The 47,836-nt window shown below is 43.6% G+C and carries 38 protein-coding genes and 5 pseudogenes; 23 read left to right on the top strand and 20 right to left on the bottom strand.

The features are described 5' to 3' along the window. Window positions 1-2,408: SdrD B-like domain-containing protein (locus AB2J24_RS15035; RefSeq protein WP_367386050.1), on the bottom strand; the 2,408-nt coding region annotated here is incomplete at its 3' end. A gap of 804 nt (window positions 2,409-3,212) precedes the next feature. On the opposite strand from AB2J24_RS15035, the gene AB2J24_RS15030 reads away from it, so the two are divergent. From AB2J24_RS15030 to AB2J24_RS14995, 8 genes are all read left to right on the top strand, one after another. After that, complete coding sequence (locus AB2J24_RS15030) at window positions 3,213-4,160, top strand: tripartite tricarboxylate transporter substrate binding protein (protein WP_367386049.1); 948 nt, start codon at window positions 3,213-3,215, stop codon at window positions 4,158-4,160. A gap of 190 nt (window positions 4,161-4,350) precedes the next feature. Next, complete coding sequence (locus AB2J24_RS15025; RefSeq protein ID WP_367386048.1) at window positions 4,351-4,818, top strand: tripartite tricarboxylate transporter TctB family protein; 468 nt, start codon at window positions 4,351-4,353, stop codon at window positions 4,816-4,818. A gap of 9 nt (window positions 4,819-4,827) precedes the next feature. Then, entirely contained in the window at window positions 4,828-6,327 is a 1,500-nt protein-coding gene (locus tag AB2J24_RS15020) for a tripartite tricarboxylate transporter permease (RefSeq protein ID WP_367386047.1), read from the top strand. A gap of 96 nt (window positions 6,328-6,423) precedes the next feature. Next, entirely contained in the window at window positions 6,424-7,338 is a 915-nt protein-coding gene (locus tag AB2J24_RS15015) for a LysR family transcriptional regulator (protein ID WP_367386046.1), read from the top strand. Window positions 7,339-7,427: 89 nt separating this feature from the next. Then, on the top strand, window positions 7,428-8,975 hold the full coding sequence (locus tag AB2J24_RS15010) for a UxaA family hydrolase (protein ID WP_367386045.1): 1,548 nt from the start codon (window positions 7,428-7,430) through the stop codon (window positions 8,973-8,975). Between the two features lie 76 nt (window positions 8,976-9,051). Continuing rightward, the gene (locus tag AB2J24_RS15005) at window positions 9,052-9,966 is read left to right on the top strand and encodes a dihydrodipicolinate synthase family protein (RefSeq protein ID WP_367386044.1); all 915 of its coding nucleotides are present in this window, start codon (window positions 9,052-9,054) and stop codon (window positions 9,964-9,966) included. 70 nt (window positions 9,967-10,036) lie between these two features. Continuing rightward, the gene (locus AB2J24_RS15000; protein ID WP_367386043.1) at window positions 10,037-11,050 is read left to right on the top strand and encodes an AraC family transcriptional regulator; all 1,014 of its coding nucleotides are present in this window, start codon (window positions 10,037-10,039) and stop codon (window positions 11,048-11,050) included. A 229-nt stretch (window positions 11,051-11,279) separates the two neighbouring features. Further along, window positions 11,280-12,785, top strand: coding sequence for an aldehyde dehydrogenase (NADP(+)) (locus tag AB2J24_RS14995; protein ID WP_367386042.1), 1,506 nt, complete (start codon window positions 11,280-11,282; stop codon window positions 12,783-12,785). Between the two features lie 192 nt (window positions 12,786-12,977). On the opposite strand, the pseudogene AB2J24_RS14990 reads toward AB2J24_RS14995, so the two are convergent. Beyond that, window positions 12,978-13,634, bottom strand: a pseudogene (locus AB2J24_RS14990) (IS6 family transposase); the annotation flags it as partial. Between the two features lie 64 nt (window positions 13,635-13,698). Between AB2J24_RS14990 and AB2J24_RS14985 the strand changes: the two are divergent. After that, window positions 13,699-14,289 (top strand): annotated as a pseudogene (locus tag AB2J24_RS14985) (IS6 family transposase); the annotation flags it as partial. Here the strand turns inward: AB2J24_RS14985 and AB2J24_RS14980 are convergent. The 6 genes and pseudogenes from AB2J24_RS14980 to AB2J24_RS14955 all read right to left on the bottom strand — a co-directional run. Next, window positions 14,288-14,476 (bottom strand): annotated as a pseudogene (locus AB2J24_RS14980) (DDE-type integrase/transposase/recombinase); the annotation flags it as partial. The pseudogenes AB2J24_RS14985 and AB2J24_RS14980 sit on opposite strands and share 2 nt — an antisense overlap. Window positions 14,477-14,501: 25 nt before the next feature. After that, on the bottom strand, window positions 14,502-15,062 hold the full coding sequence (locus tag AB2J24_RS14975) for a GNAT family N-acetyltransferase (protein ID WP_367386041.1): 561 nt from the start codon (window positions 15,060-15,062) through the stop codon (window positions 14,502-14,504). Further along, window positions 15,052-15,906, bottom strand: a complete 855-nt coding sequence (locus AB2J24_RS14970) for a DMT family transporter (RefSeq protein ID WP_367386040.1) — start codon at window positions 15,904-15,906, stop codon at window positions 15,052-15,054. The genes AB2J24_RS14975 and AB2J24_RS14970 overlap by 11 nt, the downstream gene beginning before the upstream one ends. Window positions 15,907-16,123: 217 nt before the next feature. After that, the gene (locus AB2J24_RS14965) at window positions 16,124-17,383 is read right to left on the bottom strand and encodes an aminotransferase class I/II-fold pyridoxal phosphate-dependent enzyme (protein WP_367386039.1); all 1,260 of its coding nucleotides are present in this window, start codon (window positions 17,381-17,383) and stop codon (window positions 16,124-16,126) included. 363 nt (window positions 17,384-17,746) lie between these two features. Beyond that, window positions 17,747-19,120 (bottom strand): MmgE/PrpD family protein, encoded by a 1,374-nt coding sequence (locus AB2J24_RS14960; protein WP_367386038.1) that lies wholly within the window; start codon window positions 19,118-19,120, stop codon window positions 17,747-17,749. Window positions 19,121-19,148: 28 nt separating this feature from the next. Next, complete coding sequence (locus tag AB2J24_RS14955; RefSeq protein ID WP_367386037.1) at window positions 19,149-20,642, bottom strand: M81 family metallopeptidase; 1,494 nt, start codon at window positions 20,640-20,642, stop codon at window positions 19,149-19,151. 194 nt (window positions 20,643-20,836) lie between these two features. Here AB2J24_RS14955 and AB2J24_RS14950 point away from each other — a divergent pair, with 194 nt between their 5' ends. Together AB2J24_RS14950 and AB2J24_RS14945 are read left to right on the top strand one after the other, a co-directional pair. Continuing rightward, a complete protein-coding gene (locus AB2J24_RS14950; RefSeq protein WP_367386036.1) occupies window positions 20,837-22,360 on the top strand; it encodes a tripartite tricarboxylate transporter permease in 1,524 nt (507 codons plus the stop codon). After that, window positions 22,341-22,826, top strand: a complete 486-nt coding sequence (locus AB2J24_RS14945; protein ID WP_367386035.1) for a tripartite tricarboxylate transporter TctB family protein — start codon at window positions 22,341-22,343, stop codon at window positions 22,824-22,826. The genes AB2J24_RS14950 and AB2J24_RS14945 overlap by 20 nt, the downstream gene beginning before the upstream one ends. An 82-nt stretch (window positions 22,827-22,908) precedes the next feature. On the opposite strand, the gene AB2J24_RS14940 is transcribed toward AB2J24_RS14945, so the two are convergent. After that, window positions 22,909-23,649 (bottom strand): SDR family oxidoreductase, encoded by a 741-nt coding sequence (locus AB2J24_RS14940; RefSeq protein ID WP_367386034.1) that lies wholly within the window; start codon window positions 23,647-23,649, stop codon window positions 22,909-22,911. A gap of 194 nt (window positions 23,650-23,843) precedes the next feature. On the opposite strand from AB2J24_RS14940, the gene AB2J24_RS14935 reads away from it, so the two are divergent. The 7 genes from AB2J24_RS14935 (at window position 23,844) to AB2J24_RS14905 (ending at window position 32,388) form a co-directional block, all read left to right on the top strand. After that, window positions 23,844-24,788 carry a Bug family tripartite tricarboxylate transporter substrate binding protein gene (locus AB2J24_RS14935; protein ID WP_367386033.1) on the top strand — a complete coding sequence of 315 codons (945 nt, stop codon included), beginning with the start codon at window positions 23,844-23,846 and terminating at the stop codon, window positions 24,786-24,788. A 177-nt stretch (window positions 24,789-24,965) separates the two neighbouring features. After that, a complete protein-coding gene (locus AB2J24_RS14930) occupies window positions 24,966-25,640 on the top strand; it encodes a GntR family transcriptional regulator (RefSeq protein ID WP_367386032.1) in 675 nt (224 codons plus the stop codon). 102 nt (window positions 25,641-25,742) lie between these two features. Beyond that, a complete protein-coding gene (locus AB2J24_RS14925) occupies window positions 25,743-27,179 on the top strand; it encodes an aspartate aminotransferase family protein (protein WP_367386031.1) in 1,437 nt (478 codons plus the stop codon). A gap of 5 nt (window positions 27,180-27,184) precedes the next feature. Next, window positions 27,185-27,964, top strand: coding sequence for an SDR family NAD(P)-dependent oxidoreductase (locus AB2J24_RS14920; protein WP_367386030.1), 780 nt, complete (start codon window positions 27,185-27,187; stop codon window positions 27,962-27,964). Between the two features lie 86 nt (window positions 27,965-28,050). Then, window positions 28,051-29,781: an acetolactate synthase catalytic subunit gene (locus AB2J24_RS14915; protein WP_367386029.1), complete on the top strand. Its 1,731-nt coding sequence runs from the start codon at window positions 28,051-28,053 to the stop codon at window positions 29,779-29,781. A 90-nt stretch (window positions 29,782-29,871) separates the two neighbouring features. Further along, complete coding sequence (locus AB2J24_RS14910) at window positions 29,872-31,302, top strand: NAD-dependent succinate-semialdehyde dehydrogenase (RefSeq protein ID WP_367386028.1); 1,431 nt, start codon at window positions 29,872-29,874, stop codon at window positions 31,300-31,302. A gap of 354 nt (window positions 31,303-31,656) precedes the next feature. After that, window positions 31,657-32,388, top strand: coding sequence for a LuxR family transcriptional regulator (locus tag AB2J24_RS14905; RefSeq protein ID WP_367386027.1), 732 nt, complete (start codon window positions 31,657-31,659; stop codon window positions 32,386-32,388). A 193-nt stretch (window positions 32,389-32,581) separates the two neighbouring features. On the opposite strand, the gene AB2J24_RS14900 is transcribed toward AB2J24_RS14905, so the two are convergent. Beyond that, the gene (locus tag AB2J24_RS14900) at window positions 32,582-33,196 is read right to left on the bottom strand and encodes an acyl-homoserine-lactone synthase (RefSeq protein ID WP_367386026.1); all 615 of its coding nucleotides are present in this window, start codon (window positions 33,194-33,196) and stop codon (window positions 32,582-32,584) included. Window positions 33,197-33,384: 188 nt separating this feature from the next. On the opposite strand from AB2J24_RS14900, the pseudogene AB2J24_RS14895 reads away from it, so the two are divergent. Next, window positions 33,385-33,489: pseudogene (locus AB2J24_RS14895) on the top strand (IS6 family transposase); the annotation flags it as partial. A gap of 498 nt (window positions 33,490-33,987) precedes the next feature. Here the strand turns inward: AB2J24_RS14895 and map are convergent. Together map and AB2J24_RS14885 are read right to left on the bottom strand one after the other, a co-directional pair. Beyond that, entirely contained in the window at window positions 33,988-34,752 is a 765-nt protein-coding gene (map, locus tag AB2J24_RS14890; protein WP_367386025.1) for a type I methionyl aminopeptidase, read from the bottom strand. A gap of 1 nt (window position 34,753) precedes the next feature. Beyond that, complete coding sequence (locus AB2J24_RS14885) at window positions 34,754-34,960, bottom strand: ParD-like family protein (protein ID WP_162651473.1); 207 nt, start codon at window positions 34,958-34,960, stop codon at window positions 34,754-34,756. Window positions 34,961-35,517: 557 nt separating this feature from the next. On the opposite strand from AB2J24_RS14885, the gene AB2J24_RS14880 reads away from it, so the two are divergent. After that, complete coding sequence (locus AB2J24_RS14880; protein ID WP_367386024.1) at window positions 35,518-35,691, top strand: hypothetical protein; 174 nt, start codon at window positions 35,518-35,520, stop codon at window positions 35,689-35,691. Window positions 35,692-36,510: 819 nt separating this feature from the next. Here AB2J24_RS14880 and AB2J24_RS14875 read toward each other — a convergent pair. The 7 genes from AB2J24_RS14875 to AB2J24_RS14845 all read right to left on the bottom strand — a co-directional run bounded on the left by AB2J24_RS14875 (window position 36,511) and on the right by AB2J24_RS14845 (window position 43,953). Then, the gene (locus AB2J24_RS14875) at window positions 36,511-37,671 is read right to left on the bottom strand and encodes a M20 aminoacylase family protein (RefSeq protein ID WP_367386023.1); all 1,161 of its coding nucleotides are present in this window, start codon (window positions 37,669-37,671) and stop codon (window positions 36,511-36,513) included. Between the two features lie 146 nt (window positions 37,672-37,817). Further along, complete coding sequence (locus tag AB2J24_RS14870) at window positions 37,818-38,270, bottom strand: gamma-glutamylcyclotransferase family protein (RefSeq protein WP_367386022.1); 453 nt, start codon at window positions 38,268-38,270, stop codon at window positions 37,818-37,820. A 97-nt stretch (window positions 38,271-38,367) separates the two neighbouring features. Next, window positions 38,368-39,402, bottom strand: a complete 1,035-nt coding sequence (locus AB2J24_RS14865; protein WP_367386021.1) for an ABC transporter ATP-binding protein — start codon at window positions 39,400-39,402, stop codon at window positions 38,368-38,370. Window positions 39,403-39,406: 4 nt separating this feature from the next. After that, entirely contained in the window at window positions 39,407-40,336 is a 930-nt protein-coding gene (locus tag AB2J24_RS14860; protein ID WP_367386020.1) for an ABC transporter permease, read from the bottom strand. Continuing rightward, entirely contained in the window at window positions 40,329-41,300 is a 972-nt protein-coding gene (locus AB2J24_RS14855; RefSeq protein ID WP_367386019.1) for an ABC transporter permease, read from the bottom strand. The genes AB2J24_RS14860 and AB2J24_RS14855 overlap by 8 nt, the downstream gene beginning before the upstream one ends. A gap of 2 nt (window positions 41,301-41,302) precedes the next feature. After that, on the bottom strand, window positions 41,303-42,289 hold the full coding sequence (locus AB2J24_RS14850) for an oligopeptide/dipeptide ABC transporter ATP-binding protein (protein ID WP_367386018.1): 987 nt from the start codon (window positions 42,287-42,289) through the stop codon (window positions 41,303-41,305). A gap of 50 nt (window positions 42,290-42,339) precedes the next feature. Further along, window positions 42,340-43,953 carry an ABC transporter substrate-binding protein gene (locus AB2J24_RS14845; RefSeq protein WP_367386017.1) on the bottom strand — a complete coding sequence of 538 codons (1,614 nt, stop codon included), beginning with the start codon at window positions 43,951-43,953 and terminating at the stop codon, window positions 42,340-42,342. 220 nt (window positions 43,954-44,173) lie between these two features. Here AB2J24_RS14845 and AB2J24_RS14840 point away from each other — a divergent pair, with 220 nt between their 5' ends. The 3 genes and pseudogenes from AB2J24_RS14840 to AB2J24_RS14830 all read left to right on the top strand — a co-directional run. Then, the gene (locus tag AB2J24_RS14840; RefSeq protein WP_367386016.1) at window positions 44,174-45,103 is read left to right on the top strand and encodes a LysR family transcriptional regulator; all 930 of its coding nucleotides are present in this window, start codon (window positions 44,174-44,176) and stop codon (window positions 45,101-45,103) included. A 354-nt stretch (window positions 45,104-45,457) separates the two neighbouring features. After that, complete coding sequence (locus AB2J24_RS14835; protein WP_367386015.1) at window positions 45,458-46,342, top strand: DMT family transporter; 885 nt, start codon at window positions 45,458-45,460, stop codon at window positions 46,340-46,342. 134 nt (window positions 46,343-46,476) lie between these two features. Further along, a pseudogene (locus tag AB2J24_RS14830) lies at window positions 46,477-46,584 on the top strand (IS6 family transposase); the annotation flags it as partial. A 120-nt stretch (window positions 46,585-46,704) separates the two neighbouring features. Here the strand turns inward: AB2J24_RS14830 and AB2J24_RS14825 are convergent. After that, window positions 46,705-47,406 (bottom strand): IS6 family transposase, encoded by a 702-nt coding sequence (locus tag AB2J24_RS14825; protein ID WP_367386014.1) that lies wholly within the window; start codon window positions 47,404-47,406, stop codon window positions 46,705-46,707. Window positions 47,407-47,836: the final 430 nt, after the last annotated feature.

The raw sequence follows: 47,836 nt of genomic DNA, 5'->3' as shown, positions 1-47,836 counted from the left end.
GCATCTGAATCGATCGCATCATTGTTACCAACGTTTTGATCAACCAGCGTCTTGCCAGACACATTGTCTGTGAACTTAACGCCATACCGACCTGCAAAGAGGCCATCAAACGAATAATTACCATTGGCGTCTGTCGTTGTGACGCGGCCTGTTAATCCACCAATTGAATCAAGGAGGTGAACCGTCACGCCGGCGATACCATTTGCTCCGTCATCGTCGATGTCATTACGGTTGTTATCCATGAAGTATTTACCAGATAGTGAACCCAAAACTGGTTGCACAGGCACTTGTTCAACACCAGCATCATTGTCTGGTGTATCCTGACCAGCAACAACAGTGATACCGTCAATTTGGCTCATATTGTTACCAATATCAGCGGCATCTGAATCGATCGCATCATTGTTACCAACGTTTTGATCAACCAGCGTCTTGCCAGACACATTGTCTGTGAACTTAACGCCATACCGACCTGCAAAGAGGCCATCAAACGAATAATTACCATTGGCGTCTGTCGTTGTGACGCGGCCTGTTAATCCACCAATTGAATCAAGGAGGTGAACCGTCACGCCGGCGATACCATTTGCTCCGTCATCGTCGATGTCATTACGGTTGTTATCCATGAAGTATTTACCAGATAGCGAACCCAAAACAGGCTGTACAGGCACTTGTTCAACACCAGCATCATTGTCTGGTGTATCCTGACCAGCAACAACCGTAATACCGTCAATTTGGCTCATATTGTTACCAATATCAGCGGCATCTGAATCGATCGCATCATTGTTACCAACGTTTTGATCAACAAGCGTTTTGCCAGATACATTGTCTGTAAATTTTACACCGTACTGACCAGGTCGCAAGTTAGTAAAAGAATAATTACCATTAGCATCGGTTACTGTTGTATTGGTTGTATAGTTAACTAAATCACCATTTGCGTCCAACAACTGAACCACAACATTAGCAACACCGTTTGCGCCATCATCATCGATGTCATTGCGGTTGTTATCCATAAAGAACTTACCAGATAGTGAACCAACTACGGGTACAGGCTCTTTATAGCTACCTGCATCTACTTCGCAATTATGCTCACCAGCCCATAACTGGATCACATCTGTTGAACCAACACCATCGCTATCAATACTAATGACGTCTGAATCGATGGTATCATCGTTACCAACGTTTGGAGTTACAAATCCTTTAGCTTGCGGGTGCGGATCAAAAAATACTTTATAATCCCCTGCGCCAAGATCTGAAAATCTATAATTACCATCAGAATTTGTTGTTGTTTCTGCTACAAATTGATTTTCGTCAACATCAAATAAGCGAACACGGACACCTACGACTGCAGTATCTGCATCGTCAATATTATTACCATTTATGTCGTTAAAATAATGTCCCTCAAGGATCGCATCATTTTTGTCGACATCAGTACCTAATACCTCTGAAAGTGGTTTCCACTCGCTGGAACCTTTGAACCAGAAACCACCAATATTAGAAATAGTGTCTGTACCTCCATCAGGCTTGCCCACAGATACAGTGCCGTCATCATTTTGAGTAAACGTATAATCAGACGCAGCGCCATCATAATCAATCTGGTTATACCCTGCATCGCCGCCATCAATTACATCATTACCTGATGAACCATTGATCACATCCTGACCCGCACCAGTATTGATATTGTCATTTCCAGATGTACCATCTAAGTAATCGTCACCATTGGTGCCATTAATATCGTTCACACTTCCATTGTTGCTGCTTGTGGTTAAAACCTCTTGTAATGGTTTCCACTCAGCAGAACCTTTGAACCAGAAGCCGCCAATATTGGAGATAGTGTCCGTACCTCCATCAGGTTTTTTTACCGACACCGTACCATCATCATTTTGAGTAAACGTATAGTCAGATGCAGCACCATCATAATCAATCTGGTTATACCCTGTATCACCACCATCGATTACATCATTACCCGCTGACCCATTGATCACATCTTGACCGGCACCAGCATTGATGCTGTCATTTCCCGATGTCCCGCTTAGGGATTCAGCCGCAGCAGTTCCTGTAATAGTCTCACCAGTACCGCTGTTACTTCCGCTACCAGTGTTTTCACTACCATTATTATTATCAGTGTTTAACAGAAGGTCCTCAAGGGGCTTCCACTCACTTGAACCTTTAAACCAAAACCCGCCAATATTGGATATAATATCAATTCCACCGTTGGGTTTCTTAACTGTAACTGTTCCATCAACGTTTTGTGTAAATGTATAATCACTTGCAGCACCATCATAATCAATTTGGTTATAACCGTTATCACCACCGTCAATGCGATCGTTACCGTCAGAGCCAAGAAAAACGTCTTGATCACTGGTGCCATTTAAAGCGTCGTTCGCAGAACTACCGTCTACTATATTTGTCATGAGAAACTCCTAATTTAATAACTTCGAATTGACTTTAGTGTCTCACAAAAATACAGTTCAAGGGAGAATTTTGATGATTAGTATTAATAGATTCATTTTTATCTAAAATTCAATAAAAACAATAGGTTAGAGTGTAAAAAAAACAGCAAAATAACCAAAATAGGTGATTGATTTTGACTTCTATTTAGTGGTTGATCACGCCAACTTTTTATTGAAGTTTCACATTACATCAATACGGTCTAAGCAGGCGAAAATACTTCTTGAAAAGATACTCGCATCACAATCGCACATCAAAAAGATGAATATGCAAAATGAATAATACCTACTCTTCGTAATTGAAATTTTGGATATGAATTCGCTACTTTCCAGTTAAATTGCCGCTACTTTGAGATACCGTCATCTGTATACTGTAAGCTGAAGATGTATTGGTTATTTGGAAACGTGAGTTTGAATTAATTTTGAAAGAGTATAAATGAATAGAAACAAGTGAGCATATTTTATTCAAACAACGCGATAAAACAGGTAATATTTATGACGTTAGCAACCGAAATAGATGAATAAATTATATAATACTGCATTAGATTTCATCTTGCTGTGTAACGATGGCGGGCACACAATATGCGGGTGGCTTGAGCAGATATGCTCGACGATTTCGCACGATACACTTCTTGTATCAGTTGATCGAGTATGAACATTGGACGAGTATCAATTAGCTCGCTACTTTTTTATTGTGTTCGCAGATTGCACTTATATAAATTGTCCATGATCGAGCTGCAATTCAGAGCGAATAAATGGGAGGTATTTATGAACTCAATTTTTAAAACAGCCATTGCATTGTTTATCGCATTGCCAATGATCTCGAATGTTGCGCAGGCCGAACAGTGGCCTCAACAACCTGTAAAAATAGTTGTCCCTTTCAACCCTGGCGGTGATACGGATTTTAATGCTCGTCTTCTGGCTAAGTATCTTGAGCCTGAACTAGGCACCTCGATGCCAGTCATTAATGTCAGCGGCGCTGGTGGCAGTATCGGCGCAAGACAAGTCTATAGTGCTGACCCTGATGGTCAAACTGTGCTATTTTTCCACTCAGCCATGTTGGTCAATACCGCTTCCGGTATTGCTGATTTTTCATTTCACGATATGGATGTTGTTAGTATTGTTGGGCGCGAGCCGGGTGGAGTTATCGTCGTAAATAAAGATGCGCCGTGGCAAACAATCGATGAATTGATGAAAGCCTCTGCAGCTGACGCCGGATCAATTGATCTAACAACGAATGTTGGTGCCACAACATATCTGATTGGTTCTTTGATCAATAATGCTGGAGGTGATTTTAATTTCGTCGATGTCGGCGGCTCATCAAACCGTCTAACAGCTGTTCTCGGTGGTAATGTAGATGTATCGCAAAACCCATTGGGTCAAGTTCTACCCTATATTGAATCTGGAGAATTAAGGGCGCTAGCGACTGTTGCTCGGAAAGCAAACAGTGCATTACCAAATGTGCCTACTTTTGTGGAAAAAGGTTATGATGAAGTTCAATTCCAATATGCCTACTTCTTGGCTTTCCCAAAAGGAACAGACCCCACAATAATAGCGACATTGTCGGCCGCTGCTGGAAAAGTTATTTCTGATAATCAAGAATATGCGCAGGAACTCGAAAACGTTTACCGGCAGGAACCATATTACTTGGATACCGAGGAAGCCATAAACTTCCTTTCGAAAGAAGAACAGATCATCAATGGTGTCGAGTTTTAATTAAACATCGAATGCCCCAGGGATGCTTTCTAACGGAAAGCATCCTTGAGTCATGTTTTTAAGACGGCTTATTCATATCTTGGACACCGACCCAAGTCAGAATATGAAATTCACAAGCATCAACACCCGATAAGGGTTCAGACAAATATGTTAAATGTTCTAATGAGTTCTCGATTGGTGGGGAATTAATATGTCGACTAAAAAAAAAGATGTCTTTTCAGGAGTTTTCCTACTGGCACTTTCTTGCAGTATTTATCTAAGCGCCCGTCAGATTCCAACCCGCTTGCGCATAGGTGTCGACTCCGGTTTTATGCCTGAAGTAGTTTCAGCAGTGTTGGCGATGCTCGCCATCATTATTATTTGGCAAGGCATTAGAAATAATGACCATATTGTAGTAATCAAAAACAAGAATAAATCATCGGTACATGCAGTAGCACAGTCACTTATGTTGATTATTATCTATGGTTTAGCAATCTCACATGTAGGTTTCATACCAGCAACAATCATTTTTTTGGTGGCGCAGTTCTATATCCTTGCACCTAGCGATAAACACAATCCTGTTTATTTTGTGATTGTTGCTGTGATTACAGCTTTGGCAACCAATACAATTTTCACTTATGGTTTTGGCGTCATTCTGCCATCCGGCAATCTATGGTAAGGAATTAAAATGGACCTTTGGATCTCCGGCGTTTCACAGATATTTTCATTCTATCCGCTTGCTGCCATCGTGGTTGGCGTTGCCATTGGGATTATTTTTGGTTCCATTCCAGGTATGAGTGCCACTATGGCCATTGCTCTTTGTCTACCTATGACTTTCGGGCTTGATCCTGTCATTAGCCTCTCGTTATTAGCGGCATTGTTTGTTGGCGGCATATCCGGTGGCCTTATCACCGCAATACTTATCAATATTCCCGGCACACCATCGTCAATTGCCACGACCTTCGACGGTTACCCAATGACTCAAGCCGGCAACGCCGGGAAAGCTCTCGGTGTGGGCATCCTGTTTTCCTTTCTTGGATCGATATTGGGGTGTTTAGTTTTGTTCTTTTTGGCACCTTCTCTGGCCAAATTTGCCTTGCGTTTTGGGACATATGAATATTTCGCAATATCAGTATTTGCATTAACACTTGTTGCAGGTCTATCTGGAAAAAACCTTGCCAAAGGGATAGCCAGTGCAGCGTTAGGTTTGCTTATTGCAATGGTGGGTGTTGCTCCAATTGATGGCTATAAAAGGTTCACCATGGAGGTTAGTCAATTTGATGCTGGCATTGCACTTCTTCCCGTCTTGCTGGGATTATTTGCGGTATCGGAAGTTTTAAAAGAATCTGAAAATGCATTCCTGAAACACCGGACAAAATTTCCAAGTTTCGAAATGCCAAAATTCTTTGGGATTAGCATGCAGGAATTCATGGCACAAATTGTAAACCTGTTTCGTTCCAGTGCCATAGGGATTGGAATTGGCCTGCTTCCGGGCATCGGCTCAGGTACATCCAATCTATTGGCCTATCTGGCGGCGAAAAATAGCTCTAAAACGCCCGAAAAGTTTGGTACTGGTGTAGTGGATGGACTGGTGGCAAGCGAATCGTCAAACAACGCAGGAATAGGTGCGGCCATGATTCCTCTAATTACGTTAGGTATTCCGGGTGATTCTGTCACTGCCATGCTGCTCGGTGGATTTCTGATACATGGTATTCAGCCAGGTCCGATGCTGTTTCAGTCAAATGGCTCATTAGTTTATGCGATTTTTGTGGCTCTTCTCGTAGCCAATGTCGTTATGTTACTTTTGGAGTATTTTGGCATAAGGCTTTTCATTAAGGTTTTAGCGATCCCCAAACATTATCTTCTATCCATCGTTATGGTAATGGCTGTCATCGGATCCTTTGCTATCAACAATCGGATGTTTGATGTCTATACATTGATTGCGTTCGGAGCGTTTGGTTATGCAATGATCAAATTCGATTACCCTTTTCCGCCTCTAATACTTGGCTTCATACTTGGGCCGATGATTGAGCAAAATATGCGCAGCGCACTGATGTCGACTCGCGGTAGCTTCCTACCATTTTTTGAACGCCCAGTTTCAGCATTGTTTTTAAGTCTCGCGGCCCTCTATATTCTGGTTACAATATGGAGGACAGCAAACTCGAAAAAACAAGCTTTAAAAGATTAATCCAAATTGGATTATTGCCAGTACACATTAATGTGTATTTTTTTTCCAATTCGAAATTGATACACTTGCTTAATTGACGCGGGATGGAGTGAGCTTGTGTTTGAATTAAACCAACTACGTAGCTTTGTGACCATCGCCAATGAGATGAGTTTTCGGCGCGCCGCCAAAACTCTCAACATGACTCAACCACCACTTACCCGGCAAATTCAACTTTTAGAACGAGAAGTCGGTGTGCAGCTTTTTGATCGAACAGGTCGTGCGATACGTCTAACGGTTGGAGGTCAGAGATTCTTATCTGAAGCAGAAGACTTGCTACGTCGGGCTGAAGATGCAGCATTATCTGCAAGGCGCGCTGATAGCGGCTTGGAGGGAAGTCTAGTTTTAGGTTTTATTCCAATTGCCGCCCTTGGTCTCTTGCCCCAAATCATTGAAACGGTTCGGCAAATTTCGCCAGGAATTGACCTAGTACTGCAAGAAATGTCGACAGTTGATCAGGCTGAGGCTTTACCGACAGGGCGAATTGATATTGGCCTGATGCGCCCTCCACGTGATCATAGTCGCCTGCAGCTTACGCAAATTGCCCGGGAACCATTTGCGGTTGCGATCCATCGTAATCATCCATTGGCCACACAAAAAAAGTTCAACCTTCAGGATCTTGATGGGCAGGATTTTATCATGTATTCACCGTCCTGCGGTGCCTATGGATATGAAATACTGAATGGCCTATTTTCTAGGCATAATATTCATCCCAATATTATTCAATTGATCGGCAATAGTATCACAATACTTTCACTGGTAAATGCGGGAGAAGGACTTGCTCTAGTTCCTGAATTTTCTCATCAAACAATTCTTCCTAATATCCTGCTCAAACCCGTTCAATTACCAGAAGATGTTGCCACAGAATATTACATGGGCATCGCAAAGAGCACGATCGCAAACCCCCTTATCGAGCGAGTATACAAAGCGTTGCTCGATCGATTTATCGTCAATCAGATACATACTGATACCTGATTGATATCAGTTAATTGTTAGGTAGTATTGGACGATACTGACTTGTTTTTTTACAACAGCTTAAATCCATTAGGTGGAAGCTGAGTAGAATGAAAAATGATATTTCCGGTTCTGGAACATCTAGTCCAACACTTCTACAAATGCATCCTGCTGATGGGGTTGCCATCACCTGCCAAGCCTTGCCAAAAGGAGCTCTCATACGCGACGGACTTAAGTCCATCGATAGAATTCCCCCTGGACACAAAGTTGCTTTACGACCACACACAAAAGGTGAAAGCATTTTACGTTATGGGCAAATCATCGGCTTTGCCAGTGCACCTATTGCTGCCGGACAACATGTTCACTTAAACAACCTCAAGATGGGCGAAGTATCGCCTGATTATGCATTCTGCGAGCATCGTCAGAATCAAATGCCTACTCAGGTTGGTCCGACGTTTATGGGATACAATCGTAAGAACGGAAAATACGGAACGCGGAACTTCATTGGAATCATTTCTACGGTAAATTGTTCTGCTCATGTGGCAGATCTAGTTGCCCGTACATTTGAGAAAAATCCAGTCACTGGTTACGATCCATTAGCGCAATACCCAAACGTCGATGGCGTTATTGCGCTCACTCATAAAACAGGTTGTGGAATGAGTTCCGGTGAGCCTTTACAGCTTCTGCGCCGAACTCTGGAGGGATATATTGATCACCCAAATTTTTCTCATGTTATTGTGCTTGGGCTAGGTTGTGAAGTCAATCAGATAAGCGGTATCGCAACCGGTAGCAAAAGCCCTTCAGTCACAAAAATGACGATTCAGGGTTCAGGCGGAACACGCAAATCCGTTGCGCGTATTGTGACGGAGATGGGTGACATTTTAACAGAAAGCAACCGTTGTTGCCGGGAACCTATTGCTGCCGGTGAACTCAAAGTAGCTTTAATATGTGGCGGTTCAGATGGATATTCCGGCATATCTGCAAATCCGGCGTTAGGCGCGGCCAGCAATTTACTGGTGCGCCACGGCGGCACCGTAATACTATCGGAGACTCCAGAAACCTACGGAGCAGAACACCTACTCACCTGTCGCGCAGCCAGCCCCCAAGTTGGAAAAAAACTCATTGAGCGTATCAAGTGGTGGGAAGCCTACAGCGCCTCACAAGGTGTATCACTTAATGCTAATCCAACCCCCGGAAACAACGCTGGTGGCCTGACAACAATTCTGGAAAAATCACTCGGCGCGATCACCAAGGCAGGAAATAGCAATCTGACCCAGGTCATCGAATATGCTGAGCCTGTTACCACGCGCGGACTTATTTTTATGGACGGCCCAGGCTATGATCCGGTGCAAGTGACTGGGCAAATCGCTTCAGGTGCTAATATCGTAGCCTTTACCACTGGTCGTGGAAGTGTCTTCGGTTCAAAACCAGCTCCGACCATAAAACTAGCCTCAAACACACCAATGTATACGCACATGTCGGAAGATATGGATATCAATTGCGGCACAATTCTTGAAGGCACAGAAAGTGTCGAAGACTGTGGTCAGCGAATATTCGATTTACTGCTAGATGTTGCGAGCGGTCAGAGCTCAAAAAGCGAAGAACAGAATTTTGGAAATTTAGAGTTTGCACCTTGGATGATAGGCCCAGTCATTTGATTCGACCTCTATGTCTGCAGTGACAACTCGAATTTCACACATCTAAAGGATGCAATGTGTGCCAACAGGAGAATACATGACCCACGAACGACTGCGTACCGCTCTCACCGGCATCTCCGGCATTCTTGTCACCCCTTTTGATGATAAAAATACCGTCGAACCATCGAAACTGGAACCTATTGTCAATAAAGCAATCGATGCAGGTGTACATATTCTAGTAAGCAACGGTAATACCAGTGAGTTTTATGCGCTTACAACAGATGAAGCGCAGCAGATGGTTTCAATGACTGCAGAGATTATTAATCAGCGTATCCCAATGTTGGCAGGGATTGGACGTTCAGTCAAAGATGCATGCGCCCTTGCGAAAACATCCATGCAGGCAGGTGCAACTGGCCTAATGATACATCAACCGCCAGACCCTTTTGTCGCTCCGCGCGGTATCGTTGATTATATCCGACACATTCATGATGCAAGTGAAGGTTTACCTATCGTACTTTACCTGCGCGATGATGAAATTGGTATTGAGACCATTCAAGATATTTGCGATCTTGAAAATGTTGTTGGCGTGAAATGGGCTACGCCTAATCCTATCAAGTTAGCGCAAGCCATCCAAAACACAGACCCTAAGATTGTGTGGGTGGGTGGATTGGCAGAGACTTGGGCGCCGCCATTCTATGCAGTTGGTGCACGTGGTTTCACATCAGGGCTCATAAATATATGGCCGGAACATTCGGTCGCCATTCACCAAGCCCTTGAGCGGGATGACTATGTAAGTGCCAACATATTGATTCATCGTATGCAAGTTTTCGAAACCATTCGCGCTGAAGAACGAAACGGTACAAATGTTACCGGCGTAAAAGCAGCACTTACTTTGATTGGAAATGATTGTGGGCGAACCCGCGCTCCCGCTGCGTGGCCATTGACTGCCGAACAACAAGAGAAGCTCGAAAGTTTCATGCACAACGAACACCTGATGGATGCCATACCCTAGATAGAATCCGATCTACCTGTAGAGAGTTACGCCCTTAAATATATCACAGTTGTAATAATCGAGGAAACTTATGGACTTTAAATCGAGTATATTACAGAATTTGGAAAACGACAAAAACACCAAAAATCTAACATCATTTGATGAAATGACCGAGTGGATCTCCCGTAATATGGCACCATATGAAACAAGACCCGGTGCTGGATATACCGGTGAGTTGGAGGCAAAAACAACATTATTATCAAATGACGAATTTGATATCTGCCTTATGAAATGGAGCCAACCATCTGAGAGCGTAGTAATCGGAGGACGAGATAGTTTGCACTTTGTATTTTATTTTGACGGCCAGTCAGAAGTTATAGACCCTGTCTTGGGTAGAGTTGTAGGAAGGCCAAATCAGTTCCGAGTATTGTCTATGAATCCTGGTACGGAAATTTTAAGTAAATCAAAGAGAACGGTATTACAATTAGTAGTACCTTTTAGTGAAATCCAAAGACGGGCTCGTTCATATTTTGAATATGACGGTGCGCTTCCTCTTCAATTTTCCCCTCTTGTGGATACAGATACCTCTCACGGGAGAGCATTTCTGTCTCTTGTCCAATACTATTATTCACTGCTTACTTGTGATCAAAATATTTTCTCAAATCAGATGGTGGCAACAAGCAGTAAAGAACTTCTAATCTCCGCAATTATCGGACAACTGCCACATAATTATAGTAAGCTTTCTAATATTAGCACTACACAAAATTTGGCGCTTGCTGTTGTCGAACGCGCCGAGGAGTATATGCAAAATCATGCAGAACAAGCCATTAGTATCGAACACTTGGCTAAAGAAGTAGCATGCAGCGAAAGAACACTTCATGCCAGTTTTAAGAAAGTTCGCCTTTCAAGCCCCCTAAGAGTGTTGAGGAATATCAGGCTCGATTATGCAAAACAGGATCTTACGAACAGTACATCAAGTGTTACTGAGGCCGCATTTAAATGGGGGTTCAGTAATCTAGGTCGCTTTTCAAAGTTCTACGCTGAAAAGTTTGGTGAGAAGCCCTCTCAAACATTGCAAAAAAATTACACATGCATGCGAAAGTAGATAGTCTAAATTAGACAAAACAACGATGGTTTTGTGCTTGAAAGGCTTTCTTCTACGAAGCGATTAGGGTTAACCAGACAACTTTACGACATCATCAACAACCTAATGGATTATGTATTGTTTGAAGACTTTGTTTGCACATATGAAAGATCTGAATTGGGTATTTGGCATAAATTATCTTATGCGCAGTCTTGCGACATGTGAACTAATAAAACTAAGGAACTGAAGAATGCTAAACGGTAAACATTTGATCGCAGGCGAGTTCGTGGGCTCTGAAAAAACTTTTACAAATGAACCTGTTACAGGTGATGCAGATGTGTTTGCAGCAGGCTCTGTTGAACACATCAATAGCGCATGCATGGCGGCTGAAGAGGCTTTTTGGTCTTATGGATATTTAACACGTTCTGAGCGTGCGTATTTTCTACGTGAGATAGCAAAGGAAATTGATATACGTGGTGATTACATTACAGTAATTGGCCATAAGGAAACGGGTCTGCCAGAAGCGCGCTTGCAGGGAGAGCGTGGGCGCACGGTTGGGCAATTAAGATTATTCGCCGAGCATATTGAGAAGGGCGATTATCTGGATAAGCGTCATGATGAAGCGTTGCCTGATCGCACGCCATTACCGCGTCCTGATCTAAAGCTTATCCAACGGCCAATTGGACCTGTGGCCGTTTTTGGTGCATCAAACTTTCCGCTTGCGTTTTCGACAGCTGGTGGCGATGCCGCAGCGGCATTAGCTGCAGGATGCCCCGTTGTCGTCAAAGGTCATTCAGCTCATCCTGGCGTGTCTGATATTGTCGCTCAAGCCATAGCCGCTGCGATCAAAACATGTGATGTTCATCCAGGCGTCTTTAATCAAATTCAAGGTGGTAATCGCATTGTTGGGCAGGCACTCGTTCAGCATCCTCGGATTAGAGCTGTAGGCTTTACCGGATCATTGGTAGGTGGTCGTGTATTATTTGATTTATGTGCGGCGCGCGCTGAACCTATTCCTTTCTTCGGTGAGCTAGGCTCGGTTAATCCTATGTTTATTCTACCATCAGCTCTTTCTTCTCGTGGCACTGCAATTGCAAAAGGTTGGGCTGGTTCGCTAAGTATGGGTGTTGGTCAATTCTGCACCAATCCAGGTATCGCTATTGTGTTGGAAGGTTCAGATACCGATACTTTCACTCAATATACCGCAAATGCATTAGAATTAATCGATGCACAACCCATGCTTACATCGGGAATAGCAGATGCCTACCATGCAGGTCGAGATCGTATCGCAACCACTCACAATGTTCAAGAAGTCATGACGTCAACCTGCGATCAAAGGAATGCGACGCCTTATTTATATTCTGTCAAAGCATCAGATTGGCTAGCCAATGACACGCTTGGTGAGGAAGTATTTGGTCCTTTGGGAATGATTGTTATTGCCAAGAATACGACTGAGATGATTGATGTCGCAAAATCACTTGTTGGACAACTCACATGCACTATGCATATGGATGATAACGACGCAGATCTGGCCCGCATATTACTTCCTATTCTTGAACGTAAGGCTGGCCGTATCTTGGTCAATGACTTCCCTACGGGAGTGGAAGTGAGTGATGCCATGGTTCATGGCGGGCCATATCCTGCATCAACTAACTTCGGCGCGACCTCCGTCGGAACATTGTCCATCCGACGTTTTCTGCGACCGGTATGTTATCAGAATATACCAGACAACATGCTATCCGAAAAATTCGAATGAAATGTCGATCGGTTCGCTTGGAAGGTAGTGTCGCAAAATTTGTTGTAGAGTAAACATGGGCATAGCCAAGTTGTTCGGGCAAGGATGATCGTCTTGAGGTTATTGTGTGCCATCAGCGCCTATAGGGCAGATTGAGGATATTAGTGTTGTCACGTTAACTGCGCGGGCGGTGGAGGAGCACAAGCATCCGTACTAAAGCTGCACAGGCCGCTGCACTCCAAACGTCGAAGCTTCGAGCCTGTAGTATCGGATTGTTAGAGCTGAGCGGCGACCAGCTGGAACGGAGAAACAACTGCGAAATGCAGAGTGGATCGATACAAACCGCTGCAAACCTCCCGGCGAACGGTAACCCTGCATCGCTCTCTCCCGCTTTCGGAATGGTAAATGGTTGTTCTCGGCCCGATTGCTAAGGCCCTTATGAGACAGGTGTTCGACCCCGGGAGAAATCTCTCGTTTAGCTGCACCGTATGATCTCAACTTGTCAGTTATGATGCGCTTGGGAACCTGGCCGTGCTTCTTCATTGACCGTACAAATAGGTGTTTAGCCGTTTTAGTATTGCGTCGGCATTGGAGGATTTCATCCAAAACCATTCCATTCTGGTCAACAGCACGCCACAGCCAGAACTTGCGGCCTTTGATCGTCACAACAACCTCGTCAAGATGCCAGATATTATTGGGTTGGGGCTGCCCACGGCGTAAACCACGCGCGATCGCTGGCCCAAATTTCGCCACCCATCGGCGGATCGTTTCGTAGGACAAGTCAACACCACGCCCTAGGAACAATTCCTCTACCTTGCGAAAGCTGAGATTGAAACGGCAGCAGAGCCAGACGGTAGTGTCGCAAAGTTTACGTTCGGTTCATTTTGGTTTTATACTAAATCTTCAACCAAACAAACAACAGGTTGAGATTTTCATGATTAACTTTAAAGGCAACCAGTATCCCAAAGATGTCATCCTGTATGCGGTGTTTTTCTATGTCCGATACGCTGTTTCGTATCGCGATTTGGAAGAAATCATGGAGGAGCGTGGTGTTAAAGTTGATCGCACAACACTGAACAGATGGGTGGTTAAGTTTAGCCCATTGATTGCCTGTGAAGCTCAGCAACGCAAGACAGCAACCAGCAAATCGCGGCGAATGGACGAGACTTATATTAAGGTTAAAGGTAAGTGGACTTACTATTATCGTGCGGTCGATAAGAACGGCAAAACCCTTGATTTCATGCTGTCAGAGCAGCGGGATGCCAAAGCAGCTCGGCGTTTCTTCAAACAAGCCATTGATTCTATCGATGTGCCGGATAAGGTCGTTATCGACAAAAGCGGTGCCAATTTAGCAGGGTTGCTATGGACCAATGTGATGTTGAAATTCGAGAACGGAAGTAAGTTGGTCAAGATATTGCAGGTGAAATATCTCCTTCTCACGCATTTACAATGCGCTGTCAGGCAACGGAATAATATCGTAGAGCAGGATCATAGGTTTATCAAAAGACTGACAGGTACTGTCATGTTATCATGCGTTTGGGTGTCATACCTTGTTTCCTCAGTAATCGTCGCCACAAACGCTTTGCTGCTTTGGTGTTACGCCGCGATTGTACGATCTCATTGAGGACGGTTCCATCTTGATCAACTGCGCGCCAGAGCCAATATTTCTTGCCACGAATGCTGATAACAACCTCATCCAAGTACCAAATATCATTTGAACTGGTAGTGTCGCAAATTTTATAGTAGGGATAATTTTTCTCGGTTAACCTCTTTATATAATGATGTATTCTGACGGTTATTATAAAGATCGTATAGTAGATAATGGGATCCTCTAAGATGTACTCTTCGATTATATGTAAAACCAAGTTTTTTTAATATTGCTTGCGATGCAGTATTCTTAGGACGGACAATAGCTACGATTTTTTTGAGGGAGAGAATGTCGAACGCAGAATTTTTAACAATTTTTGCGGCTTCTGATGCTATTCCGCGACCAGCACTTGAACCTAAAAAGCAATAACCAAGTTCAAAATCTTTACCATCATAATCGCGTAAACCGCAACGGCCAACAAATTCAAGTTTTCCATTAGCTGTTTTCTCATAAACTATCCAAAACCCATGTCCTACGCGATCCCATTCATCTAGATAGTAGGCAAGCTTCTTATCAGATTCATGTCGAGACATTGGTTTGCCATTTAGAATAAGTTCTACTACTAGAGGGTCGGTATGCAGTTTAAAGAGAATTTCATTATCAGATTGTTTGAGTGGACGTAATAATAGTCGGTTTGATTCAAGTTGCATGCCATTTCCTTTCATTTCTAGATTTTGTTTGCATAGTTCGTGAATAAAATTTGATGAAATTTGTAATTGTGCTGGTTATGATCACGACCATTCCCAACAAAGCTAACCATCCAAAAGAGGTGCCCCAAAAAATTAGATCAAATATTGAGACAAATACAACTACTATTAGTTGAAATGGCGCGATAAAAAGATTTGACGTTCGAGAGATTGCGTATGTGAGTAATATCTGACTCAACCACCCGCTTATCCCTAGGCCAGCGAATATGAAATAATCTATAATTTGGGGTGAAACCCAAACGAACGGCAGAGTAGGTATTGTTAGAAGGGCGCCGGCGAGGTATAAAAAGAAAGTAATACTGCTTGGATTATGAGATCTTCCCAAATTATCCAAAATTAGCAATGAGGTACATGCGAAAATTGCAGATGATGTCGCATATGCTAAAAATTCAAATTCACTAAACGCCTGAGGCTGTATAATGAGCAATGCTCCGACATAGCTGATAATTCCCATCAGCATAGCAAAGCTTGCATCACCACTCCGACTTCCAGCTGCAGCAGTGACTATACTAGCCATTGGTATAAAGGCGAAATGAATTGCGGTTGCCGTCGCCAGTTCTAAACCTTGAAATGAAAGGAAAAGACACAGAAGGCTTGCTGATAAAAAAGTACCTCGCAAAAGCATCATCGCTATTTTAGGCTTAGCTACCTGTAAAATGTTCGTCAGCTTTTTACTCGTAACTAGTACTAGTGAAAGAGCAATTATATTGCGAAAGAAAAAAGATTGAGCAGGATTAATGTGATCTCCGAGAAATTTGAAGCCGATACTCGTCGCAGCAATAAACATAGTGGCTCCAATTAGGGAAAACGTAGCGAAACGTAAATCTGATTGAGAGTGTGTCATTTATGTAGACTTCATAGTTTAGAGTTTGGCTTGTGTGCTTTAAGGCCAGTGTGGTTAGTTTCTATCGAAGGATCTGGACCACACTGGTTTTTAAAGCCGGATTGCTAAGGACATGAAGCTCATTAGCGGAAGCTGCGTTGTAATTAGCAATTTAGCAAATTTATGCCGCTGAACTTATAGTGCATTGTTTTAGTTCGTTTAATTTATTTCCAATGCCTAAAATTTGCTCTGCCGTATGCGTTGCAGTAGGACATATACGCAGACCAGATTTTTCTTGAGCGACAGTTGGGAAGAAGATTGCGGAGGTATAATATCCAGCATCTATGAGCGCTCGGCCCGTTGCGATTGCTTTTTCGGTGCTACCTAATTGAACTGTCCGGATAGGTAATGTGTCATTGCGTTGCTCTGTGTTGACCATTGAATCGAAGAGTTGAATATTGGTCCTTAAAGCTTGCTGTAAATCAGGTAATTCTTGCGTATGATGTATTGCAGCTGATGCGAGACCAGCGCCGACTGCTGCCAGATTCAAAGAAGCTGAAAAAGCATGTGCAATCGAGAAGTCTCTAAATATCTGTTCTTGCTCTTGCGTACCTAGCATTAAGATTCCGCCGGATGCCCCAAAACCCTTACCGAGCGAAGCTGCGATGATGGTGTTGCTTCCTAGCTCACCGGCTATTTGAGAACGGGCGTATCCTTCTCCATTTTTTCCATATAACGAGATGCCATGGGCATCATCGATGTATAAAAATAATCCGTATTTATCTTGAAGTCGCAATAAATCAGCTATTGGTGCTGACCCACCCATAGAATATACACCGTCGCAAATATAAGCGACTTTTTCATTAATCTTACAGATATCCTCTAGCGCATTTAAATCATTGTGACCGATAGTATGAATCATCGTATCCTGGGCCACAACGGGTTTGTGAAAGGCTAACGTGGCATGGGCGAGGCGATCAAATACCATTGTTGGTTTTATTCCATCCGTAAGATGTCCTGATGCCAAGATGGGCAAAGCGCCCATGTTTGCTGCAAGTACTGTAGAATAGGCAGTAACTCGTGCCTGAAAGAGAGCGGAAAGCTCATCTTCTAAATCTCCTAATAAACTGAAATTTAAGCGTGTTCTTGCACAAGACCAGTGCACGGAGCCATATTGTTCAATGGCCTCAACGGCTCCTCTTGCGATAGAGGGATGGTTATCTAACCCAAGATAGGAACATCTGACAAAGTCGACTAAATTTTTATCGGGACCATTATCTTGTCTACAGAGTACCTCTCGATTTTTCATTGACTTGCCATATACGCCCATCAAACCTTCGTTGCGGGCGCGTTGAAAACTCGGGGTCGCTAAGTTTATTAACTTAGCAGTATTTCTGAACTTTTTTTGCTCATCTGTGGCTATTTGTTGATTGTGCGGCATGAGATCCTCGTTCGATATGAGTTAAAATCCACGGCATTGGAGCCCTAAGCCTTAAGTATGATGCTTAGTGAACCACCATGTCCTTGGAACAAATCTGAGGCGTGTTGAATTAAATATCTATACGGTATTTATTAAGTATTGTGGCTCCACATTTCTTTTGCAAAGTGAAGGATCATTTTTTATTTGGAGTTTGAGCTTCTTTTAATATTTGTTTTTGTTGAATAAATGACGGTGAACGCAGCAGAAATACCATTAACAGTAGGTAACGCTATCTGTCGTTTTTCTAGTCTTGATATGTGTTCAACTACCTCCGCCATTTATTCAACCCAAAATTATTCTGGATCAGCGGGATTTATGATCTCATTAATATCGTGAATTTTGAGCCATTGCGTAGGGTAATGCTATAGGTTGTTTTTCTAATTCTAATACATGTCTGACGATGTTGTTTGATAAACAATCACCAATCACTGGCGTACTAATCGATAAAAATTTGGCAATAATTTCACTTTTTCCAAACTGAGGTCCGTCTGGATGCCCTGTAGGGAATTCTGAACAATCCTGAAGCGTTCTGCCATCGTTTACGGTCGCCGTTAGTTTTACGGGAAGAGTTCCTAGCTCGAAAAACTTCTTATCGGCACCATCCAAACTGGTCATTCTAATTTTTTTTATTGTTTTTTTAAGCGCAGCTGAACCAAGATCTTCTTCCTGAAGGCCAAGCGCTGAAGATTTGTTGTGAAGCTCAAGTGCCACTAAGTAAGGAGTTCTAAAAAGTGCATCCACCGTTGTTTCTGGCCAATCACCATCAAGATCACGTACAAATTCACTTACAGTCTCAATCTTCAGTTCCAGCAGATTCTCATTTGTCAGACATTCATTTTCCATCAAAGTACGTATGCAATCAATCGCTGTATGGCTCCAACGACATCCGCTATACGCCTTAAACCCGATATCCATCACATAAGATTTATCATCGTAGGGTTGTGTGAATATGTCTTCATCAAATTTATCTGATCCCATCATGGCCCAATAGCCATTTGGCCCATCGAATATTGTTTGGTTGCCGTCAAAACCTGCATTAACTAACTCAACCGCAGTGATCCCAGCCTTGCACGCCCATCCGTAATTATTCTTGAGCCAATTCATGGGCCTAGAATGAAACTTTCTTAGGAAAGGGAGGGGAGCATGAAGCGCAGTCATCCCAAAGGCTGAAGCCATTTTGCTCGCTGAAAAATCGTATAGTTTGGAAGCTCCGACTGAAGAACCGAAAACTTGCCAAGATGCATATCCTTTGACTATCTCGTCACGTTCAACAGATGCCTGCGCAGCAACACCCAATCGCATACTCATTTCGTATGCGGCAACGCAGGCAGTGATAATGTCCTGACCGTTTGATCCAAGTTTTTGCGCAACCGCCAATACGGCTGGGATAATTGAGGAACCGGGATGGCCAAACCGGATGAAGGAGTCATCTAGACTTAACATACAGGCTGAATGAGCATTGGCATGAGCCGCATTTTCTGCTGTCATATTTCTTCCCCCAAATGCTGTGCTAGTGCCGCCGGGGTCTATCGTGTTAAGGTATTTTCTAAGCCTCAAGGCTTCGTTGAATGTTGATCCACCAATGGCGCAGCCAATATTATCGAGAATTAGTAACTTGGTTTTATCGATAATCTCCGATGTTAAGTGAGCGAACTTTAGTTCTTGTGCCATTTTGGCGGCAGAATATGTGTAATTCATCCCTTAGAATCCGGTATGGCCTCATCATTTAGCTAAATATGCGAACTTCAAAATCAGGTGAAACCGTTTGTTGTTCAGGCCAAAATTTTGAAGTTTTATAAGGTAGAATACTAGGGGCATAATAGCTGACACCTGGTGTTCGCACAACGACTGGCACTGCGATGTCTGCAAAATTTAGTTTAAAGTGATATCCTGATTTTGCGACAATGAAATCAAGTCTTGAGAGATTAATGCCTTGACTAGTGAACACTGCAGGATCGTGACATAACGCTGGTTTACTTGTGAGAACCAATTGAATTCTATCATCAATTAGTAAGACGGCTGTTTCTCCTAGTGAACTCTTCTCGCCTCCATAAAAAGGCCCGCGAATTGTAAAATCACCGTTGCTCAAGGCTATTACAGAAGCAGAAATTTCATGAGACGATAAACCTGGAGAGAGTTTTCCACCAACTTGAATATTGATTTGGTTCCCTACTCCTGCCTCCTTCGCAATATTAACGGCATCGGGATCAGTTATGCTGATAGCGCCAGTTAATGTGTCGCTTCTTGAGAGGACTTCTTTCAATATGACGGTGCTATCTCCGGGCGCACCAGCTAAGACCCGGTCCCCCATATCAGCTAAGACCAATGGCAGATCGCACTCTTTAGTTGCGACTTGGTTGAGGGCTTCTTTTATGTCAGGTAAATCATCAACAAACTCTTGGCGGGAGCTCCAGAATTTTTGTGCTATTTCTGTTATGCCTTTTGTGTTTGTCGGAAGCTCGTCATATGTGGCCAAAACAGCTTGGCCCGTATCAATGTCGTCTACATAGGGAAACATGTTAAATATAGAGATATCCAGGATTTGTTTGTTGTTAGGTTGTAGATGTCTTGCTGTTTTGTGTATGTCATATAACGGTCCAGAAGTAGTTTCTGCATTGCCAGGCAGCACCATAGGGACCTTGATCATGCACATTGTGGGCAATATATCGCCGTTAATGGTTGCATAAAGCAAATCAGCGACTTTAATGCCACATTCAACAACATCGGAATGAGGATTCTCTTTACATGCAACACAAATATCTACGCTGCTGATCATTGCGTTAGTCAGATGCGCATGGAGGTCAAGCCCAATGCCGATTTTGATATTTCCCCCGACTTTTTCTCGTAACCTACTGAGTAATTCGCCTTCAGCATCTGGCAGTTCAGTTGTTCCCATCGCTCCATGGAACTCTATTGCGATTGCATTCGGGCACAGTCGGTCTACATCTTTAGATATACGTGTCCAAATGGTTTCGAAAAATTCATGATCTACCAGTCCGCCTGGCGCACCTACTAATGAAAACCCTGGTAAAACTTCGCAATCCTTGGATTTCAACCCACCTATAATGCCGCCAAGAGTAGAGCCCGCTTGCAATGCATTTTGTAACATCTCTTCACCCTCACAAAAAGCGAAGTCTGTGCCTTTAGTAATGCATGGATTAAATGTATTAGACTCGTGCCAAATACGATAGACCATGATTTTGTTTAATTTACTGCCCATTTCGTTTTTCCCCTCCAGCTTTTACGAAACTAACTTTGATTGTGTAATCAATATCTTTCAATTTCGCATTTTGCAAGTTGATATATCATAGATGATATTGTATAAATTAGATTAGTAAGGTGTATGGGGGCTATTCGCCTTGAGGATTTGCTGACAATGTTCAGCAATTAACTAATTCCGGGAGGGGAATTGGAATGATGGAATTTATTTTATTGGCGCTTGCCGATATATTTACGCTTGATCATTTACTCTTGCTGTTTGCGGGCGTGGGTGTCGGCATGATCTTGGGTGCAATACCGGGTCTTTCAGCAACGATGGGAATTGCATTGATTATTCCATTTACACTCTCGATGGGGCCTGTTCCCGCACTTCTTATGATGATGGGTGCATATAAAGGGGGAATATATGGGGGGTCTGTCGCTGCGATTCTGCTGAAGGCTCCAGGTACATCAGCGGCTTCAGCAACTGTAGCCGATGGCTATGCGCTTGCCAAACAGGGCAAGGGTCTTAAAGCTCTTAAAGTGTCATTGGTAGCTTCGGTCATTGGAGATACATTCAGCGACATCGTGCTAATACTTGTCGCCGCTCAATTGGCCAAAGTTGCTCTACAATTTGGTGCTGTTGAATATACGATCATAGCTATTCTGGCGTTAACCATTATCGGATCGGCGTCCGGAAAATCATTGATGAAAGGTATTTTTGCGGCATCTGCGGGTTTAGCTGTCTCATTGGTAGGGTTAGATCCAACAAGTGGATTACCACGACTTACATTCGGTGTTATCGAATTTTATGGGGGAATTCACTTACTCCCTATGTTGATCGGTTTACTAATTATTTCTGAACTAGTTGTTCAAATTGAACAAAGTAAAAATTTGTCCGCGCCACATTTACCAAATGCGTCAACATCAGATGACAGCCGTATAACCAAGGCGGATGCCAAGCTTATGGTACGTCCTGTTGTGGGAGGCTCTATTATTGGTACCGTTATAGGTATTATTCCGGGGCTTGGGCCAACCTTAGGGGCATTCCTTGGTTATGATAACGCATGGCGGTTTGCAAAAAAACCAAAGTTATTTGGCAAAGGGTCAGTTGAGGGTATAGCAGGCGCGGAATCAGGGAATAATGCCGTCAGCGGAGCTAACCTTATTCCTTTGTTGGGGCTGGGTATCCCCGGAGATACTGAGGCGGCAATATTGGTGGGCGCGTTTCTCATTCACGGTCTGACACCGGGCCCTCTCATTTTTCAGGAAGCGCCTGATGTCGTGTATGGCATTTATGTTGGGTTGCTTCTCGCCAATGTTGCTTTGCTAGTGATAGGTTGGAGTTTGATACCAGTATTTGTAAGAGCTGCTAAAATTAGGGTAGGTTTGTTGTTCCCTGTGGTGCTTCTTATGTCGCTCGTGGGTGCATATTCTTTCCAGCAGAGTGTGTTTGATGTAGGTTTGGCACTTGTCTTTGCTGTCATAGGATATCTGATGGCTAAGTTAGAAATACCAAAAACTAGTTTTTTGATAGGCTTTATCTTGGCGGCTTTACTTGAGGATAACTTCCGTCGATCTCTTCAATTGTCAGACGGCGCTTATTCTACGTTCCTCTCCAGTAATCTTGGTAATGTACTTTGGTTGATTTCAATAGCATCTGTTGCGACGGTTTTCATCAAATTACGCAATAGTAAGAAGGTGACCCGAAGGGAAGTTCATGGAGAAAAAAATGCTTAAAAATATAGATAGAACAAAAAATATTATTAGTTCGACTGTCCTACTGCTTTTAGGAATTTACATTGTAACTATTGTGTTTCCTGATCAAATTCCAGATGGGTTGGAGGGGGATTCCGCTTCTGACGACTATCCGCGAGGCATAATGTATGTGTGGATATTATCTTCTATAGCATGGTTAATAATTGCCTTTACGGGAGAGATGGACTCGCCTGATTCTGATACGGAAATAGCTGCTTGGTTTAATAAAAAAGGTCTTGTTGCAATTGGTATTATTGGTTTGGGATATTTGATTTTTGCAACTGTTGGGTTTTTGGCAGCAAGCTTTTTCTTAATTGTTTCACTCTCCTACGTATGTGGGGAGCGGGGGTGTGTACCTTGGATACTTGGAGCAATTTGCCCTTTATGTATCTACTTTTTTCTTGATTTTGTTTTGGATGTCACACTGCCAACATTTTTCCAGTTTTGATCAGAAAATTATGCCGCTGTGACTACTAATAATTTTACATACCCTTCACAAGGAGCACTGATTGAAAGGCTTTGCCTTTCATCTAATTCATAAAGCTGCCGCCGTTGACATCAATTGTGGTGCCTGTGAGAAAGCTAGAATGCTGACTAGCCAGAAACAATGCGGTATTAGTAATATCTGATGGGATGCCAAGACGATTAACAGGAATTCTGCTGAGATATTCTTGGTTCACGCTGGGTGCCATTGTGTTGATCATGGGAGTTATAATTCGCCCAGGTGCAATACAGTTGGCCGTTATTCCAAATTTGCCAACCTCGCTGGCAAGTTGCCTTGTAAAGCCTATTAAGCCTGCTTTGGATGCGGCGTAAGGAGAACCTGCTACAGTGGACATTGTTCGTCCCGCAACAGATGACATGTTTATAATACGTCCCCACTTTGCAATTTTCATTTGAGGTAAAACTAATTTTGAAGTTAAAAATGGTGCTGTCAAGTTGACAGATAGCACATTATTCCAAACGTCTAGAGATAATTCATCAATAGGCAATGATTTACCATTAATTTTGGGCGATATTCCTGCATTATTGATAAGAATATCAACTTTTTCAACATCACGCCAAATTTTTTCAAATAGTGCATAGATCTCTCCTGGACAACTTAGGTTTGCTTCAAAATTTGAGATCTTTTCGGAGGGCGCACCTGTTGCTGGAAATGCAGATGCACCAGCTGAAGCACTGCCGTGGTCGACCGTTACCAGGTATGCGCCAGCTTGCTGAAAGGCTTTGACAAGGTTTCGTCCAAGGCCGCCCCAAGCTCCCGTAATCATAACAACCCTTCCGCAAAAATTAGATTTGTAATCTCTGTCTTCCAATTGAACGCCCCCCGTTGCAAGGTTTTTGTTATGGGTCATCATCAGTTTAGGTATTGGGCAATAAAATCTGTGAAGCATGCTGATGGTGGCTTGCTCTCTCCCTTGTTTTGATATATCAAAGATTATACATCAAAACAAGGGAGGATGTTATGAAGTCAAGAATAATGGCCGCTATCGTTGCTGCAACTATTTTTTCACTACCTGCAAAATCTGATACTTTTCCGGAAAAAGAAATTACCGTTATAGTAAACTATGGTGCTGGTGGTGGCACTGATCTATCCACACGTGCTTTAGCTGCTGCCATGGAGGAAAGTTTGGGACAGTCCACTAAGGTTGTTAACCGTAGTGGTGGGTCCGGTACTGTAGGGCCGACATTCGTAGCTTTTACCGAGCCAGATGGTTATACGATTGGTGTTACAAGTTTCTCGCCTCTTGCGGTAACTCCACATATGAGGGATGTTCCTTATAACGTTGATTCATTTCGGTATTTAGGCGGCTATGTACGATACACTTACGGTATTGCTGTGTCTGCTGATTCACCTTATCAATCGATTCAGGATATCGTTGATGCGGGAAAGAATGGCGTTGAAATCAAGTATGCCGGTGCAAGCTCAATTGGGGCAGTTGCAATGAGCCGATTAGGAGATGTCGCGGGTATTAAGTTTAAGCTAATTCGTTATAAATCCGGCAAGGAAACAACAACGGCAGTACTTAGTGACCAAGTTGACATTATGATCGGCAATGTGAGTGATATCGTGCCATTTGTAGAAGCAGGGCAACTAAGAGCCTTGGCATCTGCCAGTAATGTACGTCTACCAGGTTTGCCTGATATTAGTACATTAAAAGAATTGGGATTTGATACAGCAACGGAAAGCTATGCAGGTCTTGGAGTTCCAGCAAAAACCGGTGATTCAGAGGTGGCCGCATTGGAAGCTGCTATGAAAGCGGCTTTTGATGACGCTGAATTCCAAGCAACATTGGAAAAAATCGGTTTGGAGCCGGCATACTTCTCCGGTGCGGATTATCAAAAGCTAGTTCATGAAGGTTATTCAGAAATGGGTGATGACCTCGCTAATTTGGGAATGGCCAAATAATTTAGTCTACATAATCGGTTCGTGGAATTTAGATGACCCCGTCTTGTCCGGGGTCATTTTGTTGACTATCAACAGACACTTTTAATTATGTTGGGTGATATGTTATGTTTTACCTTGCATCGGTCCGTGGTATCTGTGAAAAATGAATGAATAAATTCAGATATAGACAGATGATTGATGAGCATTAAGGGATTAGCACCAGTACCTCGGCATAAAACGCTTGCCGAAGATACTTATGATAGATTGCGGTCTGCAATTATGACCGGAGCAGTAAGACCGGGGGAAAAAATTTCGGCGCGTTCTGTCGCTGATTCTGCTCAGGTTAGTTTCACCCCTGCCAGAGAGGCAATTGGTCGTCTGATCTCCGAAGGGGCATTAGAGTTGGTAGGGCCAAAAACTATCATAGTCCCGCAACTTTCACTCCAGTCGTTATCTGAAATCTATAAAATCCGGATTAACGTTGAAGTTATGGCTGCAGAAATTGCGACCCCTAATATGACCCGCAGCTTGATTTTTAAACTCGAAGAAACGCAGGATGAACTTGAAACGCTTCGCAAGCTCGATAGTTATCAAGCCTCACTTGAGCTAAATGAACAGTTTCATTTTTTAATTTATAAAGCTTGTAACATGCCGCGGTTGATTGCGATTATTGAAAGCTTGTGGCTTCAAGTAGGCCCCAGTTTTAACTTCCTTCTAACGCCCGATTCACTTCCAGAAGATCCGATTGGATATCATAGAACAATGATTGAGGGATTGAAGAACAACAACCCTAAACAAGTAAGTGATGCGATTTGCGCAGATCTTGAGTTTGGATTTCAGCGACTTAAAGATCTTATTCAATCTATGGAATAAAGGTATTTTAGGTGAGTTGGGAAATTATATCTTTTTCAGTTGATATATCAAATATTATATTGTAAATTCTATTTGAGTAGATTGCACGTTTGGAGATATGTCATGCAACTGACTGACGACAATTTAACACTTATAGAGCCCGCAAATGAAGATGTCGGAAAGGTTTCAAAACGATCAGAGAATAAACTTTCTATCGATGAATCTGACAAATTGTACTGTCGTGCGCAGCATGTGTTACCCGGTGGAACCACGAGAGTAACCGTTAAACGAACGCCCATCCCAATCTATATGGAACGCGGTGAAGGCGCCTACATGTTTGATGTTGATGGAAACAAATATCTCGATTTTGTGAGTAACTATACAGTTCTAATTCATGGGCACGCATTTCCGCCTGTTTCCGATGCTATCAAGGCTCAGCTGGAGCATGGAAGTTGTTATGCTAATCCGACAGTGACGGAAATTGAGTTAGCGGAGCTAATGGTTGAACGTGTTCCTGCTGTTGAGAAAATTCGCTTTACAAACTCAGGAACAGAAGCCGTCATGTTTGCAATTAAAGCGGCGCGGGCTTTCACTGGCCGTAGTAAAATAGCAAAGTTAGAAGGAGCTTACCACGGAGCCTATGACTGGGCTGAGGTAAGTGAGGCGAGTACGCCAAATAATTGGGGCGGTCATCGACCAGCATCAACTCCATTCTACCAAGGTGTGCCGGATTCAGTTCTCGATGAAACAGTCGTATTGCCATTTAATGACATTGATACATCGTTGGAACTTATTTTGGAAAATGCTGATGAGCTGGCATGTATTCTAATTGACGTGATGCCTAGTCGCGCGGGTTTAATAAGTCTCGATCCTGAATACTTGAAAATGTTAAACGATGTTGCGAGGGCCAACAATATTGTGTTGATTTCAGATGAAGTGTTGAATTTTCGTCTCGGATATGAAGGCATTTCCGCAGCTTTTTCCTTTCGCCCTGATCTAATCACCTTTGGTAAAATTATTGGAGGTGGATTACCGATTGGCGCTGTAGGTGGATCCCTTCAGGTGATGTCAGTTTTTGACTCCTCAAAGGGCCGACCATTGGTCCCCCACGGAGGAACATTTGCAGCCAATCCGTTATCTATGGTGGCAGGATTAGCCTCAATGAAACATTTAACACGAGAGTCATTTGAGCATTTGACCGCTCTTGGCGATAGGATTCGTTCCGGAATTCAGGATATTGCGCTGCGCCTTAATTTAACTTTATGCACCAGCGGTGAAGGATCGATGTTCCGGTATCATTTGTTACCGTCTCCACCAAAAACAAGCCGCGAAGCTTTTGCACCTCCGTTAGCAGAAAATCTTCATAATGAAATAAGCCAACGTATGCTTATTTATGGAATTGTGCTTCCGTCGGATACTTCAGGATGCTGCTCAACTGCCATGACATTTAATAACATAGAAAATTTACTGGAGCGTTTTGAACAAGTGCTTCGTGAAATTCCCGATTTTTCAAATCGCCTGTCTGCCTCTCTGGCAGAGAGAATGAACATACAAAGGTAATAGGTATGGCAAATAAAGCCATTGAAAATAACATAATCGTAACGGGTGGAACAACTGGAATTGGGCTGGCGATTGTTCTGCGGTTACTCCAAGATGAATACAATGTTGGTTTTTTTGGCAGTTCAGAAGAGCGGGTCAAAGCAGCTGTTAAAACAGCGCAAAATCATGGATTTTCGGAAGATGTTTTTCTTGCACGACGGGTGGATTTGAGGGCCCATGAGCAAATCGGATCCTTCGTTAAAGAATTTAACAACCAGTTTGGGCCTGTTGGTGGATTGGTGAATAGTGCAGGAATTTCACCAAAGTTAGATGGAAAACGCATACCATTGCATGAAACATCGATAGAAAATTGGCAGGATGTTTTCGATGTAAATCTAATATCGGCGCTCATATGTCTACAGCATGTTTTGCCTTCAATGATGGAGAAAAAATTCGGCCGCATCGTTATGATTGGCTCTGTCGCCTCCAGAGCTCTTCCTCGATTTGCCGGATGTGCCTATGTCGCTTCAAAGGCTGGCCTAGGTGGTTTGGCTCGATCGGTTGCATCAGAATATGCAGTTTTTGGAATTACAGCAAATACGGTTGCTCCAGGAAACATCGCGACAGAAATGACAGGGGGAATAAACTCTCCTCAAAATCTTGCTGCTGCTATGAATATTCCAGCAGGTCGTATTGGTGAGCCAGAAGATCTTGCTGGCATAGTTGCATTCCTTTGCTCAAAAGAAGCCAGATTCATAAATGGCGCAACTATTGATGTAACCGGCGCCGAGTACATCAGCCCCTAATAAAAGATAGCCGTAAAAACGGATGATGCCTTCTTAAAGTATTAACTTTGAATAGCTCTCAGAGAGCCAAGAAATATGGATATAAGATGACGAAAACACGAACCATGACTGTTGCGAAACGTTTAGCTGAATTATTAAAGATATATGGTGTCACCGAGATGTTTAGCCAAAGCCTCCCCAGTGCTTTGGTTCTTGCATCTGAAGATGCTGGTATTCGGCAAATTACCTATCGCACAGAAAACGCTGCCGGCACGATGGCAGATGCATATTCTCGTATATCTGGAAAATTAGGTGTTGTTTGTGCGCAAAACGGGCCAGCAGCAACACTTTTTGTGCCGCCCCTAGCGGAAGCTATGAAAGTGAGTGTACCTGTTTTAGCATTGGTTCAAGAGGTCCCACGCAACCAAACTGATAAGAACGCATTTCAAGAAATTGACCACATCACATTGTTCGCTTCTTGTACAAAATGGGCTCGTATTGTAAATGATTCCAATCGAATTGATGATTATTTACGGCAAGCCATAACAGCTGCAACCACGGGTCGACCTGGCCCTGTAGCGTTAATGCTGCCAGCAGATGTATTGTTGGAGGAAGTTGAATTTTCGGATACAGGTGATGTGTACGGTTTAGGATATTGGCCTTTGGATCGTTCTTCAGCGGACCCCGCGAATGTTAGAACAGCTGCTAATCTCTTGGCAAATGCGAAAAACCCTGTTGTTATTGCTGGTGGTGGCGTACATAGCGCCGGAGCTTGTGTCGAGCTAGCCCAACTTCAAGATATTGGCGCTCTTCCCGTTGGAACCACCATGATGGGGAAGGGGTGCGTTGATGACGAGCACCCACTCTCGATGGGTCTGATCGGTAACATCATGGGTTCAAAATCAACAGGCAAACATTTAAAGCATCTGATCGATACAGCAGATGTTATCCTGTTGGTCGGCACACGGACCAATCAGAATGGAACAGATAGTTGGTCACTTTATCCCAAAACAGCGAAGATTATCCATATTGATGTGGACGGTTGCGAAATCGGTAGGAATTATCCGGCATTACGTCTCATTGGTGATGCAAAACTAACACTTTCGAACCTCATTGAAGAATTTAAAATAATTGACCTGCAAGCACGTGTGAGTGCGAAAATGAAACTCATCAGGGATATTGCAGCCGCACGCGAGAAACAAAGCGCTGAAGCAGCCCCCGCTTGCGATAATAATGAGACGCCTATACGACCTGAACGAATTCTCGCGGAAGTAAAAAATATTCTAACAGAGGATATGACTATCGTAGCTGATGCAAGCTATTCCTCTGTTTGGGTTAATTCCTACCTGCCTTCTCTTAAGTCGGGGATGCGGTTTATAACGCCACGTGGTCTTGCCGGCCTTGGTTGGGGTTTTCCTATGGCATTAGGCGCCAAATTGGCTGACCCAATGAAAACTGTGATTTGTTTTGCTGGTGACGGAGGATTTGGGCATGTTTGGTCAGAGTTAGAAACGGCAGTTCGTGAGAAAATTTCAGTTGTAATGATTGTTCTAAATAATGGAACTTTAGGATATCAAAAAGATGCCGAAGATGTGAAATTCGGGCGCCATACAGGAGCTTGTTATTTTAACCCTGTTGATCATGCGCAAATTGCGAAGGCTTGTGGTTGCGAGGCTTATACAGTTTTAGAGCCGGAGGACTTGCCTAAAATACTTAAAAAGGCAATTCAATCAGATGGTCCTGTTCTCTTAGATATCATCACAGATCCTGCTGCCTATCCACCATTAACGATGATGGAAAATACATTAGAAGATGTGAGACGGACAAAGGGTTCCTGAATTGTGAAGTCCATTTAGGAATAGTTTCGGCCGTTCTAATGATCGTAATTAATGAAATGTCTTTTCGAAATGCGAATAAGTGAGATAAAAATGACTGAATACTTTAAATCCCAGTGTTTTGTGAAGGATACTTGGGTTGGAGACGGAATTATTGCTGTTACTAACCCTGCAACAGGTAAAGAACTAGCAAAAGTTCCAAATTTTGGTTTTGAGGAAACGAATGAAGCTATAGGTGTTGCGAAAGCCGCTTTAGGATCATGGTCAAAAACACTCGCCAAAGAACGGTCTATAATATTGCGACGCTGGTATGATTTGCTCGTTGAACATGCAGATGAGCTCGCGCATATTTTAACCTCTGAACAAGGCAAGCCTTTAGCGGAGGCTAAAGGCGAGATCCTTTATGCAGCTTCTTTTATCGAGTTTTATGGTGAGGAGGCAAAGCGTATAAATGGTGAGACAATACCGTCCCATATCAAAGACGGGCGTATCATCGTTGCGCGTCAGCCTGTGGGTGTTGTTGCTGCTATTACACCATGGAATTTTCCAGCCGCTATGATCACACGGAAAGTTGGGCCTGCTTTAGCAGCTGGTTGCACATGTGTTGTTAAACCTGCCATGGAAACGCCGCTAACAGCTTTTGCTCTAGCAAAACTGGGTCAAGATGCAGGTCTGCCTGCAGGCGTATTGAATGTGATCACTGGTGATGCAAAGCAAATTGGCAAGGCCCTTTGCGATAGTCCAGATGTTCGAGCACTGACATTCACCGGATCCACACCTGTCGGTAAACTACTCATGCAGCAATGCGCATCAACTGTGAAGAAGCTTGGTCTGGAACTTGGGGGTAATGCACCCTTTATTGTCTTTGACGATGCCGATCTGGATGCTGCCGTCATTGGCGCAATGGCATCTAAGTTCCGCAATGCCGGACAAACATGTGTTTGTGCCAATCGCATTTATGTTCACGATGCTGTCTATGATGCTTTTGCTGAAAAACTTGCAGTTGCTGTGCGTGATTTAAAGGTTGGTAATGGTCAAGATGGCGCAACAACACAAGGTCCTTTGATCTCAGAAGGCGCTGTACAAAAGGTGGAAGAGCATATTACAGATGCAGTCTCTAAAGGTGCCTTGATCGTTGAAGGCGGACAGCGGCATGAAATGGGACAAACGTTCTTTCAACCAACTGTGTTACGCGATGTGACCCAATCTATGGCTATTGCAAAAGAAGAGACATTTGGTCCAGTAGCACCACTTTTTCGATTTAAAACTGATGATGAAGTTATTGCCATGGCAAATGATACGGAATTTGGCTTGGCAGCTTACTTCTATTCCCGTGATGTTGGGCGCGTTTGGAACGTGGCTGAGCAGCTTGAATATGGAATGGTTGCCGTAAATAGTGGCATGCTTTCAACCGAAGTAGCTCCATTTGGGGGTGTTAAAGAATCTGGCATAGGTCGCGAGGGATCATCACACGGAATGGATGAATTTACCGAACTCAAATACATGCTTATGGCTGGGTTATAAGTCAAGAAGCACCAAGACTCTCGATAGCAATTTGGGCTCGGTGGTATTCTTTTTAGTGTTACTACTGAGCCTATTTTTTCAGTTATCTTATGTTTATGCACAGTGATCTATTTTATTGCCTCGCCAAAAGGCACTATGGCGATGATACATAAATAACATTTCAATTTTGGTCTATTCTTAAAATGATAGGTAATTCGTTGCTACTATAGCTTGATTTAGATCAGGACCATCGTAGTGTAATAATACGTGTGCAAAAATACACAATACAGCCATATGCCTGACATATTCCACGGGCTAATTTATTTTAGTTAAGGCCCATCAAGTCCAATTGGATAGTAAGCACGGTTAAATATTATGGCATTTTCTCATACTACGTCGTCAATTTTTGAACGCTGCATTCAAAGTAGCAAAAATTCTGATCTTGTCTATGGATTAACTGAAATGTGTAATTTTTTCGGTTGGTCAAATGCTACATTTTTTGGTTCTGGTATTACCAGAAATAAACCTAATGATAATGTAGTAATTACAACCTATCCGAATGATTGGATCAGTCGATATTCCGATAAGAACTACAAATATATAGACCCTATTGTATTAGAGGGTTCTCGATCATTGTTACCTTTGGATTGGTCTGAAGTGACTGAGAGCAGCCCTGAACTTATGACGTTTTTTGGTGAAGCTGAAGAGATGGGTGTAGGAAAATCAGGGCTAACGGTATCGGTGCGAGGATTGCGTGGTGATAGTTCCTTATTTTCAGTCAATTCAGCAGAACAAGGACACAAGTGGCAACAGCAAAAAAATGAAATTCTATCTGATTTGACTTATTGGGCGCATCTCTTCCACAATATTGTTCTGAAACAGAAAAATTCACAGTGCCAAAATAAACAAATACGATTAACCCGACGGGAGCAGGATGTATTGAGGTGGGCAGCAAAAGGGAAAACAGCTTGGGAAACAGCAAAAATTCTAAATCTGTCAGATAAAACGATATCCTTCTACATATCGAATGCAAATATTAAACTGGGCGTTGCCACGAAGACGCAAGCTGTCGCCCGTGCCATTTCCGAAAGATTATTGGTCATGTAACAATCTCTTATCAGGGTTATTGCAAACATTTTGCATGAATTAGTATAGAGATACTTATCGAATTAAAAACAGTCAATACTACAAAAAGTTCGTTCCTTGCATTGGCGTTTATTGTTGGAAACGTTGCTGGAATAGTTGATTTTGTTTCTTATAAAACTCTATTGAAACGACAGTCCCTAGATAAGATGCGTAACTAGGCGACAATTTGTTCCTTGGATTCCGCGATATTTTCAGATGCAATAGGAAAAATATTTTCTGAAACTTCAAATAATCCGCATACCGTTTTTAGATTGTTGTCATAGGAAACGACTGGCCCAAGGCGGCTAAATGAACAACCAGATCGTTTCAGAATTCGTTCAACAAATATGTCATAGACGGATATAATACTCTTGATACCTTCCTCATGTGCTGATTGGAAAAGGCCCGAAAGGAGTTGTCTTGTTACTATGTTAATTCCATCTGGTCCAAACTGCCGAGATGCTTCTGTGTCCACGCAAAATCGTGAACTTTCCCAAATGAGTGGATGTCTGATGATAACAGCTTCACCCATAACTTCAGGAAATGTATCTGCTAGCATATGGGGACCAGTCGTTGGGAGTAAGCGCAACGACGCTAATAATTGCCCGGCGTTATCTGCAACGCAAATGTATAAGGGATTTAACTTATCAAATCGATCAATTTCCATACCATTCGAAACATCAACCCGCCAGCCGCGCCGTTGAGAAAACTGTCTAGCTCTTAGAGTATACATCTGATTAAAAATATGGGAGGTGGGTTGTATGTCATTTGCGTATGAAATTATCAACATTTTTATCTCCATCAGTTTGGTAAATCAAAAAGATGCATGATATTCATACTCATTACACTACCCAAAAAACGCTGTATTGACAGGTTTGTCCAATGACTATCGGAAGTAGTGTTGCAAAGTTTGCGGTCAGTTCATTTTGATTTTGTAATCGAGCTTTGATTCATCGTCTATTCAAATTGAAATTCTTACTGCTCGACTTTAGAGGAAGCCAGTACCTTAAAGACGTCATCCTATATGCAGTATTCTTCTATGCCTGTTATTCTGTTTCCTATCGAGACCTAGAAGAAATCATGGATGATGACTGGCAGAGTCGCAAACGCCAATTCGGTATAACCAGCAAATCTGCATTCCAACAATTTGCTACGCTCGCCGGATAATTGTGTGTCGCTTGGCACTTAATTGTAAGAATGCGGCAGTTTATGTTTGTATTGGCAGTTAATTTAAGAATTTATAGTCAAAGATTCTCAAATTAACTGCATCTGACGCGGACAGTCCAATCCGAGATCTGATGAGATTAAATGTTCGGTTGCTCCGATAAATCGGTTCATGTTTTCCCCAAATGTGTGGCTCTGAAGCATCCGCAGTATTTCGGGACCGGCGCTATCGGCAGTGTCCTACAGGTTGGAGCTAAATATATACTGTCGTTGATGAAAGTTCTATCCCCACTGGTCAGACGAGATCCGTTGACAATGAGGTAGTTTACGGATTAGTGCGAAATGTCACCCTAAGGGCTGGTATGCGGACAAAGCGACTCTCTGCACATTATCATTGTCATATAGCTATTTCATAAATCAGCGCTGAATTTCGTCACGACGCAAAGTAAGAATTTCTGCACCACTTTTTGTGACTGCTATTGTATGCTCAAACTGTGCGGAGAGTCGTCCATCTTTAGTGGTAACCGTCCAACCATCAGCTTCAAGCAAAGTTCTGCGTGTTCCTTGATTAATCATCGGCTCGATAGTGAAGACCATACCTTCATATAATTTTGCACCAGTTCCCCGCCGTCCAAAGTTTAACACTTGCGGGTCTTCGTGCATTTCACGACCGATACCATGTCCGCAATACTCCCGCACCACCGAACACCCGTTCTTTTTGGCGTATCGTTCGATTGCAAACCCAATATCTCCTACATTTGCGTCAGGTCGCACTTGTTTTATTCCTTCCCACATTGCGCCATGGGCAATCCGCACAATACGCCTTGCGGCAGGTGAAGCATTTCCGACGACATATGTCTTGCTGGAATCAGTTATGAATCCATTCTTTTCAAGAGTGATATCGAGGTTAATTATATCACCGTCTTGAACTATATCCTGTGCACTCGGCACACCGTGACAGATGACGTGATTTATTGAGCTATTAAGAACGTATTCAAAATCATACTGACCTTTGCTTGCAGGACGGGAAGCAAGGTCAACCGTGATGAAACGCTCAACAAGGTTGTTAATTTCTAACGTAGAAACGCCGATGAAGTCTTGTTCGTCCAGCATTTCAAAAACGGACGCAAGCAATTTTCCTGATACGCGCATGAGTTCTAATTCATCAGGCATTTTCACCACGCTAGGCAACCCCTGTCACATCAAGATGCACGTTCGCAGTTTCCATTTGCATTCTTACAATATCATTAAATGATGCCGTCGGATTGGCTTCTGCAATCATGCCACATTTCATCCAAAACTCTGCTTGTGCATTGATAGAACGGCACATGACCGTGCTCACTCGGCGGATTTCCTCGTGTAATTCGTCGCTTATTTTGACAATACCCATAATGTTTCCTCGAAATTGATTGGCATACGAAACATATACGATTCGTATCGTAAATACAATTTGACAGAAAGGGACTTTGCCTTAACAGCCCACCTCTTTTTGCACGGTATCTTGGAAATATGAATTCAAGCACTCAACCGTCACAAATAATGAATGAAATATTCAAAGGCACTTCCGCTAAGGGCTCAGAGCCGACCTTGGCTGTTTCTCAAACGCAGGTTTGTGGAATAGAGTAAAATGGCTCTCTGGGGCAAGAAACGTGTGTCTCTACTCATATCTTATTGAAAATACCACAAACGGTTCTTCAATTTGGGTTGACAAAATCCTTATGGTGTCATTTCGCACTAATCCGTAAACTACCCCACAATTCAAGGTTTGACTTCCGAACAGAACGTGCGGTTATGGATAATGAAACAATCGATCACAATTTATGTCTTTCAAACGAAAACCAATCAATAAGAAAAGTAGGACGCTTACGTTCCAAATTGTCTGGACTTCAAATGGACATTCGAACAACCGAACCCGGACTCTAAGTATATGATGGATTTAAGCTTGATGTGACCCCAACTGGCTTTGATGGAAGATCTTATTCAAAGCATTCTGGCATTTGTCTTGAACCACAGGGTTGGCCGGATGCAGTAAATCATAAAGATTTTCCGAACACTATTTTGAAACCTGGTAGTGAATATTATCAACACACCCAATACGCTTCCTCTAAATCGGCAAATTGAATAGGCTCTGATGGGATGGACGTTCCTAGATTGCCACTGACGTGGTATAATGGGTTTGTTTCATCATAATCAGGAGATTTCTTATGAGCAGTGTTTGTATGATTGGCATAGTTGAACAATCTGGACCCGCAATGTTGAAGATGCTTCAAGGGCATGTGCTTGGAGAAACAGGAATAGATTTGTAATGGCCACTGACCACCTGATCGCTCCGATATTCGATTGGGGCAACCGCAACAATTGCAGCTCATACGGAAATAGCAAGCCATCGAGTCTCAAATTTAAATGCCATATAACTCCAATTAAGCCACAATCTTACAATTAAGTACTAAGTGACACCGAGTTTTTCTTGCTCGCATATTTTACCAAATTTCCGATCAATAAAATCAAAGTTGATCAGATTTTCGTAAGGATATTAGAGCGACGCTCGGAAAACGAAACTATCACTTCCCTTATAGAATTTGCCAAAAATGAGCATACCACAGCTTATTTAAAAAAAGCTGTTTGACTTGTTTATGACTGCTTGTGTGCAGTTTTTCAGACACCGCATTGTTGATGTTGCATAGATTTCTTTTCTTCATGGCCGTGTTTGAAAAGCGCCAATGGAGGAAATCGTAGGATTTTTGGGGAGAGTTTTCAACTTATATTGACTATGGGGATATCAGAAATTGGGGTTGGTTTGAGTGGTACCGTAAAGTTAATCATGATAATCTCAATCTGAATAGACGTTGAACTAAAGTTCTATTACAAAATCAAAAAGAACCGAGGGTAAACTTTACCCCGCAACAAACTTTGCGACACTACCTTTTGTTGGTACATAGTTTAATTTTTGACCATGTTTTCAACTAATTTCACCCAATAAGACACGCCCAGTGATATTATACTATCGTCGAAATCAAAACCTGAATTGTGTAGTTCTGGGCCAGGGCCTTGACCCAGAAAGATTATGGCCCCTGGGCGCACGTTTAACATAAATGCAAAATCTTCTCCACCCATGCTGGCAGGATGCTTCCTATTTACATTGTCAGCGCCCACTAACTCCGTCGCAATGTCTGCTGAATATTTAGCTTGTTCTGCATGATTGCTCATAACGGGATATAGTTGTTGATGTTCGATCTCTATTTCGCAACCGTGAGCTTGCGCAACAGAACTCGCAATTTTTTTGATTTGCCGTTCTGCTAAGTCGCGAATTCCTTCTGACAGAGTTCGCACACTGCCGGTGAGGATCGCCTCGGCGGGAATTATATTTGTCGTTTGCCCAGCGTGAAAGGTTGTTACCGAAACTACAAAAGGCTCCATTGGATCAGCACTTCGAGAAACGATAGATTGTAGGCTTGTCACTATATCAGATGCCGCAATAACAGGATCTAGGCATGTATGGGGTTTGGCGACATGTCCGCCACGACCAATCACTCGAATGGAAAAGGTATCGATTGCAGCGAGTGCTGCGCCATAACAAATTGCGAATGTGCCTTTTTTCGGACTTGGATAAACATGAAGTCCAAAAACTTGCTCAATGGCGAACCGTTCCATTAGCCCATCATCCACCATTTCTTTGCCGCCGCCGCCGCCTTCTTCGGCCGGTTGGAAAATCAGAACGACTTGCCCGGAAAAGTTCCTAGTTTCAGCCAGATAACGTGCAGCGCCGAGTAACATCGTAGTATGCCCGTCATGACCGCAAGCATGCATTAGTCCTGCTTTCTTCGAAGAATAGGGCAGGTTTGTTGTTTCTTGGATTGGCAAGGCATCCATATCCGCTCGCAAACCAATCACGGGGCCACCCTTTCTGCCGTTGATGACACCGACCACGCCGGCGCGCCCAATACCTGTAATAACCTTATCGACGCCGTATTCATTTAGTTTTTGTTCAACCAAGCTAGCTGTCGAGTGCACATCAAACAGAAGTTCAGGGTTAGCGTGAATCTGCTGTCGAATTGCAATCAAGCCATCTTCATAGCTTAGAACGCGGGAGGAAATATTCATGCGGCAACTCCAAATTTGCGTATGAACCACGGCCGGCTGTATTTAAATATCACGGTGTTCTCAGATATCTGTTTTATACAAGTTGACGGTCTTGGCAGCCCGTTGAACGACCTCAAACATCCATCCAAATGATGCGGTTGAGATATTTACTGAGCAGATTGAGCCCGAACAATTAACCGCTTCATGCTTTCGACATAACTGCTTGGTAAATCAAGTTCAGCCAGACCTTTCAGAATCGGGCGTACATAGTCATCACTAGGTGCTATCATCCGTGTCAAACCTGGAATTTCATACGTCACAGACTTTACTTCATTCCCGTTTACATCGGTTAAAGTTATGGATTTTTTTGCCCACATGTCATCTGACACCGCCGCTCCATCGAGCTTGTCCATATCTTCCTTGCTGAGTTCATATTGTATCCCATATATGATTTCATCCGGTGCTACGTCCAGTGTACACCCGCTCACACCATCACGCTCACACGCACCAAAGCCCATGCGATAACCCCTCAATGTCATGATCCCTACCGGTTTAGCGGAGGGGGCATATTTTTGCATTGCTTCAACATCTAGAAGTGTTCCATACGCAAAGTAGTTCATTATTTATCCTTTTGTTTCATCTAATTTCATGGATTTCCACGTATGAATGCTCATAGAGATAGGTATGTGGAGCCACCGCTAAACTGTTGTTGGCGGTTCAAGCAAAATCCTTGATGGTTTGAGATAGATCCGACCAGCTTTCGGGCGTGGCGGCCTGAATACGAATATCTGCAATATCATCGATTCGATGACACGCTGACCGATGACCATTGGAAATTTCCCGCATCTTGGGGATGGTATCCTGGCAAATTTCCTGGGAAAATGGACATCTTGGCGCAAACCGGCATCCTTTCGGCAGGTTTACCAAATCTGGCGGCGTACCTGGAATTGCGATGGGTTCTACATCACTGTCCAGATTGGGAAGTGAATTTTTAAGACCTAACGTATATGGGTGGAAAGGTGCATTGACGACCTGTGCGGTTGGTCCCTCTTCGACAATAACTCCACCATACATAACAGCAATTCGGTCGCAATTTTCGATAACCAAAGCCAAATCATGGGTAACAAGTAAAATCGAAAATCCGAATTTATTCTGCAACTCACGGATACGACGAAAAATTTGATCCTGCACAATAACATCTAGCGAGGTAGTTGGTTCATCTGCCAATACGACCGATGGGTTTAACACCAGTGCCATAGCAATGATTGCTCGTTGTCGCATACCACCAGAAAATTGGTGTGGAAATTCGCGAAATCGCTCGGGATCAACACCCACTAACTCGAACAATTCCTTAATTCGCTTGATGGCCTCACGCCGAGGAATTTTTTCATGAGCGTTGATGGCATCAATGATCTGATCGCCTATGCGATGCACAGGATCCAGTGCGTTGAGCGCGCTTTGGGTGATCATCGACATGTCTTTCCACCGCCTTTGGCGGCGACGCTCGGGCGTGGCGGCAATCATGTCTTCGCCGTCCAGTCGAACAGCACCAGAAACAACTTCAGCGTTGTTGGGTAGCACACCCATAACCGATTTAAGAAAAGTACTTTTGCCACAGCCAGATTCGCCAACCAAACCTAGGTTTTCACCAGCATCCAACTTTAAGCTGACATGCTCCAGTGCCGCAGCGGGGCCACGATTTGTACGATAACGAACTGAAAGATCAGTAACTGATAGACGTGAAGTACTCATTTTCTTAGTGCCTCCGTAGCCGTGGGTTGACCGCTTCTTCATAAGCACGGCCGATGAAATAGACCGAGCTCACTAGGATCATGATTGCTGCTCCCGGTGGGATTACCCACCAAGGTGCGCGATACATCATTTGACTAGCGAAAGCCTGATAAATTACCGATCCCCAGCTGACGACATCGGGATCGCTGTACCCCAAGAATCCAATGCTAGCCTCAGTGATGATTGCCCATGCCAGAGCAAATGCGATATTTACCAGCGCTAGTGGTAGAATATTGGGCGCAATTTCGCGATAGATAATAGTCCAATCACTAGCTCCTGACACGCGTGCGGCAGCGATAAAAGGCATTTCTTTGAGTGACAGCACCTGTGCCCGGATCACTCGGGCAGTTGACCGCCACATGACCAGCGTCATAGCGAAAATGATCGTCCAGATACTACGCCCTGATATAGATAGAACGACAATGATGAAGGGTAGGAAAGGCAACCCGAGAAAAACATCTGTGATGCGCATTAGAATTGCATCGATTTTGCCGCCAAAGTACCCGGAGATTAATCCGATATTTACACCGACAACAACTACACCGAGCGCTGTCAGAACACCAACCAGAATAGCGGCGCGCGCGCCCCACAGAATTTGACTAAATACATCTCTGCCAAGCGCAGTTGTACCGAGCAAATGCTCTAAGTTGGGTTTAGATAATCGAACCAACTTGCCTGCTTCATCGTAAGTGCGCTCCATAGGGTCGAAAGGAGCTAGCAAGGGTCCAAATATAGCCAATAAAACACAAGTGGAGAAGACCCAGAATGCTATTTTGCCAGACCAAGTTTGGTTAACTGTACGCCAAAAATGTCGCGCAAGGGCAAGTGGTCCGCTCTCAAGCTGTGAGTTGTTGTTCTGATTATCGTCGTCCACTTGTATTGGCAAATTAGTCATAAACAATCCTCGGATCCAGAAGCCCATAAAGAAGATCTGCAGCAAATGTGCCCAGTACTGTAAGAACAGCGATTAAGAAAAAGGCTGCTTGAACCACAGGGTAATCGGAGGTTTCAACGCCTTGGATCATCAATAACCCTAATCCCGGCCAAGAAAATACTGTCTCGATTACCACCGAACCAGCGACCGCCCAACCCAAGATCATCGGGATCGTGGTAGCCACTGGCAGCATCGAATTGCGTGCAGCGTGATGGAACAGAATACGACGTTCCTTTAGTCCCTTCATGCGGGCGAGCTCTATGAAATCTTCGCCAATTGTACCCAACATGCTCGAGCGCATCAAAAGTAATGGAAAGCAGATTTGATAGGCGGTATTAACTAGGAAAGGTAATGCTAGGTGATGAAGAAAATCTTTAGACCAATACATTGCTAGTGTGGGATCTGGAAATGTCCCAGGGGTGACTATATGCCCGGATGGAAACCAGTCCAGATGTAAAGAGAAGACCAAAATAGCCAGCATCGCAACCCAAAACACCGGTGCGGACTGGAATGCGGTGGCAATGAACACAACTGCAAACTCGATCTTACCACCACGTCGCCATGCCATTACAGCGCCAATAATCATGCCCAATCCATAGGCTGCAATCATAGACGGCAGAATTAACATGATCGTGTTCATCAACCGACCCTCTATCAATTCAGCGACAGAACGGTTTGTTCTGAATGAAACTCCAAAATCAAACTGCGCATAATTTTTAAGATAAATCAGGAACTGCTGGTGCAGCGGTTTATCGAGGCCAAATTGCTCCATCATTGCCGCTTGTGCCTTGGGATAAAGCGCGTCGCTGATAATTGTTGCTGTTGGATCACCTGGCATCAAACGGAATAGGAAGAACATCAACACAAGCATCGCAATAAGCGTGAGAAACATGTGAAATAGGCGGGTGAGTAGATACTTGCCCATACTCAATTTCCTCCTTCACTATTGACTAGATGGCAGGCGACTTGCGATCCGGTGACATTTACTAAAGCTGGAGATTCGGTTTTGCAGACATCAATTGCCACCTTACAGCGATCATGAAACAGGCACCCGACTTGAGGTTTAATTGCGTCAGGCAACACACCTTTAATGTCCGCTGCCTGTCGATTTGCGCCAGGCACATGGCTCGGGATCGATGCGATTAACGCCTTTGTATAGGGGTGACGTGGTTCTCGTAAGATTTTTTTGACAGGTCCCATTTCGACGATTTTGCCCAAATACATGATTGCGACATCATCACAAATCGTTGGCACAGTAGCCAGATCATGAGTTATATAAACAAGAGACAGATTGCGTTCACGAACCAACTGCCGCAACAGGCGAATGATGTCCCATTTGATCGATACATCGAGCATTGAGATTGGTTCATCTGCTACAAGAAATCGTGGATTTAGGATAATCGCACGGGCTATGCATAAACGTTGCCGTTGACCGCCACTTAGAAGATGAGGATGTTTGTTTAAATATAATTCTGGTGGGTTCAACCCGACCTGTTCCATCGCCTTCAAGACGGCGGTTCGGATTTTGGCGTCGTCCTTTTCGCCTTGATAAACCAGAGGTCGCGATACAATTTGAAATACGTCATGACTGGGATTAATTGAACCGTATGGGTCCTGAAATACCATTTGCATCTGGCGGTGAAAGGCAAGACGATCGCGAATGCGCATTTCCCCTAGATCGTCTTGGTCGATACTAATACTGCCGGCGGTGGGGCTCTCTAATCCGACAAGCATTTTGGCTGTCGTAGACTTACCACACCCACTTTCGCCAACAATACCAAGAACTTTGCCAGCATCTACTTGAAAACTAATGTCATCCACTGCGCGGACCACCTTGTGGCGGCCCGCGGAGAATAGGGACCTCAACCCGGTCACCACCGGATAATGTCTGACTAGATTGGTTGCTTCAATCATCGCTGGGCGACCTGTCTTAAGTTACGGTTAAGGCTTGTTGAGTTCACGGTTTATTTAGCTGGGAAATGAAGACGTCCGTCATCATCCCAAGTAAAGCCTGCGTCTTTGAGCATTGATCTTGCTAGATCAAGATCAAATACAGGTGGTACAAGTTTTGGGTTGTGCCAGTAAGCATTGACCGGAACGATCGAACTGCCCGAAGTCGCTGCAAGTCCACCAAAAATGTCATTGATGATCGCATCATATGGTACAGCATGAGCTAGAGCGAGACGTAGGTCTTTGTTCCAGAAAACTGGCCCTGTGGTCTTGTAACGAACTGAATTGTAGCCATTAGACTTCGCTTCATAAAGCTTGATGTTATCCAATCCACGGTATTCATCGATTGTAATTGGAACAACGGGTTGAAAAGACGCATCGATCTCACCTTTGCGCAGTGATTGCATCACCACTTCCGCAGAGCCATAAATAATGCTCAGAATATCCGATTGAGGTTTGCCAAAATGATCCTTACGCGCGGTCAAATACATTTCTTGACCTTCTTTGCGGTATTTCACCGAGTAAGCACCACTACCAATTGGCTGATCATTAGCAAAATCCTGAGGCTTTGCGATACCCAGATCTTCAACCAATGTACCCCATACATGCTCGGGAAGAATATACACCTGTCCTAATGTATTCATCACGAAAGGCGCATAAGGCTGGTTCAACTTGAAGCGCAACGTATTTCCGTCAACGACAGTAACCGTTTCGACCTTTTCAAGGTATTTAGTGAAATATGCAGATTCCCACTTCTTCATATATTCAAAGGTGAATTTCACATCTTCTGGGGTCACCGCCTCACCATCTGAAAATGTATGGCCAGTGCGCATTTTCACATCAACCGTTAAATCATCGACGACGTCGATCGATTCAGCAAGCCACATTCGAGGAGAACCATCGGGTGCCAACACAACCAGTTGATCATATAGAAGAGCTAAATTCGTCAAGTCCTCATTGGTGCTGGCGACAAGCGGATTGAGTGTTGTGTAGTCGACTGTCCAGCCGACGCGTACAGCGCCACCATGTTTGGACTTCATCCGCATGACATTTGCGTTAGCGCGAATGCCTTCAGGCGAAGCTTCGAAGCCATCGATCTCCATGTTGTCGCTGTTAATAGCATGCGTGCTAATCGCATAGGTTACGATTGCTTCGGGCGGATCATTATAAAGTTCTTCCTGAAGTGCATAGATAACTTCACGGCGCTTTTCAGCATCGTAAATCCCCAACTGCTGTCGGCCCAGTTCATCAACCTTGGGATTGCTATACTCGCCTACATTCCAATTACCCGGGGCAGAGTTTGCGGAATTAAACTGGGAATTGGTAAAAAAATCTGGCTCAAGCCGAAGCGGGTTTCCTGATAAAGATGACAGAACTGCATCAAATTTGTGTTCTTTAAACCAAAGTGACAACATTGGATTTGGGAATGCCACGGGCATCAAGTCGACCTTTAGCCCAAGTTTTTCCCACTGTTCTGCCACATAATTTGAGGTCTCAGCGTAGTGAGAGTATTTGGCTGCCGGCCAGGTCAAAAAATCGACCTCAGGCACTATATCACCTTGCTGAGCCATGGCACTAACTGGCATCGCTAGCAGCACAGTGGCAATTCTTAAATTCCAAAACATCATATATTCTCCCTGATATGATAAACAGAATAAGTTCTGTTTAAGTAGCTTCCCCTACACAAGCATGATTTAATTAGTGATTGTTATTCTGTGCGTATTAGAACTTAGGGGGTGTCCATCCCTTATTTTTTGTAGTAAATCATCGATATCTTATCGTTGTAAAATGAAATATCTACTTAGTATTCAGTCCAAAATGGAATGAATACGGAATTTGAGTGATGCAATGAGACGAACATTACCACCAACCAGTTCGCTGGCATGTTTCGAATCTACAGTCCGATTAGGCAGTGTTACCTTGGCTGCAGAGGAGTTGGGCCTCACCCAAAGTGCGGTAAGTAAGCGCCTATCTGGCCTTGAAGAATTGTTGGGTCGCAAGCTGTTTACACGTGAGCAACGCCAGCTTATTCCGGCACCAGCGGCGCGAGAATACGCCAAAGAAGTTAGTGAAATTATTAATCGACTTGAAATTTCTACCGCTCGATTGATTTCGCATGGACGACAGGGAGGTGTATTAACGGTCGCTATTTTGCCAACGTTCGGCGCGCGGTGGCTGGTTCCAAGGTTGAATGAATTCTTATCTGAAAATCCATTAATAGAGATCAACTTGATTTCTAAAATTAGCCCATTTGATTTTGAAAATGAGATTACTGATGTTGCTATTCATTTTGGTTTGCCACAGTGGGATAAAGCACATTGCGAATATCTAATGGATGAAGCGGTGGTTGCGGTTTGCGAACCTTCCTTGCTCAAAATGGGTAAAACAGTGATGGATACAGATGAGATCAAGTCACACACCCTAATTCAACATACCACGCGTCCCAATCTTTGGAACGATTGGTTGAAGAATTGCGGTAGTAGACCAACAGGTGCGACTGTCGGACCGCGGTTTGAATTCTATTCGCATGTTATTGAAGCCGCACTAGCTGGAATAGGTGTGGCGGTCTTACCAGAATTCTTAATCAAAAAGGAGCTTGATCGGGGCATGCTGACACTGGCCCATGAATATCGCCTTGTGTGTAAAGAGCGATATTATGCCGTCTATCCCGCAAAGAATTCTCATAATTCAAATGTCGTTGAATTTGTTAACTGGCTCAAAGAGAAATGTGAAGAACAGGCGGAACTTTTTCATCGAATTACAAACTCAGGGCGGTGAGAAGTTGGCTTAGGATGAGTTTTATTCACCTATTGATGAATAACCAATGTTTGCCAATTGCTAACAACAATTGATCTAATAGAATTGGAGAGGTTTGTTATTTGTATCCTAATTGGATAGCTATGAAACCAAAGAAATGCTGGTAAAGAAGTTTGCCCAGCAAACATGGCGGTTTCAAGTTTGTAAATAAACCCGAAAATTTGTGAATACATTTTGTCAAACCCCAGAGTTTTGTTTTTCGTCACAAGGTTCGAAGGAAAATTTATGTCGCCCATGCTGATGGTTTTTTTGAATTGACCTGCTTAAGGAAATGTAGGGGTAAGCGAACGCGGGGCACTGAAGCAGGATATTAGTATGACCGATCAAACTATATCTCGATCTGAACATTCTTCTCCTTGGGTGGGAATTGGCTGGATGCTGTTGACAGGAGGTTTGTTTGTTTGCGTCATCGGAATCGTGCGCTATGTAGGCTCGGATATCCCAGCCCCTCAAGCCGCATTTATCCGCTACTTTATTGGGCTTGGGTTAATGTTGCCATTCCTGAAGCGTATCTTTGAAGGTAAATTAAACTGGCGAACAGTAGCACTTTATGGTTTGCGTGGGTTTGCAAATGCGCTTGGTGTGGTGTTGTGGTTTTATGCTATGGCGAATATTCCAATCGCTGAGGTGACGGCCATCGGTTATACTGTGCCGATTTTTGTCACCCTTGGAGCTGTGATTTTTTTTGGAGAGGCAATGGCAACGCGTCAAATTCTTGCGCTGGTTGTCGCATTTATCGGGGTTCTGTTTATCTTGCGGCCTGGATTTCAGGACATCAATCATGGGCAATTGGCACAGTTGCTAGCAGCTCCTGCTTTTGCGGTAAGTTATCTTGTGGCAAAGCAATTGAGCGTTACGGAAAATGCTATCACCATTGTATGGATGCTGACAATTTTTGTTACAATCTTCTTGGCACCCTTTGCATGGGCGGTTTGGGTTACTCCTTCATTGAGTGATGTATTTTGGCTAGGTTTAGTCGCGGTGTTCGCCACTCTGGGGCATGTTACAATGACAAAGGCGTTGGGCGCTGCGCCGCTGATAGTCACACAGCCGGTGACATTTTTACAGTTGGTCTGGGCCACGCTTCTTGGGTCACTAGCTTTTGGTGAAGCCATGAATATCTGGGTACTGTTGGGTGGTGGTTTGATTGTAGCTGCGGTGAGTTTTATCAGTTATCGGGAATGGGTAATGTCGCGTTAAGTGATGAACCACTGCCAAGTACGTTGCTGGCACTGTAAAGTTAACAAAGCGTCCATCAAAATTTGCGATTAGAGGGCATGACCCAATCTTCTAACTACTAGCTCTATCACTGTCACCGTTTTCCACCTGATGTTATAGCTCAAGCAGTTTGGCTGTATTTCCGGTTTCCGTTAAACCTCCGCATGGTAGAGGATCTTCTGGCGCAGTGGGGGATTGTCGTCTCACATCAAACAATCCGTAAATAGGCTGAGAAATTTGGTAGCCAGTTTGCTAGCCGTATCCGAATGCAGACTGCAGGAAGGCTCAGAGGGTACTGTCATGTTAATTTGAGTGGTTTGAACAAGGCATCAACTTCTCGAATTTTAAGCGGTCAACTCGTCGGAGTATTCGCACCAAAGACTATGTGCGTCTGATCTAGCTTGACGGTATGAATTAGAGGAAAGGGTGTGGCGGCGTGGACGAAAGAGACAGGCTATTTGATCGTGGGCTGCTAAAAACATTTGAGCTTGCCTTGGCGATTTGAAACGACCGAATATCTTTTCACGCCTCCTGGTTTGTCTGTGTGAAACCTCGGCTTTGTTATTCAGGCCTTTGTGTTGGCGGTGTTCGACGCCCGGGATCAGTTGGCGTTTTGCTGCCCCATGGCTGCCTAATTCATCAGTGATGAGAACGCGAGGTTCACCATATTGTTTGACCAATTTACGCATGAAACGTATTGCCGCTCTGGTATTCCGGCACGATTGGACAAGGATATCCAGAATATCGCCATTAGCGTCAATAGCTCTCCAGAGCTGGCCCTTGATTACAATCACGACTTCGTCCAGATGCCACTTGTCATTCGGTATCGGACGATCACGTCGGATCGACCTTGCATACTGCTGCCCGAACTTTGCGACCCATGATCGAATAGTTTCATAAGAAACTGCAACACCTCGTTCCGCCAACAGGTCTTCCACATCGCGCAGGCTCATGTTGAACCTAAAGTATGCCCAAACGGAGTAGCTGACAACCGATCTAGGAAAGCGATGGCCTTTCAATGACGGAAATTTGGGGTGGTTTTTCATCAGGATGCGCTAAACTGCGATGAAACCATCGTCAACATGACAGTAACCAGAAAACATAAGGTATGGTGAAAACTATATAGGTCCGAGCGAGCACTGGATAGGGTCAAATCGATAAGCGATGAAATCTATCAACTAGGGATCGGCTAGTACTAATCGAGAAAAGGAGCCAGTGGCTCCTTTTTTGTTTTTAAATTCTTCAATTTGAGATCAGTTATTATGTGGTTTGTTATGTCTGTCAAAGTGACGGCTACTTAATGTATTAAAAGCTGCCATAACTCACATTAAAAGATTGTTCTATTTTGTGTATGTTTCCGGATGCCCTTGCGTGATTTTTCAGCACTGGTAATCATTCTCCGTTGGCGCCGGGAAACGTCCAATGGAGGAAATCGCGGGAATTTTGGTTTGGATTTTCCGCTTGTTTTATCTATGG

The sequence above is a fragment of the Lentilitoribacter sp. EG35 genome (genome assembly GCF_040784015.1).
GTDB lineage: Bacteria > Pseudomonadota > Alphaproteobacteria > Rhizobiales > Rhizobiaceae > Lentilitoribacter.
Note: the sequence above shows the minus strand (reverse complement) of the source record. Positions and strands in the feature narration are given on the sequence as shown.

Excerpts from the sequence above, each read along its gene's own strand:
- AB2J24_RS15030 (WP_367386049.1), top strand. The coding sequence starts at position 3,213 with ATGAACTCAATTTTTAAAACAGCCATTGCATTGTTTATCGCATTGCCA.
- AB2J24_RS15025 (WP_367386048.1), top strand. The coding sequence starts at position 4,351 with ATGTCGACTAAAAAAAAAGATGTCTTTTCAGGAGTTTTCCTACTGGCA.
- AB2J24_RS15020 (WP_367386047.1), top strand. The coding sequence starts at position 4,828 with ATGGACCTTTGGATCTCCGGCGTTTCACAGATATTTTCATTCTATCCG.
- AB2J24_RS15010 (WP_367386045.1), top strand. The coding sequence starts at position 7,428 with ATGAAAAATGATATTTCCGGTTCTGGAACATCTAGTCCAACACTTCTA.
- AB2J24_RS15005 (WP_367386044.1), top strand. The coding sequence starts at position 9,052 with ATGACCCACGAACGACTGCGTACCGCTCTCACCGGCATCTCCGGCATT.
- AB2J24_RS15000 (WP_367386043.1), top strand. The coding sequence starts at position 10,037 with ATGGACTTTAAATCGAGTATATTACAGAATTTGGAAAACGACAAAAAC.
- AB2J24_RS14995 (WP_367386042.1), top strand. The coding sequence starts at position 11,280 with ATGCTAAACGGTAAACATTTGATCGCAGGCGAGTTCGTGGGCTCTGAA.
- AB2J24_RS14975 (WP_367386041.1), bottom strand. The coding sequence starts at position 15,062 with ATGCAACTTGAATCAAACCGACTATTATTACGTCCACTCAAACAATCT.
- AB2J24_RS14970 (WP_367386040.1), bottom strand. The coding sequence starts at position 15,906 with ATGTTTATTGCTGCGACGAGTATCGGCTTCAAATTTCTCGGAGATCAC.
- AB2J24_RS14965 (WP_367386039.1), bottom strand. The coding sequence starts at position 17,383 with ATGCCGCACAATCAACAAATAGCCACAGATGAGCAAAAAAAGTTCAGA.
- AB2J24_RS14960 (WP_367386038.1), bottom strand. The coding sequence starts at position 19,120 with ATGAATTACACATATTCTGCCGCCAAAATGGCACAAGAACTAAAGTTC.
- AB2J24_RS14955 (WP_367386037.1), bottom strand. The coding sequence starts at position 20,642 with ATGGGCAGTAAATTAAACAAAATCATGGTCTATCGTATTTGGCACGAG.
- AB2J24_RS14950 (WP_367386036.1), top strand. The coding sequence starts at position 20,837 with ATGATGGAATTTATTTTATTGGCGCTTGCCGATATATTTACGCTTGAT.
- AB2J24_RS14945 (WP_367386035.1), top strand. The coding sequence starts at position 22,341 with ATGGAGAAAAAAATGCTTAAAAATATAGATAGAACAAAAAATATTATT.
- AB2J24_RS14940 (WP_367386034.1), bottom strand. The coding sequence starts at position 23,649 with ATGATTACGGGAGCTTGGGGCGGCCTTGGACGAAACCTTGTCAAAGCC.
- AB2J24_RS14935 (WP_367386033.1), top strand. The coding sequence starts at position 23,844 with ATGAAGTCAAGAATAATGGCCGCTATCGTTGCTGCAACTATTTTTTCA.
- AB2J24_RS14930 (WP_367386032.1), top strand. The coding sequence starts at position 24,966 with ATGAGCATTAAGGGATTAGCACCAGTACCTCGGCATAAAACGCTTGCC.
- AB2J24_RS14925 (WP_367386031.1), top strand. The coding sequence starts at position 25,743 with ATGCAACTGACTGACGACAATTTAACACTTATAGAGCCCGCAAATGAA.
- AB2J24_RS14920 (WP_367386030.1), top strand. The coding sequence starts at position 27,185 with ATGGCAAATAAAGCCATTGAAAATAACATAATCGTAACGGGTGGAACA.
- AB2J24_RS14915 (WP_367386029.1), top strand. The coding sequence starts at position 28,051 with ATGACGAAAACACGAACCATGACTGTTGCGAAACGTTTAGCTGAATTA.
- AB2J24_RS14910 (WP_367386028.1), top strand. The coding sequence starts at position 29,872 with ATGACTGAATACTTTAAATCCCAGTGTTTTGTGAAGGATACTTGGGTT.
- AB2J24_RS14905 (WP_367386027.1), top strand. The coding sequence starts at position 31,657 with ATGGCATTTTCTCATACTACGTCGTCAATTTTTGAACGCTGCATTCAA.
- AB2J24_RS14900 (WP_367386026.1), bottom strand. The coding sequence starts at position 33,196 with ATGTTGATAATTTCATACGCAAATGACATACAACCCACCTCCCATATT.
- AB2J24_RS14885 (WP_162651473.1), bottom strand. The coding sequence starts at position 34,960 with ATGGGTATTGTCAAAATAAGCGACGAATTACACGAGGAAATCCGCCGA.
- AB2J24_RS14875 (WP_367386023.1), bottom strand. The coding sequence starts at position 37,671 with ATGAATATTTCCTCCCGCGTTCTAAGCTATGAAGATGGCTTGATTGCA.
- AB2J24_RS14870 (WP_367386022.1), bottom strand. The coding sequence starts at position 38,270 with ATGAACTACTTTGCGTATGGAACACTTCTAGATGTTGAAGCAATGCAA.
- AB2J24_RS14865 (WP_367386021.1), bottom strand. The coding sequence starts at position 39,402 with ATGAGTACTTCACGTCTATCAGTTACTGATCTTTCAGTTCGTTATCGT.
- AB2J24_RS14860 (WP_367386020.1), bottom strand. The coding sequence starts at position 40,336 with ATGACTAATTTGCCAATACAAGTGGACGACGATAATCAGAACAACAAC.
- AB2J24_RS14855 (WP_367386019.1), bottom strand. The coding sequence starts at position 41,300 with ATGGGCAAGTATCTACTCACCCGCCTATTTCACATGTTTCTCACGCTT.
- AB2J24_RS14850 (WP_367386018.1), bottom strand. The coding sequence starts at position 42,289 with ATGATTGAAGCAACCAATCTAGTCAGACATTATCCGGTGGTGACCGGG.
- AB2J24_RS14845 (WP_367386017.1), bottom strand. The coding sequence starts at position 43,953 with ATGATGTTTTGGAATTTAAGAATTGCCACTGTGCTGCTAGCGATGCCA.
- AB2J24_RS14840 (WP_367386016.1), top strand. The coding sequence starts at position 44,174 with ATGAGACGAACATTACCACCAACCAGTTCGCTGGCATGTTTCGAATCT.
- AB2J24_RS14835 (WP_367386015.1), top strand. The coding sequence starts at position 45,458 with ATGACCGATCAAACTATATCTCGATCTGAACATTCTTCTCCTTGGGTG.
- AB2J24_RS14825 (WP_367386014.1), bottom strand. The coding sequence starts at position 47,406 with ATGAAAAACCACCCCAAATTTCCGTCATTGAAAGGCCATCGCTTTCCT.